Genomic DNA, 45,735 nt, shown 5'->3' with positions numbered 1-45,735 from the left:
AATCCACCTCTGAACTGCGTCAACGAGTCTTTGAACTGGATGAATCCACCTCTGAACTGCGTCAACGAGTCTTTGAACTGGATGAATCCACCTCTGAACTGCGTCAACGAGTCTTTGAACTGGATGAATCCACCTCTACAAATTTCGTGGGTATGGTAGTACAGCAGCGCTAACTTACAGCAATCAGTTATTATTCGATTGCAATGGGAACATTTACCTATTATGCTGTTCTAATATTTTGCGACAGCTATTCCCACACATCTATATAATAAGAAAATATCTAATATGAGCTATAACTATATTTTGAAACGTATATATACATACAGACAGCAAATCCTAAGAGAAAATAAAGAAACTTGTCTTTCGCCTAAACAAATAATAGGATACTAATAGTAGTAGCATATACAAAAAATTGATTTTTAATCTCATCAAACTCATATTTGAGTGCATCTGAGTACAACTTAATATATTGCAAAATCTCTTGACTAAATCTTAGCAAACTCTTATAGGTAAAGTTTCTTGTAGCGAGTACAGAAATTCTTAAACCCTGCCCCAAAAATACTAGTCCCCCGATCATTAAATACTAGCGCCCCTACCCCAAGACATATTTTAAGTTTATCTTAAGTCGGGGTTTCGGCGTTTGAGTACAACCTTAATCAATCCAATAAATCCAATCAGCATTGGGTTTCCTATCCAGTTGGAAGTCGCCTGATATAAGCATAAAAATAGCACATGGCTCTTTCAACCAGATAGACAGTACCGATGCAACAGTCTTTAGACACTATCAAGAATCCCCAGACTATCAAAACGCAGGATTCTGCACATACATCCCTGCTGAAAAATCTCTTCTCTGGCGTTTTTTTTGAGCCATTATTGAGTGATTTTCGCATTATCTTTGAGCGCGATCCAGCAGCATGTAATTGGCTAGAGGTGGTGTTTTGCTATCCTGGATTGCACGCACTCTGTTTGCATCGTCTTGCTCACTGGTTAAATGGTCGAGGAGTGGGTTTTATTCCCCGGTTTATTTCTCATTTGGGACGATTTTTGACCGGAATTGAAATTCACCCAGGTGCAGAGATTGGTCAGGGTGTGTTTATCGACCACGGAATGGGTGTTGTGATTGGCGAAACTGCGATCGTCGGCGACTATACACTGATTTACCAGGGCGTCACCCTTGGCGGAACTGGTAAAGAAAGCGGTAAGCGTCATCCCACAGTGGGTAAAAATGCAGTGATCGGGGCGGGTGCGAAAGTTTTAGGTAATCTTGAAATTGGCGATCGCGTCCGTATTGGTGCAGGTTCGATTGTCTTGCGGAATATCCCCAGCGATTGCACAGTCGTGGGAGTTCCGGGCCGAATTATTTCCCGAAATGAAAACGCCAGCCTTTCTCCTTTAGAACACGGAAAGCTACCCGATGTGGAAGCAACCGTGATTTATTCTTTGCTCTCACGCATTGAGCAACTCGAAAAACAGCTGCAAACTTTAGAAATCAGGAAACAGCAGACAGGAATTAGTAGTAAGTAATTATTCTCCTTCATCCCCGTCATCTTCCCCACTTTGCCAATATGAGAGAATTAAATGCCTCACCACTTAGTTCTGAGCCTTTAGGCGATCAAGTTTTGCAAATTCCTTTGAGCGATCGCTGGCGAATCCATCACCGTTTGCAAGAGTTAAAAATTAAGAGCTACTGTCCCCCCGATGGTTCTTTACGAGTGCAAGTGAACAATTTGCTAGAAGTAATTCTAATTCGCAGTACAGTTATGCAATTTCTTGCTTCTCGTCAGGAATTATTGGAGTGGCTAGAGCGTTGCTGGCATTACAGTGATGAAAAATGAAGTGTTTTTGTTAAACCTAATTCAGACATTATTAATCTTGAATTCATGACGCAGGCACTGCACTTCATACTTTTTGTTCATAGATGCACAAATCTATTCGATATTTAGAAGTTGAAGCTACTGTCCGCTAGCAGATTTTGTTGCAGACTGGGAGGGATTAACCGAGTTTTAGATTTTGTTTAGTCTCCTAAATCTGAAATTTCCCTGACATTTAGCGACAATTACAAGGGCGAAATTACCAAACAAGACTGGAAAATTCTGATTTTTAATTCTTTCCCAAATTAATAAATTGAAAGTTCAATCAATTATGCCTACTCGGAACAGAGATATAAAACTCCTCAATTTTTTGCACAAGGAACTTGAACTTTCAAATGCGGATATTGCTGTAGCTTTGCGACACCGGGAGTTAGAAAATGGCCCGTTAGCGATGCTCCTCTGGCAGTATGGTTTAGTTAACTTGGAGCAGCTAGAAAAGATTTTTGACTGGCTAGCAGAACAAAGTTAGCTAATTTGTACCTATTACCTGCCTAAATTACACCCCAATGCTCTAGAAAATCTGAGGTTACCAAGATGATTACATCCTTAATTGCTGGATTCTGTGTCTTACTTTGTTCCGGATTTGCTAATAGCTATATTAGTTCATTGCTACTCGAACAAACTTCAACTGACATCGGTAAAAACGATTAGTAAAATATACATGGTTTTAGTTCCCTGTCATACAGATGTAATGCTGCTAATCGGTCAATAATTAAGGATCATGTATCCTACATTATGAATTGTGATATTTTTAGCATTTACCATCGCTGGGGATTGTAGAGAGAAAGGATATTAAGAATACTTCCAATAGAGGGATATTTGCAATGAATCAAATCATAATTAATGACACTACATTGCGTGATGGCGAACAAGCAGCAGGTGTTGCTTTTAACCTAGAAGAAAAAGTAGCGATCGCTAAATTTCTCGATGCCATTGGTATTCCCGAATTAGAAGTTGGTATACCAGCAATGGGTGACGAAGAAACACGAGCGATCGCAGCAATTTCTAAGTTAGGTTTACAAGCAAAACTCCTGGGCTGGAACCGTGCTGTCATCTCAGATATTAAGGCTTCTATCGCTTGCGGTCTGAACCGGGTGCATATCGCCATTCCCGTCTCTGGTATCCAAATCGCCGCCAAATTTCACGGTCAATGGCGAGTAAGTTTGCAAAAACTCAAAGACTGTATCAGCTTCGCCGTCGATCAAGGCCTTTGGGTAGCAGTCGGCGGAGAAGATTCTTCCAGGGCTGATGAAAACTTTCTCTTAGATGTAGCACTTTATGCTCAAGAATGGGGTGCATCCCGGTTCCGCTTCTGCGATACCGTAGGAGTTCTCGACCCTTTCACGACCTACACAAAGGTCAAACGGCTGGTTTCAGCTTTAATGATTCCCCTAGAAATCCATACCCACAATGATTTTGGTCTGGCAACTGCCAACGCACTTGCGGGTATCAAAGCCGGAGCATTATCAGTGAATACCACAGTCAACGGTTTGGGTGAAAGGGCGGGAAATGCAGCTTTAGAAGAAGTTGTCATGGCGATCAAACGCATCTACGGCGTTGATTTGGGCATCCACACACCCAGTTTGCTGGAACTGTCTCAACTAGTTGCAGCTGCATCAGGTGCAGATGTACCACCCTGGAAAGCGATTGTTGGCGAAAATACCTTTGCTCACGAATCTGGCATTCATGCTCATGGAGTGCTGCAAAACCCCATCACCTACGAACCATTTGCTCCCGAAGAGGTGGGTTGGGAACGGCGTTTAGTATTAGGAAAACATTCTGGACGGCATTTGGTTTCAAACTTGCTAGAGCAGCATGGAATTTTCTTGAACTCCCAAGAAACCCAGTCTGTTTTAGACGCAGTGCGCCATCAATCGGTACAGAAAAAACGCAGCCTGACAACAGAAGAACTATTGAATTTGGTCAGAGAACAGAGGTATTCTCATGCAACGCGATGAATTAGAACTAAACTTGCCACCTGCTTTTGAAATTGGTGAAAAAGTCAGAGTTCGCAAATTGCTCAAGAACGATGGTACTTTTCCTGGTAAAGAAGTCGGGCAAGTTTTAGTGAACAAAGGAGATATCGGTTACATAGCAAGTATAGGCACATATTTGCAGAGTTCATATATCTATGCTGTGCATTTCTTAGAAACAGGGTTCGTCGTCGGCTGTATGAAAAAAGAACTAGAATCTGTTGAGGAATCTCATGAAAGTAATGCTACGCATGAATGACGCCGGTACCTTAGTAGTCTACGTTGCTAAAAAAGACCTTGAGGAAGAAGTAGTCAAACAAACCGATGGAAATGATGGCAAGATTCTCACCCTAGCAAATGGTTGGGAATTGGAATTTCGTGATTTACCAGACGCAGCAAATTTACCTCAAACTGTAGAAGCTAAACGCCTCTCATAAAAAAAGTTAGGAGTGATGAGTTATGAATGATAATTTATAATTATTAAATCCTAACTTTTAACTCCTAACTCCTAACTCTAAACTCCTCACTCCTAACTTTTTATCAATCATGGGTAACAAGTATCTGACGTTATCAGAATTGAATCTTGAGGGACAGTTACTAGGTTTTGTTGGTGGTGATCCAGGAAAATATAAATACTTGCAATTGGCAGTTCCATCTGGAAATGTGGAAATTAAATTGCCTAAAGAGTTGCGCCGTTCTCTAAGTTCATCTTTAGTTCCTGGCCAGCAAGTTCGTGTTTGTGGTCATAGTAAGCTAGACTCACGCACAAGTAAGATAAAAATTAAAGCCTATCGGGTGACACCAATTGATGCGTGTCCAAATCAAGATTTACCGCCTGAAACCAAAGCGAGGATTATGGTATGCCAAAAGTCAGGTTGCCTCAAACGTGGTGGTAAAGGGTTTTTATCAGAATTAGAAAAAACTTTGGGCGATCACGGTTTGTTAGACAAAGTTACCATTGAACATACTGGTTGCCAAAAATGCTGTAGTAGCGCCCCCAACTGTGTTTTAGAACTTGGTAAAAAGAAATACAAGAATATTCAACCTGAAGCGATCGCATCTTTGCTAGAAAGTCACTTAACTCAAGAGTAATAACCTTCTCTAGCTATTCTTAAAATAATACACAACAAATAGGGGTAAAAATTTAACCCCTATTTGTTGTTGGGATCGTCTATGTAGCACTCTTGTCAAACTGCGATCGGCTAAGTTATAACTGCTGCACTGCTAGTAATACTCAATACAAGCAGCACTTATAAAAATTTTCTGTAGTCTTGTTCAAGCTGGACTACACGCTTAGTCATTGTGTATAACTTTTTTGGAATTACCTTAAATACTTAAAAATAAATGTCTTTGTTTAGCAATTTACTCAATCTGCATTCAGCAAACAAACCGCGTGAAGATTTTTTTACTGATAAGATAAAAATAACTCTGCATTCTCGTAATTGTTATGAGCCTTACCACTGCTAAACGCTTTACTATAGCTGAATATCACCGTCTAGCTGAACTCGGCTTCTTTGAGGAGAATGACCGAGTTGAGCTAATTAAGGGTGAAATAGTCCAGATGGCAGCAAAAGGTACACCGCACTCTGTTTGTGAAACACGCCTAGAGCGAGAATTATATAGGCTAGTAGGCGATCGTGCAACCCTGCGAGGACAACAACCAATTACTTTGTCTAACAACAGTGAGCCTGAACCAGATAGAGTAATTGCAAAAAATAGAGATGATGACTATCTAGCAAATCATCCCAGCCCATCTGATATTTTACTCTTAATTGAGATTGCCGATTCATCCTTAAAATATGACCAAGAGGAAAAGCTACCTATTTATGCAGAAGCGAGTATCTCTGATTATTGGATATTTAATTTAGTAGATTATTATCTGGAGTGCTACAGCGAATCTTATCAAGGTTTGCAAGGTAAATTTGGTTATCGTCGTAAGGTGATTTTTCTGCCAAATGAATCAGTTAATCTGCCCTGTTTTCCTGATTTAGTTGTGGATTTATCTAAGGTATTTCTAGGTTGACGTGTAAGGGGCGATCACTAAACATCTATATACCATGAAAATATTGCATTATGTTATAGGCGAATAGCCAGCTTGGTGAACTAGCATGGATACCGAAAATATCTCTAGGCAACAAGTAAGGCTACCACTTGATCAAAATAGCTGGTAAATTCAGAAATTAAATTAATGTAGTCAAGAGGAGTGCTAGTAGTTGATTCTTTAACAATTTTGATCACATCCTCCTTCATATTATGAATAGCAAAAATTACAGATTTATAGGGTATTAAAATAAGCAATTTTCCTAGTTAAGATATAATCAATTTTTAAAATATTTGCACATTCTAACTGGATTGCAAACTCAAAATCAGCTAACTTGTACTTGCTAGCTTTTTCCAAAATTATGTCATCAATAGGGCAGATTGTCATTATTGCTCTGATATCAGATAGTGCCTGCCAAGCAATCTCAACTTCCACACTTTCTCTGCCGATATCGAATATTTTATTGAGCGTTGTTGGAGTAACATAACCCTCTATTTGTTCAGACTCAATCAACTCCCAGAGTTTTACTGAATCTTCCACAAATGCTTCTCGGTCTAGGAGAATATCTAAAAGAATGTCAATATCTACTAAAACCCGTCTAATCATTTTGTGTTGCCCTAATCTCTAATTTCCAGGTTTAGCAACTTCAGAATCAGAAGAATACTGATTGTTTCCTGGTTTGCCACGCTTAAATATTCCGCGCACTCGTTTCAAACGTGGCAACTCTGTCACGGATTCTTCTGTCACTTCTGCTACTTCTGGGAGTAAATGTGCAACTCCAAATAGTTTTCCCAAAGGAGATGTTTTTAGAAAAGCTTGCCTTTGAGCGTGAGTCATCATCTCACTTGACCCTACTCTTATTTCATCACTGCTCATATAGCTTTGCTTCTCCCCATTGACTTTCGTGTAGCTGACAGAATTTTGCTGCTGCTGTTCGTGAAAATCTGAAGCCATATAAATCTTCTCCAGGAGTGCTACGTGCGAACCCAAGATACTCCATTTGCACTTTATCTCTATAGTATGACACAGCTGTATCTAGAGCTTGCAAAATAACTAACGGCTCGTCTGCTTCTGTTTGACAAAATCCTAGACTCACCTTAATTGCATACCAGATTAACCATTTGCCGATTGGTTCAATCAACCGTTCAGCTACATCTCCTCGACTTGTAGGATGAGCTTCTATATGTTCTATTTCTAGAAAACGGGGATATCCAGGATGAGGATAAAGACCATATTGCACTAATCCCCAAACTTTACCACCATAAACGAGTTTGACTATGTTTTGACATCAAAACTGGTATTTTTCCAGAAGTTTAACCAGTTACAAGACCAATCGATTGGCATATCATTTTCTCTAGCTGGGGAAAGACAAGCTATTTCCTCAGCCGTCGGTTGGATTTGGACTTTTACCTGATAGGAGCCAATGGTAGTCAATTAAGTTTTACAACCTTTTAATGGAAAAATTTCACATCAAAAGATTATAATATACAATCCATAATCCTTGTAGAGACGTAGCACTGCTACGTCTCTACATTCTTTTTTGGATATATCTATAGTCTGATATAGGTGTATCTAGAGCTTGCAGAATAACTAGCGTCTTGTCTGCTTGCGTTTGACGAATATTATGAGCTTTACCAAGATTGTTTGGAGAATTGCCTGAGTAGTTTTTGTATTTGATAACTATACTTAGAGAAAAAATGCCCTTACTTTCTAGTAAGAGCATTGAAATTTACTTATTTAATGTTTAGTGGGGAAATCTTTGGAGCTTGGGATACTTTTCGCTTAAGCTTTATCCAAACTTCCATTCCTCCAGCTATTATTTTTCCTGAGGAAAATGTAGTCTTTTCTCTTGTCCATAATCACTGAAGATAAATCAAGCTGTATTGTGAATAGTCCCTACGCAATTGCTACGGTAATTAATTTCTTGCGCCGTTTGCTGCCAGCTAAGGCCAGACCGACGATTCCTAAACCAGCGAGACTAGCAGGCTCAGGAGTCGATTTGAGAATAGTAGATTTCTTAAATTCAAATGCAATGGTTTGTGTGCCGTTGTATTTGTTGGCATCATAGCCAGTGGTTAGCAACTGCTGCGTTACATCACCCTGTGCTAGAAACGAGATTCCATTAAGATAATTTCCAGAGTTAATGACATTGAGATTAAATGTATTGTCCTTGCCATTATTAGTAAAGTAACTACTAGTCAAATCACCATAACTGGCAACACCACCACCTTGTTTTACCTGACTTTCGTAAGAATTCCCTCCTCCTGCCAAACCACCATATGTAGCAACACTGTAGCCTTCTTTGCTATCAGCAACTGTCTTTGCCTGAACACCACTATAAACACCTAGTTGTTGTACCCCTGAAGCATTCACTGAGGAGAAATGAATACCAAACAAATCTCCGCCGCTCATAGCATCTTCAAAGGTCTTACCGGCCATGTTGAAGAACAAATCACCATATCCAATCTGACCACCTGCTGCACCCGCTTCAGCCTCTCCTGTTAACTTCATATTGCCATTGATTGCCACAATGACGCTGGTAGCAGTTTCTTTGATAGCCATACCAGAGATATCGTAGGGATTTACTGTCCCTGGTGCGGCACCAACCCAGTAGTTCCCGTTCATTCCATCTGTGTTTGAATCAAATGCATACTGCCAGCCGCTAGCATCAGTGGGGTTTTGACCCATAAAAAGACCGGTAGTGTCGTTCAGACACTCCAAAGATATGCTAAATGCTGTTCCCTTTAAGTCGGAGGCATATGCTCCTTGACCAGCCACAAAGAAGATTCCAAAAGTGGTAATGCCAATCTTCAGTAAATTGAGTAAGCTGTGAGTTTTCATTATTTATAACCTGATTGATTTAGGGAATCACAATTTCCTGGACTTATCTATTTGTAATTGGAATTACAAAAACAAAAAAGCGTGATTCTTCTGAAAATAGAATTTGTAAAAGTTAACGGTAATTTTATAAAACTCAAATAACTAATTACATATTTAGTTGAAATTGCTTTGACTTTACCTAATTGTCTTCAATGTGAAATAGGAGTAAAGCCAAGTAGGCCTAGTAGCCTAAGATTTTTTGCACCCTTTTACTTAGATATTTTTGAAAAATTTTTGGGTTTGTGTAAGCTTAATAAAGCATATCCCGCCAGCATCTCCGTACAGGGCATCTAAACCCGCGATCGCTAGAAATTTGTTGTCTGCATTGATCTACTTTAGAAAGTAATATCCGCTTCGGAGGACACTTGGGCATTTACATTGCACTCTTGCTAATTAAGGGAGTCAGGAGCCAGGGGGTCGAAATCAATAAGCCTCCTGACGACTGACACCTTTATTCTGCTTCCTAGCTAAAGATGCAACCCTCCTAATCAAATCAATCCTTCCAACGCGTGTTGTAAATCATTCGTCACTTCAGCAACAGCTTGCCTAGCACCCAAACGATTTTCTTTATACGCCGGGTAGCGCTGAGAAACAGATATCGGTTCACCCACAGTAATTTTGACTTTTTGCTTACCCAATTGCGGACGCTGGACAGCTTTATCGCCTTTAATTTTAGCGATCATCTGCCATAAAATTAAAGTTGTCTCAGCAAACCTTTCTACCGTTGGATTTTCACGAATATAATTACCAGAAACTGCCACAAAACTTTCTACTAAACGCATATGCCACATCCGCGCATTCGCTTCTTCCGCAACGCGATCGCCTAAAGCTTTCTCTACAGCAGACACTCCTTTTACATCCTTAAATTCTTCTCTAAATATATAATTCCAACCAGCTTGTTCTACTCGCCGGCAGCGGTCAGTCAAATTACCTTTTGGCTGCAAGTCAAAATACTGTTCTGATATTTGTAGCGCTGCATTTAATAAAGCTTGCAAACGAACTGCTAACGCTTCATTTCTATCTTCAATTTCTTCTACTATTTTGGCATCCGGCAGCTTTTGATGATAAAAGCGCGTGTAAAATTGTTCCATCAGCAAAAGTAAATGTTCTGCCAAAGTCAACAACCGGGGATAAAGCGACTCTACAGAAGCATGTTCTGATGGATTCACAGCTAAACCACTAGCCGCTTCCAATTCACTTAAAAGATTGGCGATCGCATCCCAAGGAGCATCAACGTAACTATATTTAATCCCAACTGGTACAATTAAAACCTGTTCGGGGCGTCCAGCTTTGTGCAAATCTTCAGCACACCAAAAGCCTAATTGGGCGATACCAGGTTCCAGGGGGCTAATATTCTCTGATAAACCATTGGTAGCACCTTCTGGCGCAGCAGCCATCGGGAATTTCCCATTGGCAAACAAGTCACGCGCCGAACGTAACCCCGTCCAGTCAGCCTTACCCCGCTGAATCGGAGTACCACCTAAATGAGACATGATCCAGCCAACGTGGGCACCTGCCCATAGAGGAATGCCGCGATCGTAGATAAAATGAGCGTGAATCGGAAATTCTAGCGCTGTACCTTGCGATCGTGCTACCTTTGGCACCAGTTGAGACAGCAAGTAGCCCAAACAAAGTGGATCATCTGTTTTAGGATGGCGAAATGCCAGCATAAAACGGATCTTACCCTCCTGAAACTGGCGATAGACATCTACCAAAGCCTCTACATTGTCTGCTTCAATTTGGGTAATAGCTGTTTGCCAGTTTATCCAACTGGGTAGTAACAGATGGACAACTCGTAGTAATAAGGGGTTAAACGCCGGCGGAATAAATTCTAAGGGTGCTTGTGCTTGATAAATTACATCTGCCAAGGTAGTTGTCTCCTAAAGTTGTGATCAAAAAAGGCGGAAAGCTATAAATAAAAATGAAAAAGAAATAACACTGTATACTTTGTACTTCATCCTTAATACTTCATACTTTAGTTGACATAGAAATTAGTGAGCAAAGAAAGGCTATAAACGATGCGACTGTCACAAATGTTATTCGTTACACTCCGGGATGATCCGGCTGATGCTGAGATTCCTAGTCATAAATTATTACTCCGTGCAGGTTACATTCGTCGCATCGGTAGTGGTATCTATGCTTATCTCCCACTCATGTGGCGGGTACTGCAAAAAGTTTCCCAGATTGTGCGGGAAGAAATGAACGCTACAGGCGCACAAGAATGTCTCCTACCACAATTACAACCTGCTAATTTATGGAAGGAATCGGAACGCTGGGACACTTACACCAAAGCTGAGGGGATCATGTTTTCCCTAATTGACCGCCGTGAACAACAATTAGGATTAGGCCCAACTCACGAGGAAGTAGTCACAGCGATCGCTCGTGATATGATTCGCTCTTATCGCCAATTACCACTGCACCTCTACCAAATTCAAACCAAGTTCCGCGATGAAATTCGTCCCCGCTTTGGTTTGATGCGTGGACGGGAATTTATCATGAAGGACGGCTATTCCTTCCATGTCGATGAAGCCAGCCTCAAAGAAACTTACCAGGATATGTATAAAGCCTACAGCAATATCCTGCGACGTTCTGGTTTAGCTTTTCGGGCAGTGGAAGCCGACTCTGGGGCAATTGGTGGTTCTGGTTCCACAGAATTTATGATTTTGGCAGAAGCTGGTGAAGATGAAGTTCTCTACACTGAGGATGGCAAATACGCCGCTAACGTAGAAAAGGCTGTTTCTTTACCAATTGACGCCGAAACCTCACGGTTTACAACCTACGAGAAACGCGATACACCTGGAACAGAAACGATTAACAAGCTCTGTCAACTCCTCAACTGTTCTCCCACCCAAGTGGTGAAAAACGTCCTTTACGAAGCCGTTTATGCCAATGATAATGTTTTGCTAATACTTGTCAGCATTCGGGGTGACCAAGAAGTTAACGAAATTAAGCTACAAAATGTATTATCTCAATTTACTGATCAATATGGTAGAACTGCAACGTTTCCATCTGTTGATGAAAATGGTAAAGATTTAGCCATTATACGTTTGAAAATTTCTGACGTGGAATCGCAAAAGCATTGGGCTGTTAAACCACTCCCCTTGGGTTATGTTTCTCCTAATTTAGGGGATTATATTAAAGTTAAAGCTTTAACCCACCAAGAATTAGCTACAAGTTTGCAACTAGAACCGGAGTATGGTTTATCTTTGCAGGTACTAGCAAATATTTTGCAATATCTGACACCAGACGAAAATGGTAAATACTTAGTGTCAGATGTCAAAAATTCTGCTCAACAGGTTTTGGCAAATCAGGTACTTTCTTTGACGAGACTCAATAGCCAGTTAAGAAGTTTGGAACTAGAATATCCAAAACTTGTACATTTAGTAGACAACACAGCCTTTTATTTAGAAAACTTTGTTACAGGCGCGAATGAAGCTGGCTATCACGTAGTTGGTGCAAATTGGGGTAAGCAATTTAACCGACCAGAAAAAGCAGTAGATGTGCGGAAGGCAAGACCAGGCGATCGCGCCATCCATAACCCAGAACAAACTCTTGCAAGCGCCCGTGGAATTGAAGCAGGTCACATCTTCCAATTAGGTACTAAATATTCCCAAGTGATGGGAGCAACTTATACCAATGAACAGGGTGAAGAAAAGCCACTAATTATGGGTTGTTTTGGCGTAGGTGTGTCACGACTAGCACAAGCCGCTGTAGAGCAATCTTACGATAAAGATGGGATTATTTGGCCAGTAGCGATCGCACCCTATCACGCGATCGTCACAATTCCTAACATTAAGGATGCTCAACAAGTTGAAATCGCCCAAAAACTTTACACAGAACTGAATCAAGCGGGAATTGAAACCCTACTAGATGACCGCGATGAACGGGCAGGAGTGAAATTTAAAGATGCTGACTTGATTGGCATCCCTTATCGGATTGTAACCGGGCGAGCGATCGCTAATGGCAAAGTCGAAGTTGTAGAAAGAGCCACCCGTAAATCTCAAGAAATTGTCATTGATGAAGTTACAGCTACACTTCATCAGTGGATTTCCGCAGCGATAGCGGGTAAAAATTAAACGCATAGGCGCTTCGCCTTCCCGCAGGGTAAGGGCGTAAAGGTTTACGCAGAGGAATAAATACTTTACTTTGCGTTCCTCTGTGTTTTCCTCAGTGTTCCTTTGCTTTGTTAATTTAATTTTCAATCATCTCCAGAAAGAATCAGATTTACATAATTTGGAGGTGACGGATTAGAAGTAAAAATTCTAGAATTGAATAAGGGACTTGCAAGATTAAAAATAATTGTATTTTGATGCATCAAGCCTCCTCCAAGTTGTGGGAAACTCTCCACTTATAAGTATCGTCTTTAACCAGGCTGCTCCTCACATAACTCCCATATCAGCCCTCAGTCAGGAAGGTTTTGAACATGAAAGACCAACAAGGATCTAATCGGATTTCTTCAGGCGCAATTGCAGCCGTGTCAGCAGTGGTTGTAGCGGTGGGTGGCGGCGTAGCTTGGTTTACTTCCCACTCCAGTAATACTCCCACACCGTCAAACCCCTCTCAACAGATCGCTCAACCAGCAAAGCCATCAACTAGACAGCCAGTTAATGAGCAAACGCCTAACGTTTATTGGCTAAGACCAAAGGACAAAAATATTGCTTTGGTTCCCCAGCCTGTTAAAGTGGCTTCTATACTACCCAACCAGCCTTTAGAAGCAGCTTTTCAAAGTTTGTTAGCAGGCCCACCAACCGGAGGGACAGATTCAACAACCATCCCTAAAGCAACCAAACTCTTGGGGCTGAAGTCAGAAAATGACGAAGTTCACGTTAATTTATCTGAAGATTTTACCAGCGGTGGTGGTAGTACCTCAATGATCGGTCGCGTGGGACAAGTTGTTTATACTGCGACAACTTTAAATCCCAAAGCCAAGGTGTACATTGACGTGAACGGCAAACCGTTGGATGTTTTAGGTGGTGAGGGTCTAGAGTTAGAACAGCCACTAACTCGTGAAAGCTTTCAAAAAAATTATCCACTTTAAAAAAGTTAGGAGTCGAGACGCGATTAATCGCGTCTGTGCAGGAGTGAGGAGTTTTAACTCATAACTCTTATTAAGCTTATCGATTACCATTTAACACACGAAAATTACGGGCTTGCTGTTCTAACCTTGTGGCGAGGCGATCGCAAACCCGATTACACAAATCAAAAATCATTTGATCTTCCACCCGGTAATAGGCGCAAGTTCCTTCACTGCGGCGGCTAAGGATACCTGCTTGCCACATTACCTTCAGGTGTTTTGACACATTTGCCTGAGAAGTCTGGGTTGCCTCTACCAATTCTTGCACGCATTTTTCTTCATCCCGTAATAAGTGGAGCAGCCGCAGGCGCATCGGCTCACTTAACAGGCTGAAGTATTCAGCTACTTGTTGCACCACTTCTGGCGGTAAAGGCAACGTTTGTTTCATCAGGATTAACCCGCAAGGACTGAAAGTTTTAACGATGACTCATTTGAGATGACTCATTTCATATATAGATTAATACTTAATCAGGGTTAATTCGCATCAAAGGTTGACCATATTCTACAGCGTCACCATTTTGGAGGAGAATTTCCATTACCTGTCCGGAGACTTCGGCTTCGATTTCATTCATCAGCTTCATGGCCTCAATGATACAGACTGTTTGACCCTTGCGGATGCGATCGCCCACTTCCACAAATGCCGCTTCCCCCGGTGCAGAAGCGCGATAAAACGTTCCCACCATTGGGGAAGGCACTTCTACTAATCTCTGATCAATGATTGAGGGATGATTTACTGACAACTGTAATTGTGTTCCAGTTCCAGTATTCTCAAATACGCGACCTGTGGCCACCTCTGTTACCGAACTCGTGGTGACCTGATTTGCCCCAGATGAACCCGATGTCAATCCCGAACCTACCACACCGCCTAAGGTCGCTTGACCTGCCGACAACACCTGATTGCTGACACTCACAGCCTTACGGACTGTTAGTTCAAAGTCATCGCTTTTGAGCGTAACTTCTACAATATCTGTTTGTGCGATAGTTGCCAGTAGTTGGCGGATTTCATTAAAGTCCAATGGCACAGTTTTTATTACCTCGACCTATCCATAAATGAGCATCTTAAGTGTGGCAGGGATTTAATCCCTATGTAGGGATTTAAATCAGCAGCAAGCATCTCTGTGGAGATGAAAGTTATTCCCTGCCTAAGTATTTATCCTCACGCGTATCAATCTTGATGCGTTCTCCTTGGGTGAGAAACAAGGGAACCATCACAGTTGCCCCAGTTTCCACAATTGCTGGTTTTGTACCACCTGTAGCCGTGTCACCTTTAACGCCTGGGTCTGTTTGCACTATTTCTAGAACCACAGAATTGGGCAGTTCTACTTCAAGCACTTGCTCGCCCCAACGGATAACGCTGACTTCCATACCTTCTTTCAGGTATTTTATGCGATCGCCAATCTGCGTTACGCTCAATCTGCCTTCTTCGTATGTTTCCATATCCATAAAGACAAACTCATCGCCCTCTTTATAGGTATGCTGCATCGTGCTTTTTTCCAGAGTAGCTTGCGGCAATGTTTCGCCTGCTCGGAACGTTTTTTCCATCACGTTCCCACTCTGAACATTTCTCAGTTTGGTACGTACAAAGGCAGAACCTTTGCCTGGCTTAACGTGGAGGAATTCGAGCACTCGCCATACAGACCCGTCTAATACAATTGAAACACCAGGTCGAAAATCGTTACTGGAGATCATGAAACTTTCAAATTTTGGAAGACAATCGGCATTTATTGTACCCTTCAAGCGGGGTAATTAGTTATTATTTAGTCATTGGGCACTTGTACTGAGCTTGTACTGAGCTTGTCCTGAGCTTGTCCTGACTTGTACTGAGCGTAGTCGAAGTAGCGGTGTCGAAGGGCGGCTTGCCTTGAGCCACTTGTGCCGAGCGTACCCCTGTGGGGAAGCAAGCTACGCGCGGCGTCTCCAAGAGTTGCCGAGGTAAGCCGAAAGGAGTCGTTGGCGTAGCCTCTCCAAGAGTTGTATTGGGCATGGGTTATTCTTTTTGTCCCCCTTATCCCACTACTCCCTACTCCCTACTCCCTACTCTTTCTTAGCTTCCCATCTGCTAATCTGGCTGCTTTGCATTTAATTTTGACTCAGCACCCAGCACGGGCTAAACCATAGCTATCCGCTAACAATACGGGCTAAACGCCCTGCGATCGCTAACAGCACTCCTACTGTGGGAAGATGATTGATGGGTTACGTCCAGTCAACAATTTAATGCTGCATTTAAGTTATCCCATGTCTAACCTATTAAAATCCTGGCTGAAGAACAGCCTAATCGCAATATTGCTGGTAACAATATTTTTAGGCATAACTACAGCTGGGTGGACTCCCTCCAGTAGCGCCGCGCTGCCAGCCGGCAACGCAATTACCGATGGCAAGGCTCTGTTGCGGTATGCACTCCCGATAGATAACAAACCTGTACGGCAACTACAAGCCAGTTTAGAGGATATCTCTGCCCAACTGCGGGCGAATCGGCGGTGGGGTGCTATTTCCAAAGACATCAGCCAAGCATCCCGTATTCTCGATAAACCCTCTCAAATCTTAACAAGCGTTCCCGAAGAACGCCAACCCCAAGCTGAAGCTTGGATTACCGAGTTAAAATCTGGGGTGGGTAAATTGCAAGAATTGGCAGACAGCAAAGATAAAGAACAAATTCTGCAAGACAGAGGCAAACTTCTGAATCTCATAACTCAGCTAGAAGAGTCAATGGTGAAAGAATTCCCCTTTGAAGTACCTGCCCAGTACAGTAACCTACCACAACTTAAAGGTCGTGCCACTGTAGAATTCAAAACCAATAAAGGCGATTTGACCCTCGTAGTGGACGGTTATAGCGCCCCTGTCACTGCTGGTAATTTTGTAGATTTGGTGCAGAGGGGTTTTTATAATGGTTTAGAGTTTACCCGTTCTGAAGAATCTTACTTTCTGCAAACTGGAGATCCAGCCGGCAAAGACGTGGGTTTCATTGAGCCAAAGACGGGCAAATATCGCGCCATTCCCTTAGAAGTCTTAGTTCAGGGTGATAAAGCCCCTACCTATGGCATTACACTAGAAGAAGCTGGTCGTTATATCGATATGCCAGTTCTGCCTTTCTCTGCTTTTGGTGCAGTGGTGATGGCTCGTCCCGAAAGTGAAGTAAATGGTGGTTCATCACAATTTTTCTTCTTTTTGTTTGAACCAGAACTCACCCCCGCCGGACGCAACCTATTGGATGGTCGTTATGCCGTTTTTGGCTATCTCACTGAAGGCAGAGAAATTTTGGATAAACTGAAGGCGGGTGACAAAATTGAATCGGCAACTGTGGTTCAGGGAATAGAAAATCTGGTTGAGCCGCAAGCAGCATAGGAGGAGAGCAGGGGGAGAATAATTACTAACTCCTGTAGAGACGCGATTAATCGCGTCTCTACTCCTAACTCCCCTGACTCAGATTCCCAGCGGTGAACACCTGATCAACTGCGATCGCTAATTCTGGAAAAGTCCGTGATCCAATTTGACTAGTGGCGGTAAAAACTGTTTTTTCGTAAAATCCATCTTCCAGTAGTAACACTGAAATATTTGCTTCTAAAGGATCTACAATCCAATATTCAGGAACCTCTAAGGCTGCATATTCGGAGCGTTTATGACGATAATCCCGTTTCACCCATTCTGGACTGACCACCTCGATAATTAGTAACGGAGGTGACTCAAATACTGCTGAGGCATTCAACAATTCTCTAGCTTGCTCCAGTGTCACTACACACAAATCAGTTAACCTAGATTTATTTCTACCCGTTCTCACCCCGCTTTCCCGAAAACACAGCCAAGTAGAGTTACAACGTTTGATTTCTGCTTTCAAGGCAGTATCTAAAAAATCGACAATCAGGAAATGTTGAATAGTCGGTGGGTTCATTAGCTCCAGCTTGCCATCCACCAGTTCATAATGAAAATCGTTACCATGATCATAGGTTAAGTATTCCTCAAATGTGATGCTGGTTACTGGTGTTGTTACCATCCCAACTGACTCCTAGACGATACTTTTATATTGAACAGTAAAGCAAATCATCAGTTTTCTTAGTAATTTTGCAACACGGAAAACCGATTGTGAACAGTGAATTATCTTCCCTACAAGTACAAGATATTGGAGAACAAGGTCTTTTAGAAAGATTGCAGCGTTTCTGTCCTCCAGAAATTATTGGAGATGATGCAGCAGTACTTGTGACTGCACCAGAGCAATCTTTGGTGGTGACTACAGATGTGCTGGTTGATGGCGTACATTTTAGCAATGTCACCACTTCCCCAGAAGATGCTGGTTGGCGAGCTGCTGCTGCCAATTTATCAGATTTAGCAGCAATGGGTGCTTCGCCATTGGGAATCACCGTCGGGTTGGGACTCCCCGGTGAAGTTAGGGTGAGTTGGGTTGAGCGACTATACCAGGGAATGAGAGAATGCCTGCAAAAATACAATACCTCAATTGTTGGGGGTGATATTGTGCGATCGCCTGTAATTACTCTGGCAATTACCGCTTTTGGTCAAGTTAACCCAAGTCAAATTATCCGCCGTTCTGCTGCTGTTGTCGGGGATGCGATCGTCGTTACAGGCGTTCATGGAGCCTCTCACGCTGGCTTAGAATTGCTCTTACATCCCGAATTGGAACAAAACCTCAACAACGAAGAAAAGACGGCTTTAATCCGCGCACACCAACGCCCACAGCCACGATTAGATGTCTTACCAATCCTCTGGAAAATCTTAGCATCCTCATGCCCTATGCCCATTGCTGGTATGGATAGCAGCGATGGTTTGGCGGATGCGATTATCCAAATTTGCCGTGCCAGTGGCGTTGGCGCTGTGCTAGAACGCAGACAAATTTCCTTCCCAGCAGCTTTTGACCATTGGCTGACACCAGAGCAAGCGCTAAAATATACTTTATACGGTGGCGAAGACTTTGAATTAGTGCTGTGTTTGCCACAAGAGCCAGCATTAGCCTTGGTGCAACATCTTGGTGAGAGGGCTGCGATCGTGGGCAAGATTACACCCGGATCAACAGTACTATTTCACGACGAACAAAAAAAATTCCCTGACCAAGTTCTGAGTCTTAGCCAGGGATTTCAACACTTCAAAAGTTAGAAGTTATGAATTATGAGTCATTCAATTTTGGATTTTAGATTTTAGATTTTAAATTTTTTTAATCCAAAATCCAAAATTCAAAATCTAAAATTGGCAGAGTTATGAGTTTTAATTCCTCACTCTTCATTCCTAACTCCTCACTCCTGCACAGACGCGATTAATCGCGTCTCGACTCCTAACTCTTTAATTAAACCCACTTCTGGGCTACCAATTCTGCCAAATCCAAGACTCGTTGGCTGTAACCCCACTCGTTGTCATACCACGCCATAACTTTCACTAAGTCATTGCCCATAACCAAAGTCAAGCTGGCATCAACAATCGAAGAAGCATCACTACCTTGATAATCGGAAGATACCAGTTCGAGATCGCTATAGTCCAAAATGCCTTTAAGTGAACCTTCGGCAGCATCTTTGAAAGCTTGGTTAACTTCTTCAGTAATAGTACGCTTCTCAACCTGAACTACGAAATCTACCATTGAGACGTTCGGGGTAGGTACACGCAAGGCAACACCATTTAGCTTGCCTTTCAGGTCTGGGATAACCAGCGCCACTGCTTTTGCTGCACCAGTGGAGGTGGGTACAATATTGATCGCTGCTGCCCTCGCCCGTCGCAAATCCCGGTGAGAAGCGTCTAGCAAGCGCTGGTCACCTGTATAGCTATGGGTGGTGGTCATCGTACCTTTGATGATGCCGAACTTATCGTTCAACACCTTGGCGATCGGCGCCAAGCAGTTGGTAGTACAGCTAGCATTACTGATAATGTTGTGTATGTTGTGATCATAGTCGTGATGATTCACACCAATCACAAAAGTGCCATCCTCGTTCTTACCAGGAGCGGTAATCAGAACTTTCTTAGCTCCAGCATTCACATGCTTCAGCGCTCCTTCTTTGCTAGTAAACACCCCCGTTGCTTCGATAATTAGGTCAATTCCCCAATCTCTCCAGGGCAACTTTTCTGGGTTGCGATCGGATACGCACTTAATGGTCTTACCGTTAACGATGATAGAGTTATCATCGGCACTAATCTCAGCACCTTTGATCTTCCCTAGCATCGAGTCATACTTCAGCAGATGAGCATTGGTTCTAGGGTCTGACGTGTCATTAATAGCCACAAGGTCGATTTTACTATTCTCTCTACCCACCCAGCAGCGCGCAAAGTTACGTCCAATCCGCCCGAAACCGTTGATTGCAACTCTAATCACAGTGTCTTGCCCTCTGTATTTATGCTTATATGTTGATATCGTTGACCCCAATCATATCGCAAAGGGGGGGAGCAATAATAACCATAAACTGTTAGATCAATAAAAAAACACATAATTTATTCAGATTTGTTCGAGTAGAGATTGTTGTTAGTGATATATGATCTGACCGATTCCGGGACTAAATAACGAATTGACTGGCGTTCGCGGCAAAATTTGCGAATTAGACTTGACGAAACTCCTACTAAAGGTATATTCAAGAATTGCCAGTGAATAGTGGATGACTGCTCCCTCAGTTGTTCCTCCACTTGCTTGCAGATTAGTTTGCTTTGAGTTATAGTCTCACCACCTAGCAGTCGGGGTGCGATTAACCAATCACACATTTGTGCTAGTTCGTGTCCACGGTACCAACGAGGTAAGGTTTGGAAAGTATCCAAGCCTACAATCCAGTACCAGTGAGTATTTAGGTAAGAAGCAGATAAGTCGATCAGGGTGTTAATGGCATAGGAAGTCCCAGAGCGATTTGCCTCCACTAGTGAGACAGTAAACGCTGGGTTGTCTTTTATGGCTAATTGCAGCATTTCCACACGATGCTCAAACAAAGCTGCTTCTTTGTGAGGAGGATTTAGGGATGGCACCCAAATTACCTTTTCAAGGGATACTTCTTGCATTGCTGTCTCAGCTACGAGCAGGTGTCCCCAATGAATTGGATCAAACGTGCCACCAAAAATTGCTAGTTGCTGCATCCAGTTACGCCTGGGTTTTATGCAATTGAAAAATAGTTTCATTACCAATGTACTATTGTATTCAATTCACGCCTAGACTTGATGCAATTTTAAATAAGTTTCACTAAACAATGTATTATGTAGCCAATTCCAGTAAGGTAGCCAAAAATATGTATTTGACATTACAAGAATTTCTTTCCCGATGTAGCCAAAATTTTGAGAATAATCTTAAGAACAGTTCAAAAATAGCAAAAACCTCTAACCAAGGTAAAATCATTCAGAACCAGCAAAACCAGAGTAGAAACATCATCTGGGCATTAAACATGAACATTATATAGGAGCAGTTACGGTAAAAATCAAATTCCTGTTATGATACGCGTGTCATTTGTGATTATGGTGTGGTGTGGTGTAAGAGGAGCAATAAATGACTAATTCTGTAGATTTTAGTGGTAGACCATTTCATTTCATTGGCATCGGTGGCATAGGTATGTCTGCTCTGGCATACGTTCTCACCAAGCGTCAATTTCCAGTATCAGGTTCGGATCTTCGTCCCAACCACATTACGCACAAATTGGAATCTATTGGTGCTCATATTTTTGGTAGACAAGAAGCAAGCAATCTTGAATTCTTTCGCCCTCAGGTATTGGCTAATGCAGTAGTATTAAATTCACAAGAACAATTACCTACTGCTACTAAGTCAAAACTACCTCAAGTCATTTGTTCAACAGCAATTAACACGAATAATTTAGAATACAAAGCAGCACTGGAATTAGGTTGTCCAATTTTACATCGTTCAGATGTACTAGCCGCCTTAATTTCCGATTACTACAGTATTGCAGTGGCAGGAACACACGGCAAAACTACGACTAGTAGCATGATTGGCTATATGCTTCTGCAAGCTGGTCTAGATCCAACAATTTTAGTGGGTGGCGAAGTCAATGCTTGGGAAGGTAATGCTCGATTGGGACAAAGCCAATATTTGGTGGCCGAAGCAGATGAATCTGATGGTTCTTTGGTAAAACACGCTCCAGAAATTGGCATCATCACCAATATTGAACTCGATCATCCTGACCATTACGATACATTAGAAGAAGTCATTGACATCTTCCAGACATTTGCTGAGGGTTGTAAAACGTTAATAGGTAGCATTGACTGTGCTACAGTGCGCGATCGCTTGCAACCCACAATCAGCTACAGCTTATACTCAGACACCGATGCTGACTACACCGTGACTAATATTGATTATCGTGCTGATGGCACCACGGCTTTAGTTTGGGAAAGAGGCAAAGCTTTGGGCGTATTGAATTTGCGGCTGCTCAGTCGGCACAATCTCAGTAATGCTCTAGCAGCGGTGGCTGTTGGTCGGGCCTTGGGCTTAGAATTTGGAGCAATTGCCAAAGGCATCGCCACCTTTGAAGGAGCAAGACGACGCTTTGAGTTCCGAGGTGAAGTTGATGGTATTACCTTCATTGATGACTATGCTCATCACCCCAGCGAGATTCGTGCTACTCTGGCCGCAGCCCGCTTACAGGCAAGACCAGGGCAAAGAGTGGTTGCCATCTTCCAACCCCATCGCTATAGCCGGACACTGACCTTTTTAAAAGAATTTGCCGAGTCCTTTACCCATGCTGATTTGGTTGTGCTGACTGATATTTACAGTGCAGGCGAACCCAATTTAGGGCAAATTAGTGGTGAACATCTAGCGGCGGAAATTGCTAAACAGCATTCGCAGGTAGTTTATCAACCAACTTTACCCTCAGTGTGTGAGTACTTGCTGCAAACACTACGTCGAGGAGATTTGGCGCTGTTTTTGGGGGCTGGGAACTTAAACCAGGTGATTCCTGAAGTAATTACAACACTTTGCGAGCCTGCTAAAGCCACATCCTAAGTGGAGACTTTGCGAAGTTTTATTTCTGAGCAAAGCGCCCCTCTAGCAACGGTTTCATAGGTTAACTCTATTACCGTATCTTTGCGGTAAATAAATGTAAAAATTTTACCAAAAAAAGTAAAGATGACCATTTCCCAGGCAGCTGGAAACGTCTGCACAGTTTCTACTTTGAATACAAAGAAACACCAAACAACTAATTCAGTGGAGAGTGAAGTAATTTACTTACCCAGTACTGATTGTGTGATTAAGTCCCAGGCTTCCTTGTCAGCGTTTACTTCCTATAGGGTTGGGGGAGCTGCTGATTTGTACGTTGCCCCCCGAAACTTAGAAGCACTGCAAGCAAGTCTTAAATACGCAAAAGAACGTGATTTAAAGGTGACAACACTGGGAGCAGGTTCTAACTTGCTAGTGAGCGATCGCGGTATATCAGGTTTAGTCATTGCGACTCGTCATCTCCGCTTCAGCAACTTTGACCCCCAGACAGGTCAGTTAACCGTTGCTGCCGGAGAATCAATTCCCAGCTTGGCATGGGCGGCAGCAGAATTAGGGTGGGAAGGATTGGAGTGGGCTGTTGGTATCCCTGGAACAGCAGGAGGTGCCGTGGTGATGAATGCAGGGGCACATAATAGCTGTATCGCAGATATGTTAGTCAGTGCTCAGGTACTATCACCCGATGGGACGCTGGAAACTATTACCCCGGAACAGTTAAGTTATAGTTACCGAACTTCATTATTGCAAGGTGGCGATCGCATAGTCACCCAAGCCACCTTACAACTCGCGCCAGGTGCCGAGCCAGCAAAAGTCGTGGCAATCACCAAACAACACAAAAAGCATCGGTTGAGCACCCAACCATACAACTTCCCCAGTTGTGGCAGTGTGTTCCGCAATCCCAAACCTTACACCGCAGGCTGGTTAATTGAACAAACTGGTCTCAAAGGCTACCAAATTGGTGGAGCACAAGTAGCACTACTCCATGCTAATTTTATCGTTAACCGTGGTGGGGCAAAAGCTAGTGACATCTTCTGTCTCATTAGTCACATCCAACATCAGGTACAAGAACGTTGGTCTATTCGGTTAGAGCCAGAAGTCAAAATGCTCGGAGAGTTTCAAGCTGCTTGTTGAAACTTTCAATCCCGGAAATGGAGCGTTGGGGATTTGGAACTGGAAAGATGAGGGAGACAGGGTGTAACCAATGCCCAATACTTCGACGCCGCCCAACTCTTAGAGAGGCTGCGCCAACGACGCCGCCCTACCTCGGCTTCGCCCTTCTCTTCTTAGGCTGCGCCAACGACGCCGGCTCCATCGAGCGACTTGTGCTGAGCGCAGTCGTTGGCGCAGCCTCTCGAAGAGAAGCAAGCCGAGATGCTCAGGCTAAACTCGGCACAAGTCGCTCAAGGCAATACTTCGGCTGCGCTCAGTACAGGTCCGCTCAGGGCAAGCTCAGTACAAGTGCCCAATGCCAGGATGCATTAATTATTGGTAAAAAAAGAGGCAAATTACTTACCGCATCTATAATTGAATTTGATTTGTTATTCAACGCACAAGCGTAAAACTAATTATGACAGGAAAAGGACAGGGATTCGGCTTTGGCTTAGGAAAAATGAAGGAACTGGCCGAAGCTTTTAAGAAAGCGCAGCAAGTTCAAGAAGGCGCAAAGCGACTTCAAGAAGAATTGGAGCAAATGGAGATTCAAGGAGAATCTGGCGGTGGGCTGGTGAAGGTGATTGTCAGTGGTAATCAAGAACCCAAGCGGGTCGAAATTTCTCCAGATGCTTTAACCGAAGGTGCAGAAGTACTTTCTGATCTGGTGACAGTGGCAATGAAAGAAGCCTACACCAAGTCCACTGCAACAATGCGGGAACGTATGGAAGAATTGACCAGTGGACTGGAACTTCCTGGATTTTAGTCAAGAGTCATTGGTCATTGGTCTAATGACTTTTGACTTTTGACAAAGGGCAAAAAATATCTATGGCTTACAAGTTGCTATTTGTCTGCTTAGGTAACATCTGCCGATCGCCATCGGCAGAAAACATTATGAATCATCTAATTGAGCAGGCTGGCTTGAGCGATGGCTGTGCCGACCCCAAAGGTGTCCGCATCCTTTGTGACTCTGCTGGTACATCTAGTTATCACATTGGTAGCCCACCTGACAGACGCATGAGTGCTGCGGCTGCTGCAAAGTTGGGAATTAAACTGCGTGGTCGATCTCGCCAGTTTCAAGAGTCAGACTTTCAAGACTTTGATTTGATTTTGGCGATGGATCAAGAAAATTATCAGAACATCCTCACTCTTGATCAAACTAAGCAATATCACTATAAAGTGCGTTTGATGTGCGAGTTTTGCTCTAGACACACTCTAAAGGAAGTTCCAGATCCCTATTACGGTGGTCAACAGGGATTTAATCAAGTTATTGATTTACTGATCGATGCTTGTGAAGGTCTGCTCACATCGGTTACCAGCCAAAAACCAATAAGCTAAAGTTATGAGTTATTAGTATGAGTTAGGAGCAAAGCCGGAGACTCTGAAACTCCGGTTAGGAGTTAAGAGTTACCTATTCTCTTGTTAACTCCTCACTTCTAACTCCTCACTTTTTTATTCCACCAGACCATGCTTAATCGCAAAACGGACTAATTCCGCTCGGTTGCTAGTTGAAGTTTTTCTCAATAAACTGCTAACGTACTTTTCCACTGTTCGAGGACTCAGATATAGCTGATGACCCATATCAGCATTAGAAAGACCATGAGTCAATAACTCTAGGACTTGCTGTTCTCTATGAGTTAGGGATGAGTGCAAGTGGGATTTCTGAATTTGAGTGGACAAAGAATTATGGGCGTCCACCGCTTTTATCGAGGTGGAAAAACCCAAACTATCTTTATGAGAAAAGCGGTACTCTGATTGAATGATTTGCGATCGCTCCAAAAGATTACGGATTGCTGCTGCTAACTCTTCCAGTTCAAAAGGTTTGGGTAAGTATAAATCGCACCCTGACTGGTAGCCCATAATTCTTTCCTGGGTCTTAGTTCGGGCTGTTAATAAAATTACAGGCAATAACCGAAATACTGGTTGTTGACGCACCCGGCGCACTAGTTCGTAGCCATTCATCTGTGGCATGGCGATATCCGTGACAATCAAATCCGGATGATACTCATCCACCATAGCCAAAGCCTCTTGACCGTCATTAGCCGTAATCACCGAGTAGCCAGACAGTTCAAGATAGTCGCTAACATACAGACGAGTGCCCAAATCATCATCCACTACAAGGATCGTCAAGGGCATGGACAATACACCCCTAGCATTTTTTTACTCAGAAATTTGCTTCTACGCGCTTTATCAGTGAACACAAGCAAGAATAGTATTCTTATGTTTCATACTATGACAGGATTACCAGCTAATGAATGCCTTCAGGGTTGATTTATAAAGAAAAACTTAAATCATTAGGAAGGTTAACGAAGTTAAACTCACCTTTGACTCCTTGTGCTTGGGAGGCATAGAGAGCTTTGTATATTTGTAACAACTCATCAATAAGGCAGAGCAAATGCTCACTAGAGTGTAAATTAATATTGACATAATAAATAATTTCCTAAAAGCTAAGTAAGTGGGCGTAACATAATTTTATTTCTTCTTGCTCACTTACTTAAGTAAGTATAAATATCTTTTGTTTTTTGTCCTTTGTCCTTTTTCATTAGTAGTTAGCCAATCACCAATGATTATTGCTGTCAGGTAACTTAAAGTTGCCGGAAAATTTTTAATTGTGAACTTAGAAAAGCTAAATTAGTGATATACAGTTCACCATTTATAGCGGTTCTAAGATACACCCTATAATTCACAAGCCAATCCAAATAATTTTTTAGGTACATTTAAAGCACACAAAATTATCAATGAGCGACAAGAACGAAGGTTACAAAGTTATTTGCGACAACCGTCAAGCCCGTTATTTGTATGAAATTCTAGAAACTTACGAAGCTGGAATTGAGTTGACAGGAACAGAGGTGAAGTCGATTCGTGCGGGTAAAGTCAATCTCCAAGATGGCTATGCTTTGCTTCGCAATGGCGAAGCATGGTTGATTAATGTGCATATCTCACCTTACAACGCTAGTGGACAATACTTTAATCATGAACCACGACGTACACGCAAGCTACTATTGCATCGCCAAGAACTCCGTAAGCTAATTGGCAAAGTCGAACAGCAGGGTTTAACTTTAATCCCTTTGAAAATGTATCTTAAACGAGGCTGGCTAAAAGTGAGTATAGCCCTTGGCAAAGGTAAAAAGCTCCACGATAAACGAGAAGACCTGAAACGACGCCAAGACCAGCGTGACATTCAACGGGCTATGAAAAGCTATTGAGGATCGGTTTGCTAAACTACCACAGTAAGAGTGAGAAACTGATTGCTGTGAAAATTATGTTGTATGTCTAGAGCGTGAGTTCTGAAAATGCCTAGTTTATAGCCGCAGATTGATTTTGTTAAGGTTAAGATTCGATACAGTGGTGAGTAACTTCGGATGGCATCAGGAATTTTCAGATTTATGAAAAGTAATTTCATTACATTTGTAGGGGCTGGCGTTCTCAGCTTGAGTATGGGAATTTTACCCTTAACTTTATCTGCACAAGCTCAGACAACTAATGACTCCGGGGCCACTACTGCTCCAACAACGACCACTAATGAGCGCAACGATTCTAGTTGGGGTTGGCTAGGATTGATTGGTTTATTTGGTCTAGCTGGGTTGGCTGGCAAAAAGCGCGAGCCTCAACCGACTGCTTATCGCGACCCTAATGCCCCAAGTGCCACTACCTACAGAGATTAGACAATTAGACAATTCAAAATTTAAAAGTTGTCAGTTGTTCAGTAAGACAACAACTGACAACTTATTGATGTTAGTTTATTGCTGGTTCTGAGTTAGATAAATTTGTCTGGTTTTGAGGTAAAGGTGTCCAGTAGCTGGCAATTAAGGCAACTATGAGCCACCAAAGAGTATTAACTTCAGGACGATACCAAACAGTATCTACGGTGCCGTGAGCTAGCATACCCAACAAAATAGCGATCGCCCCAATTAACCAAAATCCCTCTCCACTTCTCAATCGTCGCAATCGTCGCACTTGTAGAAATGCCGTATTAAATGTGACAATTATTAGCCAGAGAAAGCAAGCTAAACCAACAAAGCCAGTTTCTACAGTCACTTCAAACAAAATCGAATAGGCACTTAAAGCAGTGTAACGAGGGCGTTGGTAGAGGGGATAAACTTGATTAAAAGAGTTGTGACCAGGGCCAATGCCGAAAATCGGCCGATCGCGAATCATCTCAAAGACAGCATCCCACACATTTCGACGAAAATTATTACTGCTATCTCGACGGTCGGCAAAAATACTGAATACTCGCAGGCGGACTGGCTCTACAAATATCACTGCTAGTATTAATACCCCGATCAAACCTCCCAAGACAATTGGTAGTGACCAAGTACGCCAAAAAAGAGGCATTTGGTCGCTTTCCCAATAAACTAGCAATGCCATCACAGTCAAAACTGCCACCACTAGTCCAATCCAACCGCCACGACTAAAAGTCAGGATCAGGCAGGCAGTATTGACAATCAACATTGTTAATCCTAAAGCTTTTTTGAGCCAGCTTTGCCATGCAAAAATTGCCACCAAGCTAAAAATTACTGCTGGTAGGAGGTATCCAGCCAATAAGTTGGGATTGCCTAAATAACTGTAGACTCTTGTAGTCTTAGACAGAGGAGATTCTGGATCAACCCAAGTTGCCAGTGCCGTGGCTCCAAAAAACCATTGCCGCAATCCATATACACTGACAATTAACGATATGTGTAGGTAAAGGATGATAATCCAAGACCGGAGGCGAGGTGACCTCAGTACCCTGGCACAAAGGGCAAATAGTAGCAAATACAAGGTCAACGTTGCCAAGTCGTTAAGTGCCGCCTTTTTCACAGGTGATAATGCTGTTGCGACTGCGGCAATTCCCCAGTAGAACAATACCAGCAGGTGAATGGGAGTGACTGACGAGACATTTGCTGGTGTTGCTTCATCAGATAAAGTCAACAACAGCCAAAATAGCACACAAGCCACCAGCAACAAGCCTACCAATGTACTCGAAGCAAAAGGTGCAAGCGCATATACTAAACTGAGTAAAGCCGCTGCGATCGCATCTCCCCACTGAATCAAGACGCTGGTTTGCCGCCAAGAACTTAACAGTCCCACCAGAGAACGGTGTACGTAACTGGTAGCAAGATATTCTTTGAGCGGTAAAGATGATAAAGTAAATCGTTGCCAGACTAAATTCATAAAAAACATTGCGATCAATTAGCCTGCCGACGCAGAACTTGGAATTGATCATAATGCGTATGGCTATAAAAAGGTAATAATGTAGATTGCAATTTAGTGATGATGCTCTTACTCATGGCCATTAGCTACCACCTATAATCTAAAGCTCCCAGCTTTTCTCTAGTGCGAAAGTGAATAAATGTCAGTAATTATTAGCTTTTTGACTACTGTTGATTAACCCTTCACGTACTTAGTACACAACTAAAGTATGAATTTGTCTTTTCCTATCCCCTATCACCTGTAAGATGTTCCCTACTGGCTGTAATCAGACATCGCTAATTAGCTTGTGAGGAAGTGGCCAGTTGCAATGGCAAACAAAGCACATAACGATATCCTGATTCTGGCGAACCTTGAATTAAAATATGTCCACTATGCAATTCTGCCAGTTGACAACTTAGCAATAGACCCAAGCTTTCACGAGAAAGACTTCCATGTGATTTATCTAAATTTATACCTGAACTAGCAGCAAATAAATTTGCGTGGGAATCACTCAAGTTTTTTGAATTGCCCACTGCTACTGATGAAATATCTGGTTGCTCCTGGCTTTCTCTTCGAGGATTGTAAGTTGCTACTTCACCTGTCAACTCCAGCAACGACAAAGAATTGAGACGGAAGTAGGGATCAACCTCAGTGATCCCGTCCCCTAGCCAGGGATGGGAAACCCAAATAGTAATGTTGAGCGTATCTTCCTTGTAAGAGACATGAATGCGAACAATGCTACCTGTAGCCGAAAGTTGAATCACACTGAAAACCAGGTGATAGAGGATTTGCCGCACCTTGTCTTTATCTAAAGGCAAAATGCGATTGCGTCCTGGTTCTATAGAGAGGCGAATATCTTGCTCACGGCGATTAGCCGCTTCTTCTAAGGTATTGATAGCTTGTTGACATAGCATTTCGATATCCACAGGAGCTAGATTCAGCACAGTTGAGTTTTCATCCATAGCTCCTAGTTCGGTAATTTCGTTTACTAGGGAAAGTAAGTAGCGACCACTGTGTTGGATAATTTCCAAATATTCTCTCTGTTTAGGCATCAAAGGCCCATAAATCTCACGTCCTAAAACACTAGCCATACCAAGTACAGATGTTAAGGGTGTGCGTAACTCCTGAGTTAGTTGAGCCAAAAGTTCCAGTTTCAGTTGCTTGGTAGAAATAGAGTCGCTATCTTTAGTGCGTGGGGTGATTTTAATCTCAGCGTTACGTTCGTCATTGAGTGAAAATATCGGAGCGCTCTTGGGAGTGCTTGATTCGAGTTTCCCTTGCAGGAGTCGGTTACGTTCAAATTCACTCATGCTCCAACGAGCTATGATTTGTAAAAACTCAATGTCTCGGTTTGTAAAATTGCGCGGCACTAAATCCATTACCGCTAATGCACCTAAACAATGTCCCTCAGCATCAATCAGTGGCGCTCCTAAGTAAGCACGAATACCATAATCCTGTACCAACTTACTGCTAGCAAGTGCTGGATCTGTAAGGTTATGTGTATCATTAATTACAAATATTTGTAAACTCTCTACTACCTGAGTGCAAAAGGATTCCCGACGTGACAGTTGGCGGCTTTGTGCCAAATGGTTCATTAGTCCCAGCCTAGATAAGCCCACCGCCGACTTGAACCAGTGGCGTTCTTGATCTATAAATCCCAATATGGAAATTGGTGCTTCCAAAAAGTGGGCAGCAGTCTGTGTGGCTTCTTCAAAAACCGGAATCGTTTCTGGTTGTCGCAAACCTAAATCTGACAAAGCTTTGAGGCGTTGTTGTTCTCTTGATTCATGAGAATCCCAGCCATCCTTTAGGGCAAATAATTTGTTTTCAGGCTCTATCATTGCCACTGCTACCTTAATAATTTCTCGATACTGTAATTGATATAAGCCCTATTTCTGGGTTATCAATTGCTATTTTTAAGCATTCCCTAATTTTGCCTCTGACAAACAAATTTGGGACAAAAATTTTTTATCCCTTCCATTAAGTCGGCGACGTGGTATCTACAACTTCCTAGCTACTGATGCTCAATGTTCTTTATTTAGCACTAGTGTAGTCTTTAGTGTTTGAGATTTTGCAATCAGACTGCGTTAGATTTTGATTCAGCCAGGGTAACCTAATGCTAAGGATACAATACAAAGGGGCTGTCATTTTTTATGTCCATAAGAAAAAATTCTGACTGGCATATTAAAAGTAAATTTACTTACAAAAAATATATTTATGTAATTTTTATCGCCATTTTTACTGATAACAGCTAGCACCGATGGTTGACAATCCTAGATAGTTAATATAAGTCTCTATCCAATAGATTAAACCTATTACAATTTCATCCTGAAAACTGGGCAGGGTTTTCTATTTTTTCCATGTAAGGAATATTTTTTTAAGGACAACTGGTAATGAATAAAATGACTATTAGAGTTCCTTTTGTAAATCTGAAGTTACAACACGAACCAATTCAAACGCAATTGCAACATGCAATCCAATCTGTATTGCAACAGGGAGATTTTATTTTAGGGCAAGCCCTCTCAGATTTTGAAGCAGCATTTGCGGCAGTGTCTGGTGCAGAATATGGAGTTGGTGTTGCATCAGGAACAGATGCGATCGCTCTCGGATTGCAAGCGTGTAATATTGGTGCTGGCGATCAAGTGATTTTACCAGCAAACACTTTTATAGCAACCTTGATTGGGGTTATACGGGCTGGCGCGAAGCCAATTCTGGTAGATTGCGATCGCCAAACAGCCTTAATTGATTTAGAGGCCGCAGCAAAGGCAATTACGCCTCAGACTAAAGCAATTATCCCTGTGCATCTCTATGGTCAAATGGTATCACCACGTGATCTAATAAACTTTGCCGATACCTACAAACTACTAATTTTTGAAGATGCGGCACAAGCACACCTCGCCGAAAGAGACGGATATCACGCTGGTTCAGTAGGAATAGCAGCAGCTTTTAGTTTTTATCCCAGCAAAAATTTAGGAGCATTTGGGGATGGGGGAATGCTGCTGACACGAGATTCAGATGTAGCCGAAAAGATGAAGCGCTTGCGAAATTATGGGGCATCGCAAAAGTATTTTCATACTGAAGCAGGTACAAATAGCCGTCTGGATACTTTACAAGCAGCGGTATTGCACGAGAAACTACCATATTTGCCAGAGTGGAATCGCGATCGCCTGACTATTGCCCAGCAGTATGATCAGGAACTAGCACCCTTAGCAACTGCTGGCATTATCCCTATGGAAAACCAAAGTGCTACAGGACACGTTTATCATCTTTATGTGATTAAAATTGATGATTCTTGCCCAATAGAACGCCAGCTACTCCAGGAAAAACTAACAGCAGTAGGAATTCAAACTGGCATTCACTACCCAATTCCTTGTCATCTCCAGCCAGCATTCACCGACTTAGGCTATCAGCCTGGAGATTTTCCTCAAGCAGAAAAACTGTCAAAGCAAATATTATCATTACCGATGTATCCTGGTTTGAGCAGTAGCCAAGTCAAAGAAGTTGTTGCAGCGATCGCCAATGCAGTCTCAACAAGTTCTAAGGCAAATAATCCATCCCCTGCTGACCTTGGCAGCGTGGTAGCCTGAAGTTAATTAAATGGCAAAAAATCTGACCATTGACTACTGACAGTTTTTGAATTACTGAAAATCATGGCACTCCAGCAACAGATTAAAAACAGAAACGCGTCAGGGTTGTTAAATCTAGCTATTTTAGGCGTTTTGCTGCTGCTTTATGCTCCTATATTGCTCCACTGGTTGGATGGTTGGCTGCACAAAAATATCAGTACAGAACACGAATATTTCAGCCACGGGATCATTGGTTTACCATTTGCTGCTTATCTGGGCTGGATGAACCGGAAAAAGTGGACACGTTTACCAGATACGATCCATCCTTTGGGCGCTGTTTTATTGTTATTAGGGGCAGTGTTTTATCTGAGTGGTGTTACAGAGTGGGTTAACCTTTCCTTGCCCGTTATACTGGCAGGATTATGCTTGTGGTTTAAGGGAATACCAGGTTTGCGATTGCAAGGATTCCCCTTGCTACTAGTATTTTTGGCAACTCCAACAGCAGTACCCTATCTCATTGCTCCCTATAGTATGCCTCTCCAAAGCTTCATCGCTGGTACGGCAGGCTTCATACTGAATCAATTTGGTATGCAAGTAACCGTAGATGAGATAAATCTCTACGTGGGAGGACGGATTGTGGAAGTTGCCCCCTATTGTGCAGGGCTGAAAATGTTATTTACTACTCTCTACGTAGGCTTGATGCTGCTTTATTGGACAGACGCTTTGTCTTCACGCCGCACAACTATATCGTTTTTATCTATTGCTGCGATCGTTAGTACTACTGCCAATATCATTCGTAATACTTTACTGACTTTCTTTCACGGCACAGGTCAAGAAGCGGCTTTTAAATGGCTACATGAGGGTTGGGGTGGTGACCTCTACTCTGCTTGTATGCTGGTGTCACTAGTGCCCTTACTGAATGGGATTAATAGCTATTTCTCAACATCTCTAGAAACTCAGCAAGAAGGAGAAAGTTAGAAGCATTGGGCATTGGGTATGGGTTAATAATCAATAGTTCTTCTTCCCCTGCCTCTTCTGTACTCATAAATATTACTGAACTCACAGTGTGATTTTATGAAGTAAAATTTTGCCTAAGTATTATAAATTTTACTGATGATTTCTTTCTCCAAGTTTTTCAAAGAAAACCAATTGAGTCAGGTAGCAGCACTTTTGTTATTGCTACTGCTGTTGGCAATGGGAGGGGTTCCCGGATACCTGACAGGACACTGGCAATGGAAACAACCGCCACCTGTTAGTACCCTCAACGAGTTAAAACAGATCCGCAAGACTGGGTTAGCCCTTCCTGGTTGGCAAACTATTGAACAAGCAGAACAGCAAATTGGCGAACATAAATGGTCTTTGCAGGTAGTTAAAAAAGAAGGTTCCCAATCTCAGGCAATCCTGCTTTTGCTGCCGCAAAATGGGCCTATGGATCAACCAGAGGTAGAGTGGACAGACGTTAACGGCTGGGGAAGGTCACGCTGGGGAAAGTGGGATGTAGCTCAATCTCGTTCTGCTAAATTTACTGTGAAACCGCCTACAAAGTTGGCTTCTAATGTGGAAACTCAAGTAGAAGCTAGGTTCTTTCGCGCCTCCACACCACAGCAAACCTTCGCTGTCTTGCAATGGTACGCTATGCCAGACGGCGGAAATCCATCACCTTTACACTGGTTCTTAGCGGATCAATTGGCACAGTGGCGTAAGCAACGCACTCCTTGGGTGGGCGTGAGCATTCTGATTCCAATAGAACCTTTGGGGCAGGTAGAAACATCTTGGTCTTTAGCCCAGTCTATTGGAGAAACAGTGCAAGCTGTATTAATGGCAGGTCCTTTGTAAAGTATGTTACACCATATTTGCGGTGACGACGCTGCGGTTCCGGATTTTGATAAAGCAAGTATAATGCTGAATCACAACGCAACTTGGAGATTAAATGTAAATTACGATATCGAACATCAGCTGTTTGTGGCTTTTGAGTTGTCGTTTTGGAAGACAATAACTCTACTACATCAGCCCTATCTCTTCATCCTCTTTTTTTGGCGAAGGTATTGTCATGAGTATCTCTATAAGTGCCTTCAGGCTGAAACTCGGCTAAGATATGAAGTAAAAATTAAAATCTGCAAAATTTTCCTCTTAATTGATTGGTAAATTCTTGCAGACACAAGAGACATTTAGAACATTCATAGAGTAAAATAACCACTCGGCGCGACTAATTCTTAAATTCAATTTTCCTGCACCAATGTTTATAGATCCTAATTCTTATATGCGTGCATTCAGCGCCCTGTGTTTTGTCAGTCTTCAAGTAGGAGTTTTCTTAATAACACCTATCCAACTTGTTGTTGCCCAGCCTTTTCCATCTCAAGGACAATTACCAAGACAACCCCCCCCGCCTGTGCCGGGTACTGAGGTTGTACCTCCAGGTGCAAATGACGAAATTTCGCCCCAACTCAGCCGCTACCTCTTGGGACCAGGAGATACAATTAGTGTTGTGCTTCAGCGTCCTCCTGGCCTATACCGCTTAGGAATAGGAGATGGAATTAGCGTTTCGGTTCAGCGCTTTCCAGATTTGAGCTTTCAAGCTTTAATTAATCCAGAAGGTAACATTGTGGTGCCGCTACTGGGAAAAGTTTCCTTACAAGGTTTAACTTTGGAAGAAGCTCAAGAAAAAATTCACTTGGGTTTAAATCGTTATGTGGTTGATCCAGTAATAGTTTTAGCTTTAGCAACGCAGCGTCAAGACTTAAGTTTTCAAGCTGTAATTAGTCCAGAAGGTAACATCGTAGTGCCGCAAGTGGGAACGGTATCATTACAAGGTTTAACCTTGGAAGAAGCTCAAGAAAAAATTCGCTTAGGTTTAAGTCGCATTGTACCAGATCCAATCGTAGTTGTATCCTTGGCAGGGACGCGACCAGTTCAAGTTACCATTAGCGGGGAAATATTTCGACCAGGAATTTATCCGATTAATTCATCAACACCCCGTGTTGCTGATGCCTTGCTAATATCTGGTGGTTCAACGTTGAATGCAGACCTCCGACAAATACAAGTCCGCCGCAAGTTAATCGATGGTTCTGTGATTTCACAAACTATCGACTTATATGCAGCACTGCAAAATGGCGGTTCAATTCCTAATTTACGCTTACAAGACGGAGATGCGATACTTATCCCCCGTCGTGAAGTTGGTAATGATGACGGTTATGACCGCAATTTGGTAGCACGTTCATCCTTAGCCACACCACAGATTAGAGTCCGGGTTTTAAACTACGCAGCAGGAGGTCTTTCCATTCAAGCGCTGCCTAACGGCAGTACATTTGTAGATGCTTTGGGAGGAGTAAATCTCGACACTGCTAATCTCCGGGATATCGCTCTGGTTCGCTTTGATCCGGAACGAGGTAAAGCTGTTACCCAGAAACTTGATGCGAAAAAAGCTCTAGGAGGCGATGCATCTCAAAATGTGGCGCTTCAAGATAATGATGTTATTGTTGTTGGTCGGAACCTCATCGGTAAAATTACTAATTTCCTGACTACCATTACCCAACCCTTCTTCAATGTCCAGTCCTTTCTCCGATTTTTTGACAACTTCGGTGGTGGGTCAAATTAGTGGCTCTTACCTCTTTGCCGATTGTTACTAGATGGAAGAGATGATGGTGACAAATAGCAAATATAAATTGACAAATTGATAACTGATTCTATATGCCCCTGCCATGACCCCACCAATTGTTAAGCGCTATCTTATTGCTTTTGATAAGTATAAGTGGATTGGACTAGCTAGTTTTGCTCTAATTGTAGCAGGGTCAACTGTGGTGGCTATGCAGCCAGAGCCACCTACTAGCTATATAGCATCTGCCGCACTTACCTATAGTGGTCCACCAGTTTCTTTCTCGGCAACTGGTAGTCAAATCCAACAGCAAGGAAAAGAACTAAATGAGGAAGTTTTACTATCAAACCAGATAATTGCATCAGTGGCAGAGAAAGTCGATGTCAAACCGAATAAGCTCGGGACTAGTGTCGTTCTTTCTATACCTAAAAAAAACCCCAAGACTGGAGAATTGGAATCTAGTATCTTGCAATTGAAATATGTAGATACTGACGCCAAACGAGCTATACAAGTCTTGGCGGAATTGATGCAAGCAATGATCAAGTTGAGCAGTGATATCAATACTGGGCGATTACAAGCAATTATTCAAAAGATTAACGATCGCACACCACAAACTAAACGGGAATTGCAAATTGCAGAAAAGAAGTTGGAACAGTATGATCGCATAGAGCGAACAGCAATATTAGCAGCAGAGAATGGCAGCTTGTTAAGCGCCATTACTGCTAGCCAAAATCTCCAACGGCAAATTCAATTAACTATTTCTGGGGTTGATGGTCAAGTTCGCAGTATACAAAGTAAGTTAGGCTTAACAGTTGGACAAGCTTATATTTCTTCTGCTTTGAGTGCCGATCCAATTATTGGTAATTTGCGAACGCAAATTTATGAAAGTGAATCGCAAATCGCCTTACTCAGAAAAGATTTGCGACCGGAACACCCAACGATGATTCAATTGCTGCGTCAGAAACAAGCGGCTGAGGAATTGCTGCAACAACGTGCCGCGGAGGTGTTAGGTGGTGATGGTACGGCGGCTCCACTTCAGGGTAGCGTTGCAGGTATTCGCACCCAAAGTAGCTTAGATCCAGCCCGGCAGCAATTGGCAAACCAGATGGTGGCATTGCAAACGCAGGGGGAGACGCTTCAACAACAACTAGCCCAAGAAATTCAACAAGAAGCACTACTACGGCGAGAGTATTCTCTCATACCCAATAAGCAATTAGAGCGATCGCGTTTAGAACAAGAGGTTGGACTCAAAAAAGCCATATATGACCAAATGCAGGCGAAGCTAACTGATGCTAAAACCGCAGAGGCAGAAACTACCAGCAGCCTTAGCATTGCCAGACGCCCCACAGTCGTTGTCGATGTCAAACCACCCAAGAGTGTACCTATTACCCTTGCTGTGGGTGGTTTCTTAGGTGTGTTGGTTGGTGGCGGGGTAATATTTTTACTGGGAGCGCTGGAAGGAACTTTCAAAACCAGGGAGGATATCCGCGAGAGCCTCAAGCAACGGGAAGTGGCACTGTTGGGAGAATTGCCTTTAATGCCAGTTGATGATTTGGATAAAGAAGCAGTGCCTGTGGTACTTTCTGCGGATTCTCCTTATTTAGAATTTTATGAGAAATTCCGCAGTAATCTGCGCCGGATTGGTGGTAAAACTTTAAAGGTAGTGTTGATTACTAGCACCAGTAGCCTAGAGGGGAAGACGGCAAGTGCTTATAACTTGGGTATCGCTTCTGCCCGTGCTGGTAAAAGAACCTTGATTATCGAAACAGATTTGCGATCGCCTTCCCGTTGTACATCCCTAAAAGTAATTCCTGACCCTGATGCAAGTATTGAACCCCTGCGTTATTACGCTAACTTAAGTGAATGTATTCGTTTAGTTCCTGATGTACAAAATTTATACATTCTTCCCAGCCCTGGCCCTGTGCGGCAATCCGCTGCTGTTCTTGAATCCAGCGAAATGCGGCGGCTGATAGAAGATGTTCGCGAGCGGTTTGATTTAGTTATTTTAGATACAAGTGCCCTCAGCATATCCAATGACCCTTTGTTAATTCAACCCTACAGCGATGGTATTGTACTTGTGGCGCGACCACACTATACACAAGAGAACATGCTAGGTGAAGCTATTGATCAATTGGTTGAATCGGAACTGGGGTTATTGGGAGTAATTATCAATGGTACTGATATCATCGTTTCTGTACCTGAACAAGTCGTACAATCATCAAGATTTACATCTGAGGTACAAGAATCAGAAGAAGTTTCAACGGGTGCTAGGAAAAACTAATAATTTCCCAAATATTCCAAAGGTAGATAGCGAATTGGTAATTGTTTTTCCGGCGTTGCACAGTAAAAATTTGAATTTTGAATTGCTTAGTCGCGCCTAAACAACCCAAATAAAGGAGCAAGAATTATCCCAAAAGCAAAACCACCAATGTGGGCCCAGTAGGCAACTCCACCAGTTTGCACAGTCATATGAGCGGCTGTTTGCAGGGTAGCAAGACCGGATATCACATTTTGCACAATAAACAGTCCAATTATTACTAGTGCTGGAACTCTGATTGTGGTGATGAAAATCCCCAAAAATATTAAGGTCATGACTTTAGCCTGGGGGAAGCGGATAATGTACGCACCCAAAACCCCAGAAATTGCACCACTTGCCCCCAAGGAAGGAATCTCAGAATTCATGCCAATAAACCATTGGCACAAGGCAGCTAAAGCACCACATGCCAAATAAAAAATGAGATATTTGGCATGACCTAATCGATCTTCAATATTGTTGCCAAAAATCCAGAGAAACAACATATTAGAGATTAAGTGCCACCAACCGCCGTGTAAGAATTGCGACGTAAATAACGTTATCCACTCTCCATTCAAATTGGTGGTTAACTCTTGAGGTATTACTGCATACTGACTTAAAAACTGATTCAATTGTGCATGTGATAGGCTCGCCTCGTGAATAAAAACTAAAATATTCATGCCAATTAACCCGTAGGTGAAATACGGGGTGATTCGCGTCGGATTTTCGTCGTAGAGGGGAAACACAGGTGTTTTTCCTAAATTATTGATTAACTGCAATATAGCTTGTAAGGCTAGCAGTTGCGAAGGTTAAGCAATTTCACCTATTAAATCAATCAGTATAATTGAGGGTCACTACGATACTATGAAGAATTACTTGTACCAGGATTCTTCCTGGGATTTATCGTTAAATAAACCCAAGAGTGGACCGAGAATTGCCCCAAAGATAAACCCACCTGCATGGGCCCAGTAGGCAATACCGCCGCTTTCCATACCGATGTTGGTAGGTGTTTCGAGGCTAGCAAATCCGTAGAAGGCTTGTTCGAGAAACCAGAATCCCAAAAAGAAATATGCCGGGACACGGAAAGTTGGGAAGAAAAACCCTAAAGGCACTATGCCGAGAACTTCGGCATTGGGAAAGCGGAGAATGTACGCTCCCAGAATGCCTGCGATCGCACCACTTGCACCCAAAGAAGGAATGCTAGAATCTTGAGCGAAGTACCACTGGGTCAAGGATGCCAAAACACCGCAAGATAAATAAAACAGTAAATATTTGGCATGACCTAATTTATCTTCAACATTATTGCCAAAAATCCAGAGAAACAGCATATTGCCAGCTAAGTGCAAGAAACCACCGTGCAAAAATTGTGAGGTAATCAAAGTTGCCCACTCTGGCACTGGTTGATGTAAAGAAGTACCAGCAAAGCTTAAAGTGAGTTCTCGTGGAACTACAGCCGCAAGCTGTAAAAATCCATTTAATGCTTGTGGAGGAAGATTTGCTTCATAAAGAAAAGCGAGGACGTTAGCAGCAATCAGTCCATAAGTTACATAAGGCGTGATTTTTGTCGGATTATTATCTCTAATGGGAACCACGGGCGTTTCTTCCTGATATTAAGACACCAACTCTACAATACTGAATTATGGAAGTAGTTTCTTCTACCTCGTGGATGGATCTCACTTTCACAAAGGAAACTGCACTTCTTGAGTTAGAACAAGAATGACAGCGTTATCGAGATTTGTTGGCAAAATTGCAAGCTAGCGGAATTGATCCAGAAAATCTGTGAAGCAGTAGTCATGTGATAAATTTCCCCGTAGAGAAGAAAGCGTATGACATGAAACAGTTTTTTAAAGTTAACGCTTCAGGAAATCAGCAACACCTAATATTTGGAAGATTGAAAAAGGGATTGACGTACTCTCCCGAAAGCTGAAAATATGCTAGTTAATCCTCCATATAGACTTGGCAACTCATGTTTTTCTCAAATTCTCTGGAAAATCAACTCCAGCGCTGGAACGAAACCATTCGTAATCAGCCGAAAAATCATAATGCTTACATTTGCCGAGGCATGGTTAACTTTCAGCTAGCCAAGATTGATGAATCTATTCAAGATTTTGATATGGCAGAGCAATTAGATACCCATATCAAAGCCTACCTCTGGCAACGTGGATTATCGTATTATTATGCAGAAAGATTTGCTGAGGGCGCTCAACAATTTGAAATAGATTTGACAGTCAATGCTCAAGATGTAGAAGAAACAGTATGGCGATATCTCTGCATAGCTCGTTCGTTAGGTGTTGAAGAGGCACGTAATTCTTTACTAACTGTGAAAAATGACCCTCGACGTGTTATGCAGCGCGTATATGATTTGTATGCGGGAGATTGTACACCAGATGATGTTTTAACTGTTGGTCAATCACAAGCAGAGAGTGGCAAATTTTACAGTCATCTTTACTTGGGATTATATTACGAAGCCCAGAATAATCTTGATTTAGCTCAGAATTATATAGTTAAAGCTGCTGACCAGTACAAAATTGATGACTATATGTGGTATCTGGCGCAAGTACACAAAAAATTGCGAGGCTGGATATAGTCGAGTATTAATGTCCTAGAGGGTTGTTAGACTGCGTTATATACTAAAGAGTTTGCTATGTTCTTCTCGCCATTCTACAGCTTAAAAGTCGCTACGACAAAGAAGAGTAAAACTATAGGGCGATGTGTAAAAAGCATCGTTAGGATCGGCAGCTAGAAATAAAATCTTAATCTTGTCCATTTGGAGGATTTGTATAAATCATTATCTAATCATAAGTAGGCGATGTTTAACGACAAGCTGCTGTGCATCTACGCATGCTCATTGAGCATATCTTCAATTTTCGGTGGCTTCGGTTTCAAACTGCACTTGTCGGTACAAATCAGCGATCGCTATTTCCACATCCACGATTCCAGTTGCAGATTGCTAAGATTCTTATAACCTTTATCTGGAATCTGATTATGAACATCGCTGAACAGATTTACGCACTCGTTAAATCCCTTCCCCAAGAGCAAGCCAGCGAGGTCTTGACTTTTGCTGAATTTATTCGTACTAAGCACCTAAATGCTAACCAACCCATTGATACAGTAGACTCAGTTTCTTGGGCGGAACTTGTTTATTCCCTTGCCGGAACTTGGAGAGAAGACTTTCCCAGCCTAGAAGAAATTCGGGCTGAAATCGGACAAGACATCTTACGGGAAAGTCTCTAAATGTACGTTTTGGATACCAATACTCTGATTTACTACTTCAAGGGTCAAGGACAAGTTGCTTACAACCTTGCCAGTATCCCTGCTGAGGAAATTAGTATTCCGACAATCGTTATCTTTGAATTGCAAGTCGGTATTGAAAAATCCACCTCCCTAGCAAAACGCACCCAGCAACTTTTGAGCCGAGTAAATCTGGTTCCGTTCGATTACGATGCTGCTCTTGCTGCTGCTACAATTCGCACCCAGTTAGACAAGCAAGGAACTCCAATTGGCCCGATGGATATTTTGATTGCAGGAATAGCGATCGCACTTCGAGCGACTCTTGTTACTCACAATGTCAATGAATTTTCTAGAGTTGCGGGACTTGCGATCGCTGACTGGTATTGACTATTTATCATGAGTAGGCGATGTCTAACGATAAGCGTCTACGCATCCTCATCGATCATTTATTCCATTTTCGGTGGCTGCGGTTTCAAACTGCACTTGTCGGTACAAATCAGCGATCGCTATTTCCACATCCACCGATTCCAGTCGCAATATCTCGTCCAAAATACTTCACAGGTGCGATCGGCGAGGGCATCATCTAAGAGCTTACAGCAGTTTTCATGTATTTGAACCACATCTGTCGTAGGGGCGCAAGGCCTTGCGCCCCTACGACAGATGTGGTCTATTTACCTGAAAATAGCTGTAAAGAAATTGAGACAGATCCGATTATGGTTGCGTGTACTACCGTTTCTCACCACAACTTCGCCATCCCAATACTCGTAGCGTTGCTCTTGGGTGGGTTCCCAAACCAGATATTCCTCTGCACTCATCAAAATGCGATCGGGTGAAGCAACCATTGGCGCGATCTCTTAATGATTTACTTTATTTTAGGATAGCGAAAAAAAGGCGTTCTCTTGATTGCTACCCTTTCTAAGCACTAATATCCCAGCATTTTATCCCGCAGGTGTTTAATGCGATCGCGCAATTTTGCCGCTTCTTCAAATTCCAGTTTTTTCGCCGCCTCTTTCATCTGCGCTTCTAACCGAGTAATCAACCCCGGAATATGTTCTAATGGCAGTTCATCTATATGTTCATCTACAACTTTCAAGTCAGTTGCATTCAACCGCCGAGATACATCTAAAAAAGATAAAATTGCATTACTTGATTTTTTCACAATCGGTTGCGGTGTAATTCCATGCAGTCGATTATGTGCCGTTTGAATACCGCGCCGCCTGTCTGTTTCATCAATGGCTTTAATCATACTACCTGTGAGGTTATCGGCATACAAAATCGCTTGTCCCTGGACGTGACGCGCGGCTCTACCAATAGTTTGAATTAAGGAACGCTCGGTTCGCAAAAACCCTTCTTTGTCTGCATCCATAATTGCTACTAATGAAACTTCAGGTAAATCTAAGCCTTCCCGCAGCAAGTTTACTCCAACTAATACATCAAATGTACCCTCGCGCAAATTCTGTAAAATCTCAATGCGCTCAATAGAATTAATCTCCGAATGTAAATACCGTACCCGAATGCTGTGGTCTTGCAAATATTCTGTTAAATCTTCCGCCATGCGCTTCGTTAATGTGGTAATTAACACTCGTTCATGGCGATCGGCTCTATCTTTAATTTCTCCTAACAAATCATCAATTTGTCCTTCTGTAGGACGCACAGAAATTTCTGGATCAACCACCCCAGTTGGTCGAATCACTTGTTCAATTACATGATCTTGAGAAATTTCTAATTCCCAATTTCCGGGAGTTGCTGAAACAAAAATACACTGATTCACCTTTTGCCAAAATTCTTCGGCTTTTAAAGGACGGTTATCAGCAGCACTAGGAAGACGAAATCCATGTTCAATTAAAACTTTTTTTCTAGCTTGGTCACCGTTATACATGCCGCGAATTTGTGGCACACTAACGTGAGATTCATCGATAACTAGTAGCCAATCTTTGGGAAAATAATCAATTAAACATTCTGGTGATTCTCCAGCTTGTCTTCCTGCTAAGTGACGGGAATAGTTTTCCACACCGTTGCAGTAACCTACTTCGCGCAGCATTTCTAGGTCATAGCGTGTACGTTGATCTATGCGTTGCGCTTCTAATAATTTACCAGCTTGTTCTAAGTCTGCTTTTTGCTGTTTTAACTCGGCTGCAATGTCATGACAAGCTACTTCTAACCGTTCTTCTGGGGTGACAAAGTGACGTGCGGGGTAGACATTCACCGCTTCTAAACTCTTGAGAATTTCACCTGTTACCGGATCAATATAACGAATCGCGTCAATTTCATCACCAAAAAATTCGACACGAATAATTCGGTCTTCGTATGCTGGGCCGATTTCTAAGACATCACCCCGAACGCGAAATTTTCCTCGACCCATTTCTATGTCGTTGCGGCTATATTGAACATTTGCCAAATCTCGTAAAATTTGGCGTTGATTTACTTCCATACCTATCTGAAGGGGGATGGCAGCTTTCAGATATTCTGCTGGCATTCCTAAACCATAGATGCAACTGATGGAAGCAACGACGATGACATCACGGCGTTCAAAAAGCGATCGCGTCGCTGAATGCCGCAACATATCTATTTCATCATTAATCGCCGCTGTTTTTTCAATATAAGTATCGGTAACCGGAATATACGCTTCTGGCTGATAGTAATCGTAGTAGCTGACGAAATACTCGACTGCGTTGTTGGGAAAGAAATCTCGCAACTCGTTACAAAGTTGTGCAGCAAGAGTTTTATTATGCGCCAGAACTAAGGTAGGCTTGCCAATTTTCTCAATCACTGCTGCTACCGAAAATGTCTTGCCAGTTCCAGTGGCTCCTAGTAAAGTTTGGTAACGATTACCAGATTGGATACTAGCGGTCAGTTGGGCGATCGCTTGTGGTTGATCGCCTGTGGGACTAAAGGGAGCTTGAAGACAAAATTCTGTCATACAGTTTTGCTGGAAATACCCGATCTCTTGGTGAGGATTTCGCCCTGTATCCATTGTAGCTGGCTTATTAGACTAAATAAATGGTAATGTTTTTTTACAAAAATTAATATTTTAAATTTACTTATGTATCAGTTTGAAAAAAACTTATATCTAAATGAGGTTTTTTAAGGTTAAACTCTAAGATATATGGGAAAAATTTCATCTTTCCTTAATTATTGTAAAATTCAATTAACAAATCAGAGGTGTTCGTTTATGACTACTAGCAGCACTGGCAAAGCAACCAGTTCTCGGCAAAAGTATGCCAAGTCTGCAGGGGAAACTACAGAGGAAGTTGAAAATCAACAAGACCAGAGCTTGAATGCAGATAAAGTCGAGGAAGGTACTCAACTGCCAGTGGGAGCTTCTGGGACACTCGCCCTTGCTGGAGTTCGTCCCATAGGCGCTAGCGATTTAGAAGTTGCTGAAACACTTTCAATTGCTGGGGTACGTCCCATTAGCAGCAGTGCGTTAGAAGTAGTTGAAACTTTTAACTCAATGGGTATTCGTCCAATTGGCGCTAATACATTTGAAGTCGTTGAAAGTATCAATCTCTCTGGGATTCGTCCAATTGGCTCAAGTTCATTGATAATCTCTGAAAGCTATTCAACATTCGGTAACCGTCCGATAGCATCAAATGAGGTTGACAATTCTGAAAGCCTGATGGGTTTTCTAGATTAGACAAAAAAATATCCCTATAACTTTATTAACCCAGCTTCTGTATGGAACTGGGTTTTTTTAGTTAAACAGTCAAAAGGAGGAATTACAATATTTGCACTTTTTCTATGTCTTTTAGCATAGGTAACTAAACTGTTAATGTTATATTTTGTATTCAACCAACAGCCAGAACGCTTACTACAACTAACTTTCTGAATGACTAATTCTTGAATATGCCTTGTGGTGGAAGGCTTTAGCAAAAACTTTAAGTTATTATGTAAGAGTAATAACAAAAAGATTTCAAAGTTAGTTTATAGCTTTGAAAGAATTTTTTAATTAAATCAGGAGTACAAAATGAGCATCGAAGATCGCGCCAAA

General features: G+C 42.4%; 48 protein-coding genes and 1 pseudogene (1 of these 49 cut by a window edge). 29 read left to right on the top strand and 20 right to left on the bottom strand.

Translation table 11 applies throughout. The features are described 5' to 3' along the window. The first annotated feature begins 762 nt into the window (after positions 1 to 762). The 8 genes from cysE (at position 763) to V7K49_RS14520 (ending at position 5,867) form a co-directional block, all read left to right on the top strand. Positions 763 to 1,524 (top strand): serine O-acetyltransferase, encoded by a 762-nt coding sequence (gene cysE / locus V7K49_RS14555; protein WP_335206141.1) that lies wholly within the window; start codon positions 763 to 765, stop codon positions 1,522 to 1,524. A 41-nt stretch (positions 1,525 to 1,565) separates the two neighbouring features. Then, positions 1,566 to 1,835, top strand: coding sequence for an Asr1405/Asl0597 family protein (locus tag V7K49_RS14550; protein WP_335072655.1), 270 nt, complete (start codon positions 1,566 to 1,568; stop codon positions 1,833 to 1,835). A gap of 307 nt (positions 1,836 to 2,142) precedes the next feature. Continuing rightward, positions 2,143 to 2,340 carry a DUF2949 domain-containing protein gene (locus tag V7K49_RS14545; RefSeq protein ID WP_335206139.1) on the top strand — a complete coding sequence of 66 codons (198 nt, stop codon included), beginning with the start codon at positions 2,143 to 2,145 and terminating at the stop codon, positions 2,338 to 2,340. 355 nt (positions 2,341 to 2,695) lie between these two features. After that, a complete protein-coding gene (gene nifV, locus V7K49_RS14540; RefSeq protein WP_334871808.1) occupies positions 2,696 to 3,829 on the top strand; it encodes a homocitrate synthase in 1,134 nt (377 codons plus the stop codon). Then, positions 3,816 to 4,103 (top strand): nitrogen fixation protein NifZ, encoded by a 288-nt coding sequence (locus V7K49_RS14535; RefSeq protein ID WP_334811376.1) that lies wholly within the window; start codon positions 3,816 to 3,818, stop codon positions 4,101 to 4,103. The genes nifV and V7K49_RS14535 overlap by 14 nt, the downstream gene beginning before the upstream one ends. After that, the gene (gene nifT, locus V7K49_RS14530) at positions 4,078 to 4,281 is read left to right on the top strand and encodes a putative nitrogen fixation protein NifT (RefSeq protein ID WP_273768323.1); all 204 of its coding nucleotides are present in this window, start codon (positions 4,078 to 4,080) and stop codon (positions 4,279 to 4,281) included. Before V7K49_RS14535 ends, nifT begins: the two co-directional genes overlap by 26 nt. A 109-nt stretch (positions 4,282 to 4,390) precedes the next feature. Beyond that, on the top strand, positions 4,391 to 4,936 hold the full coding sequence (locus tag V7K49_RS14525; RefSeq protein WP_334871809.1) for a (2Fe-2S) ferredoxin domain-containing protein: 546 nt from the start codon (positions 4,391 to 4,393) through the stop codon (positions 4,934 to 4,936). 355 nt (positions 4,937 to 5,291) lie between these two features. Beyond that, complete coding sequence (locus tag V7K49_RS14520; protein WP_335206137.1) at positions 5,292 to 5,867, top strand: Uma2 family endonuclease; 576 nt, start codon at positions 5,292 to 5,294, stop codon at positions 5,865 to 5,867. 252 nt (positions 5,868 to 6,119) lie between these two features. On the opposite strand, the gene V7K49_RS14515 is transcribed toward V7K49_RS14520, so the two are convergent. The 6 genes from V7K49_RS14515 to V7K49_RS14490 all read right to left on the bottom strand — a co-directional run bounded on the left by V7K49_RS14515 (position 6,120) and on the right by V7K49_RS14490 (position 10,633). After that, the gene (locus tag V7K49_RS14515; protein WP_335206136.1) at positions 6,120 to 6,491 is read right to left on the bottom strand and encodes a PIN domain-containing protein; all 372 of its coding nucleotides are present in this window, start codon (positions 6,489 to 6,491) and stop codon (positions 6,120 to 6,122) included. A gap of 18 nt (positions 6,492 to 6,509) precedes the next feature. Beyond that, entirely contained in the window at positions 6,510 to 6,761 is a 252-nt protein-coding gene (locus tag V7K49_RS14510; protein WP_335206135.1) for a hypothetical protein, read from the bottom strand. Continuing rightward, positions 6,751 to 7,125: a hypothetical protein gene (locus tag V7K49_RS14505; RefSeq protein WP_335206133.1), complete on the bottom strand. Its 375-nt coding sequence runs from the start codon at positions 7,123 to 7,125 to the stop codon at positions 6,751 to 6,753. The genes V7K49_RS14510 and V7K49_RS14505 overlap by 11 nt, the downstream gene beginning before the upstream one ends. A 35-nt stretch (positions 7,126 to 7,160) precedes the next feature. Then, positions 7,161 to 7,319: a hypothetical protein gene (locus V7K49_RS14500; protein WP_335206132.1), complete on the bottom strand. Its 159-nt coding sequence runs from the start codon at positions 7,317 to 7,319 to the stop codon at positions 7,161 to 7,163. A 462-nt stretch (positions 7,320 to 7,781) separates the two neighbouring features. After that, positions 7,782 to 8,726 (bottom strand): PEP-CTERM sorting domain-containing protein, encoded by a 945-nt coding sequence (locus V7K49_RS14495; RefSeq protein ID WP_335206130.1) that lies wholly within the window; start codon positions 8,724 to 8,726, stop codon positions 7,782 to 7,784. A 527-nt stretch (positions 8,727 to 9,253) separates the two neighbouring features. Beyond that, on the bottom strand, positions 9,254 to 10,633 hold the full coding sequence (locus V7K49_RS14490; RefSeq protein WP_334871815.1) for a 1-acyl-sn-glycerol-3-phosphate acyltransferase: 1,380 nt from the start codon (positions 10,631 to 10,633) through the stop codon (positions 9,254 to 9,256). A 150-nt stretch (positions 10,634 to 10,783) separates the two neighbouring features. Here V7K49_RS14490 and proS point away from each other — a divergent pair, with 150 nt between their 5' ends. Continuing rightward, a complete protein-coding gene (gene proS / locus V7K49_RS14485) occupies positions 10,784 to 12,841 on the top strand; it encodes a proline--tRNA ligase (RefSeq protein ID WP_335206129.1) in 2,058 nt (685 codons plus the stop codon). A gap of 347 nt (positions 12,842 to 13,188) precedes the next feature. Then, positions 13,189 to 13,803, top strand: a complete 615-nt coding sequence (locus V7K49_RS14480) for a GerMN domain-containing protein (protein ID WP_334871817.1) — start codon at positions 13,189 to 13,191, stop codon at positions 13,801 to 13,803. Between the two features lie 76 nt (positions 13,804 to 13,879). On the opposite strand, the gene V7K49_RS14475 is transcribed toward V7K49_RS14480, so the two are convergent. From V7K49_RS14475 to V7K49_RS14460, 4 genes are all read right to left on the bottom strand, one after another. Continuing rightward, the gene (locus V7K49_RS14475; protein WP_273768314.1) at positions 13,880 to 14,227 is read right to left on the bottom strand and encodes an ArsR/SmtB family transcription factor; all 348 of its coding nucleotides are present in this window, start codon (positions 14,225 to 14,227) and stop codon (positions 13,880 to 13,882) included. A gap of 76 nt (positions 14,228 to 14,303) precedes the next feature. Further along, positions 14,304 to 14,861, bottom strand: coding sequence for an acetyl-CoA carboxylase biotin carboxyl carrier protein (gene accB / locus V7K49_RS14470; protein ID WP_334871818.1), 558 nt, complete (start codon positions 14,859 to 14,861; stop codon positions 14,304 to 14,306). Between the two features lie 109 nt (positions 14,862 to 14,970). Continuing rightward, positions 14,971 to 15,528: an elongation factor P gene (efp, locus tag V7K49_RS14465; RefSeq protein WP_334871820.1), complete on the bottom strand. Its 558-nt coding sequence runs from the start codon at positions 15,526 to 15,528 to the stop codon at positions 14,971 to 14,973. A 64-nt stretch (positions 15,529 to 15,592) separates the two neighbouring features. Continuing rightward, a complete protein-coding gene (locus tag V7K49_RS14460) occupies positions 15,593 to 15,823 on the bottom strand; it encodes a hypothetical protein (protein WP_335206127.1) in 231 nt (76 codons plus the stop codon). Positions 15,824 to 16,074: 251 nt separating this feature from the next. On the opposite strand from V7K49_RS14460, the gene V7K49_RS14455 reads away from it, so the two are divergent. Next, positions 16,075 to 17,181: a peptidylprolyl isomerase gene (locus V7K49_RS14455; protein WP_335206125.1), complete on the top strand. Its 1,107-nt coding sequence runs from the start codon at positions 16,075 to 16,077 to the stop codon at positions 17,179 to 17,181. A 64-nt stretch (positions 17,182 to 17,245) separates the two neighbouring features. On the opposite strand, the gene V7K49_RS14450 is transcribed toward V7K49_RS14455, so the two are convergent. Continuing rightward, the gene (locus tag V7K49_RS14450) at positions 17,246 to 17,827 is read right to left on the bottom strand and encodes a Uma2 family endonuclease (protein ID WP_335206124.1); all 582 of its coding nucleotides are present in this window, start codon (positions 17,825 to 17,827) and stop codon (positions 17,246 to 17,248) included. Between the two features lie 89 nt (positions 17,828 to 17,916). On the opposite strand from V7K49_RS14450, the gene thiL reads away from it, so the two are divergent. Then, positions 17,917 to 18,939: a thiamine-phosphate kinase gene (thiL, locus tag V7K49_RS14445; RefSeq protein WP_335206123.1), complete on the top strand. Its 1,023-nt coding sequence runs from the start codon at positions 17,917 to 17,919 to the stop codon at positions 18,937 to 18,939. Positions 18,940 to 19,126: 187 nt separating this feature from the next. Here thiL and V7K49_RS14440 read toward each other — a convergent pair whose 3' ends face one another. Together V7K49_RS14440 and nadD are read right to left on the bottom strand one after the other, a co-directional pair. Further along, the gene (locus V7K49_RS14440; RefSeq protein WP_273768308.1) at positions 19,127 to 20,140 is read right to left on the bottom strand and encodes a type I glyceraldehyde-3-phosphate dehydrogenase; all 1,014 of its coding nucleotides are present in this window, start codon (positions 20,138 to 20,140) and stop codon (positions 19,127 to 19,129) included. 116 nt (positions 20,141 to 20,256) lie between these two features. Continuing rightward, positions 20,257 to 20,883 (bottom strand): nicotinate (nicotinamide) nucleotide adenylyltransferase, encoded by a 627-nt coding sequence (gene nadD / locus V7K49_RS14435; RefSeq protein WP_334871825.1) that lies wholly within the window; start codon positions 20,881 to 20,883, stop codon positions 20,257 to 20,259. Between the two features lie 403 nt (positions 20,884 to 21,286). Here nadD and murC point away from each other — a divergent pair, with 403 nt between their 5' ends. From murC to V7K49_RS14415, 4 genes are all read left to right on the top strand, one after another. Then, positions 21,287 to 22,750 carry a UDP-N-acetylmuramate--L-alanine ligase gene (murC, locus tag V7K49_RS14430; protein WP_335206122.1) on the top strand — a complete coding sequence of 488 codons (1,464 nt, stop codon included), beginning with the start codon at positions 21,287 to 21,289 and terminating at the stop codon, positions 22,748 to 22,750. A gap of 123 nt (positions 22,751 to 22,873) precedes the next feature. After that, entirely contained in the window at positions 22,874 to 23,872 is a 999-nt protein-coding gene (murB, locus tag V7K49_RS14425; protein ID WP_335206121.1) for a UDP-N-acetylmuramate dehydrogenase, read from the top strand. A gap of 436 nt (positions 23,873 to 24,308) precedes the next feature. After that, the gene (locus V7K49_RS14420) at positions 24,309 to 24,656 is read left to right on the top strand and encodes a YbaB/EbfC family nucleoid-associated protein (protein WP_334690743.1); all 348 of its coding nucleotides are present in this window, start codon (positions 24,309 to 24,311) and stop codon (positions 24,654 to 24,656) included. 62 nt (positions 24,657 to 24,718) lie between these two features. Then, entirely contained in the window at positions 24,719 to 25,228 is a 510-nt protein-coding gene (locus V7K49_RS14415; protein WP_335206119.1) for a low molecular weight protein-tyrosine-phosphatase, read from the top strand. A gap of 114 nt (positions 25,229 to 25,342) precedes the next feature. On the opposite strand, the gene V7K49_RS14410 is transcribed toward V7K49_RS14415, so the two are convergent. Beyond that, positions 25,343 to 26,026, bottom strand: a complete 684-nt coding sequence (locus V7K49_RS14410; protein WP_334871829.1) for a response regulator transcription factor — start codon at positions 26,024 to 26,026, stop codon at positions 25,343 to 25,345. A gap of 602 nt (positions 26,027 to 26,628) precedes the next feature. Between V7K49_RS14410 and smpB the strand changes: the two genes are divergently transcribed. Next, positions 26,629 to 27,096 (top strand): SsrA-binding protein SmpB, encoded by a 468-nt coding sequence (gene smpB, locus V7K49_RS14405; RefSeq protein WP_094349892.1) that lies wholly within the window; start codon positions 26,629 to 26,631, stop codon positions 27,094 to 27,096. Between the two features lie 180 nt (positions 27,097 to 27,276). Then, on the top strand, positions 27,277 to 27,555 hold the full coding sequence (locus V7K49_RS14400; protein WP_335206118.1) for a WGxxGxxG family protein: 279 nt from the start codon (positions 27,277 to 27,279) through the stop codon (positions 27,553 to 27,555). Between the two features lie 70 nt (positions 27,556 to 27,625). Here V7K49_RS14400 and V7K49_RS14395 read toward each other — a convergent pair whose 3' ends face one another. Both V7K49_RS14395 and V7K49_RS14390 read right to left on the bottom strand, forming a co-directional pair. Continuing rightward, positions 27,626 to 29,044 carry an IctB family putative bicarbonate transporter gene (locus V7K49_RS14395; RefSeq protein ID WP_335206117.1) on the bottom strand — a complete coding sequence of 473 codons (1,419 nt, stop codon included), beginning with the start codon at positions 29,042 to 29,044 and terminating at the stop codon, positions 27,626 to 27,628. 314 nt (positions 29,045 to 29,358) lie between these two features. Next, entirely contained in the window at positions 29,359 to 30,903 is a 1,545-nt protein-coding gene (locus V7K49_RS14390; protein WP_334871834.1) for a GAF domain-containing sensor histidine kinase, read from the bottom strand. Between the two features lie 552 nt (positions 30,904 to 31,455). On the opposite strand from V7K49_RS14390, the gene V7K49_RS14385 reads away from it, so the two are divergent. From V7K49_RS14385 to V7K49_RS14365, 5 genes are all read left to right on the top strand, one after another. Then, entirely contained in the window at positions 31,456 to 32,649 is a 1,194-nt protein-coding gene (locus V7K49_RS14385; protein ID WP_335206116.1) for a DegT/DnrJ/EryC1/StrS family aminotransferase, read from the top strand. A gap of 63 nt (positions 32,650 to 32,712) precedes the next feature. Continuing rightward, entirely contained in the window at positions 32,713 to 33,606 is an 894-nt protein-coding gene (gene crtB / locus V7K49_RS14380; RefSeq protein ID WP_335137384.1) for a cyanoexosortase B, read from the top strand. A gap of 135 nt (positions 33,607 to 33,741) precedes the next feature. Further along, on the top strand, positions 33,742 to 34,464 hold the full coding sequence (locus tag V7K49_RS14375) for a cyanoexosortase B system-associated protein (protein WP_334871837.1): 723 nt from the start codon (positions 33,742 to 33,744) through the stop codon (positions 34,462 to 34,464). Positions 34,465 to 34,864: 400 nt separating this feature from the next. Beyond that, the gene (locus V7K49_RS14370) at positions 34,865 to 36,223 is read left to right on the top strand and encodes a polysaccharide biosynthesis/export family protein (protein WP_334871838.1); all 1,359 of its coding nucleotides are present in this window, start codon (positions 34,865 to 34,867) and stop codon (positions 36,221 to 36,223) included. 103 nt (positions 36,224 to 36,326) lie between these two features. Further along, on the top strand, positions 36,327 to 38,501 hold the full coding sequence (locus V7K49_RS14365; protein WP_334871839.1) for a GumC family protein: 2,175 nt from the start codon (positions 36,327 to 36,329) through the stop codon (positions 38,499 to 38,501). An 86-nt stretch (positions 38,502 to 38,587) separates the two neighbouring features. Here the strand turns inward: V7K49_RS14365 and V7K49_RS14360 are convergent, their stop codons facing one another. Both V7K49_RS14360 and V7K49_RS14355 read right to left on the bottom strand, forming a co-directional pair. Continuing rightward, on the bottom strand, positions 38,588 to 39,259 hold the full coding sequence (locus V7K49_RS14360) for a rhomboid family intramembrane serine protease (RefSeq protein WP_334871896.1): 672 nt from the start codon (positions 39,257 to 39,259) through the stop codon (positions 38,588 to 38,590). 126 nt (positions 39,260 to 39,385) lie between these two features. Next, entirely contained in the window at positions 39,386 to 40,105 is a 720-nt protein-coding gene (locus V7K49_RS14355; RefSeq protein ID WP_334871840.1) for a rhomboid family intramembrane serine protease, read from the bottom strand. A gap of 374 nt (positions 40,106 to 40,479) precedes the next feature. Between V7K49_RS14355 and V7K49_RS14350 the strand changes: the two genes are divergently transcribed. The 4 genes from V7K49_RS14350 to V7K49_RS14335 all read left to right on the top strand — a co-directional run bounded on the left by V7K49_RS14350 (position 40,480) and on the right by V7K49_RS14335 (position 42,331). Further along, on the top strand, positions 40,480 to 41,100 hold the full coding sequence (locus V7K49_RS14350; protein ID WP_335206115.1) for a tetratricopeptide repeat protein: 621 nt from the start codon (positions 40,480 to 40,482) through the stop codon (positions 41,098 to 41,100). 254 nt (positions 41,101 to 41,354) lie between these two features. Beyond that, positions 41,355 to 41,747, top strand: a complete 393-nt coding sequence (locus V7K49_RS14345; protein WP_335206114.1) for a hypothetical protein — start codon at positions 41,355 to 41,357, stop codon at positions 41,745 to 41,747. After that, positions 41,748 to 42,131: a type II toxin-antitoxin system VapC family toxin gene (locus V7K49_RS14340; protein WP_335206113.1), complete on the top strand. Its 384-nt coding sequence runs from the start codon at positions 41,748 to 41,750 to the stop codon at positions 42,129 to 42,131. It begins immediately after the preceding gene. Between the two features lie 20 nt (positions 42,132 to 42,151). Then, positions 42,152 to 42,331: a hypothetical protein gene (locus tag V7K49_RS14335; RefSeq protein WP_335206146.1), complete on the top strand. Its 180-nt coding sequence runs from the start codon at positions 42,152 to 42,154 to the stop codon at positions 42,329 to 42,331. A gap of 102 nt (positions 42,332 to 42,433) precedes the next feature. On the opposite strand, the pseudogene V7K49_RS14330 reads toward V7K49_RS14335, so the two are convergent. Beyond that, positions 42,434 to 42,586 (bottom strand): annotated as a pseudogene (locus V7K49_RS14330) (Uma2 family endonuclease); the annotation flags it as partial. Positions 42,587 to 42,666: 80 nt separating this feature from the next. Then, positions 42,667 to 44,664, bottom strand: coding sequence for an excinuclease ABC subunit UvrB (gene uvrB / locus V7K49_RS14325; RefSeq protein ID WP_335206111.1), 1,998 nt, complete (start codon positions 44,662 to 44,664; stop codon positions 42,667 to 42,669). Between the two features lie 252 nt (positions 44,665 to 44,916). On the opposite strand from uvrB, the gene V7K49_RS14320 reads away from it, so the two are divergent. Together V7K49_RS14320 and V7K49_RS14315 are read left to right on the top strand one after the other, a co-directional pair. After that, entirely contained in the window at positions 44,917 to 45,381 is a 465-nt protein-coding gene (locus tag V7K49_RS14320; RefSeq protein ID WP_335206110.1) for a hypothetical protein, read from the top strand. 330 nt (positions 45,382 to 45,711) lie between these two features. Then, positions 45,712 to 45,735: the 5' portion of a CsbD family protein gene (locus tag V7K49_RS14315; RefSeq protein ID WP_334871846.1), read on the top strand. It continues 159 nt past the right edge of the window; 24 of the gene's 183 nt are visible here — the first part of the coding sequence; it begins with the start codon at positions 45,712 to 45,714; its stop codon lies off the right edge, out of view.

The organism is Nostoc sp. (assembly GCF_036919675.1).
GTDB lineage: Bacteria > Cyanobacteriota > Cyanobacteriia > Cyanobacteriales > Nostocaceae > Nostoc.
This window is presented reverse-complemented; position numbering and strand designations above follow the sequence as displayed.

Bases quoted from the DNA above. Each gene is read 5' to 3' on its own strand.
- V7K49_RS14395 (WP_335206117.1), bottom strand. From the start codon at position 29,044: ATGAATTTAGTCTGGCAACGATTTACTTTATCATCTTTACCGCTCAAA.
- V7K49_RS14480 (WP_334871817.1), top strand. From the start codon at position 13,189: ATGAAAGACCAACAAGGATCTAATCGGATTTCTTCAGGCGCAATTGCA.
- V7K49_RS14385 (WP_335206116.1), top strand. From the start codon at position 31,456: ATGAATAAAATGACTATTAGAGTTCCTTTTGTAAATCTGAAGTTACAA.
- murC (WP_335206122.1), top strand. From the start codon at position 21,287: ATGACTAATTCTGTAGATTTTAGTGGTAGACCATTTCATTTCATTGGC.
- V7K49_RS14370 (WP_334871838.1), top strand. From the start codon at position 34,865: ATGTTTATAGATCCTAATTCTTATATGCGTGCATTCAGCGCCCTGTGT.
- V7K49_RS14520 (WP_335206137.1), top strand. From the start codon at position 5,292: ATGAGCCTTACCACTGCTAAACGCTTTACTATAGCTGAATATCACCGT.
- V7K49_RS14475 (WP_273768314.1), bottom strand. From the start codon at position 14,227: ATGAAACAAACGTTGCCTTTACCGCCAGAAGTGGTGCAACAAGTAGCT.
- V7K49_RS14410 (WP_334871829.1), bottom strand. From the start codon at position 26,026: ATGCCCTTGACGATCCTTGTAGTGGATGATGATTTGGGCACTCGTCTG.
- murB (WP_335206121.1), top strand. From the start codon at position 22,874: ATGACCATTTCCCAGGCAGCTGGAAACGTCTGCACAGTTTCTACTTTG.
- V7K49_RS14535 (WP_334811376.1), top strand. From the start codon at position 3,816: ATGCAACGCGATGAATTAGAACTAAACTTGCCACCTGCTTTTGAAATT.
- proS (WP_335206129.1), top strand. From the start codon at position 10,784: ATGCGACTGTCACAAATGTTATTCGTTACACTCCGGGATGATCCGGCT.
- cysE (WP_335206141.1), top strand. From the start codon at position 763: ATGCAACAGTCTTTAGACACTATCAAGAATCCCCAGACTATCAAAACG.
- V7K49_RS14515 (WP_335206136.1), bottom strand. From the start codon at position 6,491: ATGATTAGACGGGTTTTAGTAGATATTGACATTCTTTTAGATATTCTC.
- V7K49_RS14525 (WP_334871809.1), top strand. From the start codon at position 4,391: ATGGGTAACAAGTATCTGACGTTATCAGAATTGAATCTTGAGGGACAG.
- V7K49_RS14335 (WP_335206146.1), top strand. From the start codon at position 42,152: ATGTCTAACGATAAGCGTCTACGCATCCTCATCGATCATTTATTCCAT.
- V7K49_RS14415 (WP_335206119.1), top strand. From the start codon at position 24,719: ATGGCTTACAAGTTGCTATTTGTCTGCTTAGGTAACATCTGCCGATCG.
- efp (WP_334871820.1), bottom strand. From the start codon at position 15,528: ATGATCTCCAGTAACGATTTTCGACCTGGTGTTTCAATTGTATTAGAC.
- crtB (WP_335137384.1), top strand. From the start codon at position 32,713: ATGGCACTCCAGCAACAGATTAAAAACAGAAACGCGTCAGGGTTGTTA.
- V7K49_RS14455 (WP_335206125.1), top strand. From the start codon at position 16,075: ATGTCTAACCTATTAAAATCCTGGCTGAAGAACAGCCTAATCGCAATA.
- nifT (WP_273768323.1), top strand. From the start codon at position 4,078: ATGAAAGTAATGCTACGCATGAATGACGCCGGTACCTTAGTAGTCTAC.
- nadD (WP_334871825.1), bottom strand. From the start codon at position 20,883: ATGCAGCAACTAGCAATTTTTGGTGGCACGTTTGATCCAATTCATTGG.
- V7K49_RS14400 (WP_335206118.1), top strand. From the start codon at position 27,277: ATGAAAAGTAATTTCATTACATTTGTAGGGGCTGGCGTTCTCAGCTTG.
- V7K49_RS14450 (WP_335206124.1), bottom strand. From the start codon at position 17,827: ATGGTAACAACACCAGTAACCAGCATCACATTTGAGGAATACTTAACC.
- V7K49_RS14495 (WP_335206130.1), bottom strand. From the start codon at position 8,726: ATGAAAACTCACAGCTTACTCAATTTACTGAAGATTGGCATTACCACT.
- V7K49_RS14340 (WP_335206113.1), top strand. From the start codon at position 41,748: ATGTACGTTTTGGATACCAATACTCTGATTTACTACTTCAAGGGTCAA.
- V7K49_RS14365 (WP_334871839.1), top strand. From the start codon at position 36,327: ATGACCCCACCAATTGTTAAGCGCTATCTTATTGCTTTTGATAAGTAT.
- V7K49_RS14350 (WP_335206115.1), top strand. From the start codon at position 40,480: ATGTTTTTCTCAAATTCTCTGGAAAATCAACTCCAGCGCTGGAACGAA.
- V7K49_RS14420 (WP_334690743.1), top strand. From the start codon at position 24,309: ATGACAGGAAAAGGACAGGGATTCGGCTTTGGCTTAGGAAAAATGAAG.
- V7K49_RS14345 (WP_335206114.1), top strand. From the start codon at position 41,355: ATGCTCATTGAGCATATCTTCAATTTTCGGTGGCTTCGGTTTCAAACT.
- uvrB (WP_335206111.1), bottom strand. From the start codon at position 44,664: ATGACAGAATTTTGTCTTCAAGCTCCCTTTAGTCCCACAGGCGATCAA.
- nifV (WP_334871808.1), top strand. From the start codon at position 2,696: ATGAATCAAATCATAATTAATGACACTACATTGCGTGATGGCGAACAA.
- smpB (WP_094349892.1), top strand. From the start codon at position 26,629: ATGAGCGACAAGAACGAAGGTTACAAAGTTATTTGCGACAACCGTCAA.
- V7K49_RS14390 (WP_334871834.1), bottom strand. From the start codon at position 30,903: ATGATAGAGCCTGAAAACAAATTATTTGCCCTAAAGGATGGCTGGGAT.
- V7K49_RS14510 (WP_335206135.1), bottom strand. From the start codon at position 6,761: ATGAGCAGTGATGAAATAAGAGTAGGGTCAAGTGAGATGATGACTCAC.
- V7K49_RS14545 (WP_335206139.1), top strand. From the start codon at position 2,143: ATGCCTACTCGGAACAGAGATATAAAACTCCTCAATTTTTTGCACAAG.
- V7K49_RS14375 (WP_334871837.1), top strand. From the start codon at position 33,742: ATGATTTCTTTCTCCAAGTTTTTCAAAGAAAACCAATTGAGTCAGGTA.
- V7K49_RS14460 (WP_335206127.1), bottom strand. From the start codon at position 15,823: ATGCCCAATACAACTCTTGGAGAGGCTACGCCAACGACTCCTTTCGGC.
- V7K49_RS14550 (WP_335072655.1), top strand. From the start codon at position 1,566: ATGAGAGAATTAAATGCCTCACCACTTAGTTCTGAGCCTTTAGGCGAT.
- V7K49_RS14320 (WP_335206110.1), top strand. From the start codon at position 44,917: ATGACTACTAGCAGCACTGGCAAAGCAACCAGTTCTCGGCAAAAGTAT.